A 49802-nucleotide genomic window follows, 5' to 3' on the forward strand; every position below is an offset into this window, starting at 1 on the left:
TAAAGTATTAATAATTCGTGCAATTTTCAACACTTTTGAGGGGAAAAATTAACATTTTTAAAACTTTCAAAACAAAATTCTTTATCATTTAAGATATTTTATATTGTAAAAAGCTTATTAAACAGAAAAATTTTCTATATATATCATTCCATATTTATATATTTAACAAAAAACAATCGATTTCTTTATTAATATCTAAATATTATTTTGTTATATCCATATTCAATAGAAAATCTTTAAATTTGGAGTCAAACAAAAGTAACTTTTTAAAATGGAAACTGATACGATTTTGATCACCGGTGCATTGGGACAAATTGGTTCTGAATTGGCCGAGAAATTAAAAACCATTCATGGAAAAAATAATGTAATTATTTCTGATATACGTGATCCTAAAGATGTTGATTACGATGGTATTTACGAAGTAATTGACGTAATGGATGTTGATCGAATAAAAGAAGTCATTGCAAAACACAATATTAAAACTGTTTATCATTTAGCTGCTCTACTTTCTGGTACAGCTGAAAAAAATCCAATGTTTGGTTGGAAATTAAACATGGACACTTTGCTTACTTTCCTAGAATTAGCGAAAGATAAAGTAATCGATAAAATCTTTTGGCCTTCTTCTATTGGCGTTTTTGGACCAGATACACCAAAAGACAATACACCTCAAAATACAATTCAAACTCCTTCTACGGTTTATGGTATTTCTAAATTATCGGGAGAATATTGGTGCAAATGGTACCAACAAAATCATAATGTAGACGTTCGTTCTGTTCGTTTTCCTGGTCTTATTTCTTGGAAAACTCCTGCTGGAGGTGGAACTACAGATTATGCTGTTGATATTTATTACAAAGCAATCGAGGATGGAAAATATACTTCTTTCTTGAAAGAGGGAACTTATTTGCCTATGTTGTATATGGATGATGCGATTAATGCAATTGTTGAATTAATGTCTGCTGATCCAAAACAATTAGGTGAATTCAAATCTTATAATTTAGGAGGTTTAAGTTTTGCTCCAGAAGATTTAGCAGCAGAAATCAAAAAACATATTCCAAATTTCACAATCGATTATGCGCCAGATTTCCGTCAAGCTATTGCAGATTCTTGGCCGTCTTCTATCGATGATTCTGTTGCAAAAGCAGATTGGGGATTTGAACCAAAATTTGATATCGATAAAATGACAACTACAATGTTAGACAATTTGAAAATAAAATTAGGTAAAGCTTAATTTTTTCTTACAATACAATATTTTAGGAATGCTCTTTGATAATTTTTGGTTAAAAAACCACAAAATATGTCAGGAGCATTTTCTAATTTAAAAAATATCGTCCATCTACTAAAATCTGTTAATTTAGAGCAATTAAATAAAATTTCTCAAAAAGTAGATTTACCTCTTTTAATGGAAAACTTTTCTAAACTTGATGATAAACAACTTCAAGGAATGATGAAAATGTTAAATCCAAATAAAAAACACAAAGAACTTCCTCCAATTGATGGTGATTTCTACGATGTTTTTCACACTTTAACTCCAGAACAGCGTGAATTACAATTAAAAGTAAGAGCTTTTATGGAAAAAGAAGTTAAACCAATTGTTAATGATTATTGGCTTCGCGATCAATTTCCTTTTGAATTAATTCCAAAATTTAAAGAACTCAACATTTGTGGCGTCACTTATGATGGTTATGGTTGTCCAAATTTACCTTTTATTATGGAAGGCGTTTTGGCTATGGAAATGGCTCGTGTAGATGCTTCGATTGCAACTTTTTTTGGCGTACAATCTGGTTTGTCTATGGGATCAATTTATATGTGTGGATCGGAAGAACAAAAAGCAAAATGGTTACCACAAATGCAAAAATTTGATAAAGTTGGAGCTTTTGGATTAACTGAACCCGAAGTTGGTTCTGGTGCGGCAGGAGGTTTAACAACAACGTGTAAAAAAACAGAAGAAGGTTGGATTTTAAACGGTCAAAAGAAATGGATTGGAAATGCGACTTTTGCAGATTTAGTGATTATTTGGGCAAGGGATTTAGATGATGGTGAAGTAAAAGGTTTTATTGTCGAGAATAATAATCCTGGCTTTTCTGTAGAAAAAATTAAAGGAAAAATGGCTTTACGAATTGTTCAGAATGGCTTGATTACTCTGAAAGATTGTTTAATTACAGAAGAAAATCGTTTGCAAAATGCTAATTCATTTAAAGACACGGCAAAAGTATTGCGAATGACGAGAGCTGGAGTTGCTTGGATGGCAACTGGATGCGCTCGTGGAGCATATGAAAGCGCTTTGGATTACACTCGAAATCGAAAACAATTTGGGAAACCAATTGCTTCTTTTCAAATGATACAAGGACATTTAGTAGAAATGTTATCTAATTTAACAGCAATGCAAACTTTAGTTTTTCGCTTATCTGAAATGCAAGACGAGGGAATTTTACTAGACGAACACGCATCTTTAGCTAAAGTTTTTTGTACAATGAGAACACGCGATGTCGTTTCACGAGCACGAGAAGTAATGGGCGGAAATGGAATATTATTAGAGCATGACGTCGCTCGCTTTGTTGCTGACTCTGAAGCAATTTATAGCTACGAAGGCACAAAAGAAATCAATTCACTTATTGTAGGTCGTTCTATCACAGGATTTAGTGCATTTGTATAAATAAAATTTAAAAATCCCAATAAATTAATTTATTGGGATTTTTTATCTACTTTTTGTTCTCCAAAAAAGTTTCAAAAGCTTTTTCGAATTCTTCTAATGTGATTAAATGTGTCATTTCAGCATCAAAAATCTGTTCGATATTTCCGTTTTGTTTTTGAAGATTTTCTACAAATTCAATCTGAAATTTTGGTTCGATCACATCATCTTTTAATCCTGTAAAAATTAAATTTGATTTTGTTGGAACTCCTTTTAATAATTGTTCTGGCAAAAAAGGTTTTAAACGTTCTACCGCTATTACAGCAGGATTAAACATCAAAACTGGAACATTTAACAATAATCCCAAATAATAACTTATCATTCCGCCTAAACTTGTCCCTGCAATAAATTCGATTGGTTCCTTTGTAAAATGTTCAATCAAATCTTGAATCAAAGTTGGAGCATTATCGTAATCAATTGATGGTGCATAACATTCTCCCAAAGAATCTAAATATTCTCTCTTTTCATCTGTTACAAAACCTTGGTAGCCGTGTAAGTATGCAAATTTCATTTGTTTAAAATTTTAATAATTTGATACTGAAAACTTTCAGTAGTTAATGTAAAAATACTAAAAAACCCTTTCCGAAAATTTCAGAAAGGGTTAAAAGTTATATAAAAAATCTTTTTAGTTTACTGATTCAGTTTCCTCTACAGATTCTTCTTTTTGAGTATTTGGTAATTCTCCTTTGAACAAGAACGAAATAATTTCTTTATTCACTGTATCCAACATTCTTTGGAAGATATGGAAAGATTCTTGTTTGTAAACAACCAACGGATCTTTTTGCTCGTAAACCGCATTTTGAGACGTTTTACGTAAGTCATCAACATCACGTAAGTGCTCTTTCCAGTTATCATCAATCAAACTTAAAACAACAGATTTTTCGAAATCTTTGATTAAAGTTTTACCTTGAGATTCGTATGCTTCTTTCAAATCACAAACAACTGTCATTTGACGAATTCCGTCTGTAAATGGCACTTGAATACGAGAGAACATATGTCCTTGATTTTCGAAAACATTAGAAATTACAGGGAAAGCTGTTTCTGCAACATATTTCATACGTGCTTTGTAATCTTCAATTGCTGCGTCGTATGTAATATTTGTTAAATCTTTGATTGATTTAGATCTAAATTCATCTTCTGTAACAGGAGTTCCCATTGTAAAGAATTTAATTAAATCTAATTCATATTGACCAAAATCTTCGAAATCTTTGTTAGATTTTACAACAGAAGCTGCAACATCATAAATCATGTTTGCAATATCAACTTCCAAGCGATCTCCGAATAATGCATTGTGACGACGTTTGTAAATTACTTCACGTTGTTTGTTCATTACATCATCATACTCTAACAAACGTTTACGAATACCGAAGTTGTTTTCCTCCACTTTTTTCTGCGCACGCTCGATAGATTTTGTAATCATAGAATGTTCAATCACATCTCCATCTTTATGTCCCATACGGTCCATTAATTTTGCAATTCTTTCTGAACCGAATAAACGCATTAATGAATCTTCTAATGAAACGAAAAATTGAGATGATCCTGGATCTCCTTGACGACCAGCACGACCACGTAACTGACGGTCTACACGACGAGAATCGTGACGCTCTGTACCAATAATTGCTAAACCTCCAGATTCTTTTACCTCTTGGATTAATTTAATATCGGTACCACGACCAGCCATATTCGTTGCAATAGTTACAGCTCCTGGTTTACCAGCTTCTGTTACAATATCGGCCTCGCTTTTGTGTAATTTCGCATTTAAAACATTGTGATTAATTCCACGTAATTTTAATGCTTTTGATAATAACTCAGAAATCTCAACATTAGTTGTTCCAACTAAAACTGGACGTTTGTCATCTTGAGATAAACGAACAATTTCCTCGATTACTGCTTTATATTTTTCACGATTTGTTTTGAAAACAATATCGTTTTTATCGTTACGTAAAATTGGGCGGTTTGTTGGAATAGAAACAACATCTAATTTGTAAATTTCCCAGAACTCACCTGCCTCAGTTTCCGCTGTACCAGTCATACCTCCTAACTTATTGTACATACGGAAATAGTTTTGTAATGTAATTGTCGCAAACGTTTGTGTAGCTGCTTCAATTTTTACATTCTCTTTCGCTTCAATTGCTTGGTGCAATCCATCAGAATAACGACGACCATCCATAATACGACCTGTCGATTCGTCAACGATTTTAACTTCACCTTCCACCACTACATACTCGATATCTTTTTCGAATAATGTATATGCTTTTAACAATTGGCTTAATGTATGAATACGTTCAGATTTGATTGAGAAGTCACGGAAAAACTCTTCTTTCATTTGAAGAATTTCTTCTTTAGTTTTCCCTGAATTTTCAATCGCTCCAATATTTGTCGAAACATCTGGTAAAATGAAGAAATTTTCATCTTCCATTCCTTTAGACAAATACTCGATTCCTTTATCTGTTAAATCTGATTGATTTTGTTTTTCATCAATAACAAAGTATAAATGCTCGTCAACTTTTGGCATTTCACGGTTATTATCCTGAATAAAATGCGCTTCTGTTTTTTGTAATTGAGCACGAATACCATCTTGAGATAAGAATTTGATTAATGGTTTGTATTTTGGTAAACCACGGTAAACTTGGTATAATTTAAAACCACCTTCTTTTAAATCTCCTTGTTTGAATAATGTTTTTGCTTCGTTCAATGTTTTTCCTAACATCTCACGTTGCATTTGATATAAACGATCAATTTTTGGTCTTAATACATCAAATTCGTGACGATCTCCTTGTGGAACTGGACCAGAAATAATCAATGGTGTACGAGCATCATCAATTAAAACTGAATCGACCTCATCGACAATCGCAAAATTTAATTCACGTTGTACCAAAGCATCTGGAGTGTTTGCCATATTGTCACGTAAATAATCGAAACCAAATTCGTTATTTGTTCCATAAACAATATCAGATGCATACGCATCACGACGTCCTGGAGAGTTTGGTTGGTGATTATCGATACAATCTACTGATAAACCATGGAAAGAGAAAATAGGACGCATCCACGCCATATCTCGTTTTGCCAAGTAATCATTCACCGTTACTAAGTGAACTCCACGACCTGTTAATGCATTTAAGTAAATTGGTAAAGTTGCAACCAACGTTTTACCTTCCCCTGTTTGCATCTCCGCAATACGACCTAAGTGTAAAGCCGTACCACCAATAAACTGAACATCGTAATGAGACATATCCCATGTTACTTGACGACCAGCTGCATCCCAAGAGTTTTTCCAGATTGCAGTGTTATCATCTTTAAGAGAAACGAAATCGTGTCCACGATTTACCAAAACTTTATCAAACTCAGAAGCTGTAACTTCTAACGTTTCGTTTTCAGTAAAACGTTTCCCTGTTTCGCGCATTACAGCAAAAGCTTCTGGTAAGATTTCTAATAAAATCTTCTCTTCTACTTCGTATGCTTCTTTATTGATTTTATCAATTTTAGCGTATAAATCTTCTTTTACACCAAAATCTTCTGTTTCCTCAACTTGTTTTTTTAACTCTTCAATTTGAGTTTTGAAATCTTTAGTCGCATCAGCTAATTTAGCTTTAAACTCTAAAGTTTGCCCTCTTAATTCATCAATTGATAATGAACTAAGCTTTTGACCAGCTTCATTCGCTAAGTCAACATATTTTCGTAATTCTTTTACATCTTTGGCATTCTTATCACCTAAGAAACCTTGTAAAATTTTGTTTAAAATATTCATATTTTTCTGCGTTCTTCGTCAAAATTAGCCACAATATATTTGAGACTAATTAAGATGCAAATATACGTTAACTATGTTAGTTATAGATTATAGAATCGAAAAAAGCCCCAATTTGGGCTTTTTTATTTTTAATATTCGTCCTCGTTCCAAAGGAAATCGTCGTCCGTTGGATAGTCAGCCCAAATTTCTTCAATGCTTTCGTAAGAATCTCCTTCATCCTCAATAGATTGTAAGTTTTCTACAACTTCCAAAGGTGCACCAGTACGAATTGCGTAATCAATTAATTCATCTTTTGTTGCTGGCCAAGGTGCATCACTTAAATAAGATGCTAATTCTAAAGTCCAATACATAGCTTATATTTTTTATTATTAGTAGAGACAATTAAACTCTAATTTATTTTCTAAAATTTGATTTTTTGCAAATCAAATAATCTGCCAAAGTCAAACTGTCAGTATTTATGTTAAAATTAAATTTTTTCGTTCTCTATATTTATTTAATTTTATGCCTAAATATAACGAAAATGGACACGAATATAACAAAATTATTTGCAATAAAATATCCAATTATTCAAGGTGGTATGATTTGGAATAGTGGTTGGCGATTAGCGTCAGCTGTAAGTAATGCTGGAGGACTAGGTTTAATAGGTGCTGGAAGCATGTATCCTGATGTTTTACGCGAGCATATAAAGAAGTGTAAAGCTGCTACAAATCATTCTTTTGGCGTTAATGTTCCAATGCTTTATCCGAATATTGAAGAAATTATGCAAATTATTGTGGAGGAAGGTGTAAAAGTTGTTTTTACTTCTGCCGGAAATCCAAAAACGTGGACAGAAACTTTAAAAAAAGAAGGAATAACTGTTGCACATGTTGTCAGTAGTGCCAAATTTGCATTAAAATCTCAAGATGCAGGAGTGGATGCTGTCGTGGCAGAAGGTTTTGAAGCTGGCGGACATAATGGCAGAGAAGAAACCACTACACTTTGTCTTATTCCGAATGTGAAACGTCAAATCGATATTCCATTAATTGCTGCTGGAGGAATTGGAACAGGTTCTCAAATTTTAGCAGCATTTGCATTAGGTGCAGATGGAGTACAAATTGGTTCTCGTTTTGCTGCAACTCAGGAATCTTCTGCTAATCAAGCTTTCAAAGATGTGATTGTAAATGCGCAAGAAGGTGACACGCAACTTACATTGAAAGAATTGGCTCCTGTTCGATTGATTAAAAATGAGTTTTATAATCAAGTTCAAGAAAAATATCAACAAGGCACAACCGCAGAAGATTTGAAAGAACTTTTGGGTAGAGGACGTTCTAAGAAAGGAATGTTTGAAGGCGATTTGGTAAATGGAGAATTAGAAATTGGTCAAGTTTCGTCATTAATCGATTCTATTCCGACAGTTGCAGAAGTTTTCGACGATTTATTAGTAGATTATCAAGTTGCAAAAGATAAATTAATTCGATTATAATCATCGTTCAGTTTTAAACACTATAAAAAAGCTGTCAAAAATTTTTGACAGCTTTTCGTTTTATAATCTTCCTTGTTCTTTTAATTTCCAATAACGCATTAGTCCATTAACAGACATCCAGCATGGATTGGCATATTCATACACCTGAATTTGATCTTCTGTTAAACCTAAGTCTTTATAGTTTTTTGTGACATAATCGACAAAAACAGGGACAATTTCTTCGGTCGGAATTTTATCATCATACATCGGTTTGATATAATTTGACCAATCATCTAAAGCTTTTTCTAATTGATCAAAATGATTTTCTAAATCTTCGTGATAACCATAATGCGTCGGATAAATTCCTTTTGCATTAATTTTTCTCAATTTAGCAATCGATTCTTTCCACAATTCAATATTAATATCTGGCGGCGGACAAGGAGGCGAAACAGGTCCATTTTCTATCTTCACCCCCGCTACATCACCTGTAAAAATAACATCGTCTAACACATAAGCATTGTGATGAACAGCATGTCCAGGCGTATAAACAGTCTGAAAAACAGCATCACCAAACTCCACACTTTGTCCATCTGCCAAACCAACCAAATATTCTTCGTCAATTGGTTTCATTTCTCCCCACAAACGATCCATATCGTCACCATAAATCATTTTTGCAGATTCCCACAATTTCTCAGGATTTTTCAGATGCGGTAAACCAATCGGATTTAAAAAAATTGTTGCGCCATGTTCTGTAAATTTCCATGCAGCACCAGCGTGATCAAAATGAATATGTGTAATTAATATGTTTTCAATATCGATTACCCGCCAACCTAAAGCTTCTATTCCTGTTTTCAGATTTTCGAAAGTGGAGTATGGGCCCGGATCGACTAAAACCGGTCCCTGTTCTGTTTCGATTAAATAAGTTGCGATAGCTTCCTTTTCATTTTGAAAATTCAGGTCTATTGTATGTATTTTTGGCATGCTATAATATTTCTTCTATGGTATATTTTATTCCATTAAATTCTATTTTATCGCCGGCTCGTTTTCCAACCAACGCTTCAAAAATAGGTGCTTGTGTACTAATTCCTACAAACTTTTTATTTTCCCATTCGAAATCTTTGAAAGATAAACCAATGACAAAATTAACTTTGTCAGTCAAAACAACATTTCCTTCCGTTATTTCATCAATCAACTCAGGGCGAAGTACTCTGAAGTTATTTAAATCTTCTGTTGCTTGATTAATTCTTATTTGTAAATTTCTGGCGGAATCTGTCGACTGACTTTGTTGTGCAAAATCATCAAGCTCTAAACTCGATTCTTCATCTAAATCAGCACTTTCAGTATAAATTCGCTCCGATTCTTTTAAGGCGTTTATTTCATCTTGTTTAAGTTGAATAAGATGCTGAATGACATCTTTTCTGATATGTTTTTTATTCATTTTTGTAGTTTTAAGTTTAGATAAACTTACAAAAAATAAAAAACTCCTGAACTATTCATTCAAGAGTTTTTTACTACTATATTTAATTATCCTGATGTTATTGAGCGAAGCTATAGCGTGCACCTCCCGGACTGAAAATAGATAACATTCTACTTTTTTGTCCTTCAGAGAACATATATAATCCTCTATCGTCACTATAATCCATATAATTCATGGTCATTTCGACAGGAGATCCTGAACATGTACTATAATGAGGGTATGCAGGGACACCATAGTTTGGTGCATTATGATAAGGCGTATCGTTCACATAATCTGTTAGACATCCACCACCATCTCCCCAAATGTGACGTAAATTCATCCAGTGCCCAACTTCATGAGTAGCTGTTCTCCCTAAATTGAACGGGTAAGTTGCTGTTCCTGTATTTCCAAAATATCTTGAATCAATTACCACTCCGTCTGTTGCAGAACTACCCCCGGGAAATTGTGCATAACCCAGAATACCACTTCCGATTGTACAAACCCATAAATTAAGTTTTGTTGTAGGGGAAGTTGGCAGAATTCCTGTACTTTTCTTCATGGCATCATTTGTTCCCCAAGAAGTTTTTGTTGTTTGTTTTCTGTTCACCGTTTCTAATTCAAATTTAATCCCAACATTTGCTTTTACATTTGAAAACAAAGCGGGTACCTGTGAAAAATCAGCATTCTGTGCATTGAAATCTTTATTTAAAACATCAATTTGAGATTGAATCTGAGCTAAAGAAATATTTTCAGCGGCCGTTTTATACAAAACATTTACAACAACAGGGATAACAATAGTTCCATTGACTAGTTTTCCTTGCATTTTTTCAAAGTTTTGGGCATGGGCTTCAATATCTGCCATTTTTGAGGCCAGATTAGGATTTTCTGATAGCTGTAATTTTAAAACTTCATCAGAAGCGCACGTTCGACTTGCAACTTTTTGATTAGCAGATTCTGCTTGAGGATCCATTTCGTTTTTAGTGTCATCACTACAAGCTGTGAATACAGCAAGTGTAGCTAATGTAAAGATAAGTTTGTTCATATTATTGTTATTTAATTAGTGTTATTTAATTAGTGTCTACTAAAAATACAATAATATTTATTAAAAACATGAATAAAATCATATTTTAACAATAGAAACAATTACAGGTACATAATAGTTTGCAAGAATGGAAGTTAAATTGAAAAAATATCACATCTGATTTTATGGAAGAATTTCATTGATTTCATCCTCCAGTTCATATTTGGTCATGGCTTGATCATGAAAAACAACTTTTTCTCCTTTATTGTAAATAATTGTAACAGGAATATTTCCACCCCACTTGGAATCGAAAGAAGGAATCCATTCATTCATCCGCTTGGTGTCATCCAGTAAAACAACTTCTGTATTGATGTGATAATCTGTTATAAATTTCTTTACTTTATCCAATACTTTTGGTCGATCCAAAGATACCAACAGCATTTTGAAATTGGGATTGTCTTTGTATTTTTCATTAATTTCCATAAATGCAGGAATTTCTTCAACGCAAGGCGCACACCATGTTGCCCAAAAATTAACGACAACAACTTGATCTTTATAAGTTGTGATTTTTTCGTGTAAAGCTTCATATTTTACAGTTTCCACAGATTGTGCATTTACAGTAGAAAAAGCCAAAATTCCCATTAAACCAAGGAAAGAAAATAGTTTCATATTTACTTTTTAAAAATATTTGTTCAAATGTAATAGAACAAGAATCAATCCAAGCTATTTTTCTCGAAATTTTGTTGAATAGAATATTAAACCGATTTTTGTAAAAAAATAATCAATTTGTTTTCAAAAGAAGATGCTTATCGCATAAAAAAGGATTTTTGGATTTCGTATGGAACGTATATGAAATTGCAGATGAATGCCGAAGGAACGCGTATTAATTGGATAAATTACAAAACGGATATAAAAGGTGTTTATTTTAGAACGGATGTCGAACGCAAGTTTGCAGAGGTTTCGATTGAAATTTCGCATCCAGATCCGTCAGTTCAACTGATGATCTATGAACAGTTTGAGGAATATGAAAATGTTTTGGAAAATTATCTTGGCGAAAAATGGATTTGGACAAAAGAAGATTATGACGAAGACGGAAAAATGATTTCGACAATAAAAATACGTTTAGAAAACATTAGTATTTTTAGAGAAACCGATTGGCCGCAAATTATTCCGTTCCTAAAAGATCGAATGATTAATTTGGATGAATTTTGGTGCGATCACAAAGATAGTTTTGAGATTTTTAAAGAATTATAAAGCAAAAGAAGCTCAATATTGAGCTTCTTTTTTATTTCATTTTAAGCAATTTCGCACGTAAAATTCTCGATTTCTAACAATTCATTCGTTTCTTCCAAAACTTCGTTTCGTTGTTCTTGAGACAAATTTAATGAATCTAAAAACTTATTATTTTGTTTTAAATCTTTCACCAAAATACATTCTTTTGACAAAAGAACTTTTTCTTGCTCTGGCGTCAAAGTCGTTAAACATGTAATTGGATACAAAGCCGCATTATCAACCAAATATTTGATACTATTTGTTTCTGGATAATCCCAAGAAATTAATCCAATTCCATAATAATTTGCAAAATCTATACTATCAGTTGTCAAATAAGCATTTGTTACCAAGAAACCTTTTGTTGGTTTCATATCTCGTCCAAAAAAATGATACGTATGACCTTCTACATCTTTCATTCGTGATAAAAAATACATCGGTGTTGTCACCGAAATTTTGGCATCTTCGTCATTTCTAAATTTACATTCACAGAAAAGTAACTGATCACCTTTAGAAGCCACCACATCTATTTCGTGCGTTACCGCATTTCCTTGTACAATTTCTGAATGCAAAGATTGATATCCTGCCGCTTGCATCACTTTTCCAATCCACTTTTCGAAATAGTATCCTTCTGGTCCCAAATCTCGCAAAGCTCTTTTCAAGCTATAACGCGCCGCATACGAATTTCTATAATTTTTGAGATGGGCAAAAGCAATTTTATACAATTCTCTTGTCGGAATACCCTCGTAAAGATCTTTCGAAACTAATTCGAAAACTTCTTCAACTTCCTCTTTTTTTGCGCCAGATTTCGTTAATGAACGTTTTAAAGCTTTTGGATTATATGGAATTAACTCACCTGAGTTTTTCTTTACTAACATATTTTAAGGTTGAATTTTATTCTTAACGAATTTAAATAATTCTGATTAAAAATCCTTAAAAGTTTAAATTCTAAATATAAGGTTATCTTTGCAAAGCTTTAAAATCAACATATGAAATTAGAAACATTTTTACAAGAAAGAAGTGGCAACCAATGTGAGTTGACAGGATTTACAGAAGATTTAGCTATTTATGAAGTGAATCCTGATGCAAGTAGTAATCCAGACAGAAATGTCTATATAACTCAAAAATGTATTAATCAGATTGAAAAAAGAGAAGAATTGGATGCATCTTTTTGGGAATCATTCTTACTTTCTTCTATGTGGAGTGAGGTTCCTTCTGTACAAGTGCTTTCTTGGAGAATATTGAATCGCTTTAGAAACGAGTCTTGGGCTGCTGATGCTTTAGACATGATGTATTTAGATGACGAAAATATGGAGTGGGCAAAAGCTTCTGGAGATCATGAAGGAGATGGGAGTGTTGATTTGCACAAAGATAGCAACGGGAATATTTTGGTGAATGGAGATACGGTGACATTGATTAAAGATTTGGATGTAAAAGGTTCTTCTATCAATGCAAAAATTGGAACTGCTGTTCGAAACATTCGTTTAGTTCATGATAATACCGAACAAATTGAAGGAAAAGTTGACGGACAATTAATCGTTATTTTAACGAAATTCGTGAAGAAACAAGCATAAAAAAATCCACTCAGTTGAGTGGATTTTTTGTTTTTATCTAAAATTTACTTTTCTATTTCTTTCAAGTTCTCCATTTTCTTTGTTGCAAGAAAACCTTTGATATCTTCGAAATGTTCTTTGACACGTTTATTTCCAAATTCGAAAACTTTTTCTACCAATCCATCTAGGAAATCACGATCGTGAGAAACTAAAATTACTGTTCCTTCAAATTCTTTCAACGCATCTTTGATAATATCCTTTGTTTTCATATCCAAGTGATTTGTTGGCTCATCTAAAATCAAGACATTATAAGGTTCTAACAACAATTTTACCATTGCCAAACGTGTTTTTTCTCCTCCAGAAAGCACTTTTACTTTCTTATCGATATCATCACCTTTGAACATGAATGCACCCAAAATATTTTTAATTTGTGTTCTGATATCACCTTCTGCAATGCGATCTACAGTTTCGAAAATAGTTAAATCTTCATCTAATAAAGCGGCTTGATTTTGAGCAAAATATCCGATTTGTGCATTATGACCAATTTCTAATTTTCCTTCGAAATCAATTTCATTCATAATCGCTTTAATCATTGTTGATTTTCCTTCACCATTTTTCCCAACCAACGCCACTTTTTGTCCTCGTTCGATGACCATATTTGCATCCTTAAACACAATATGATCACCATACGATTTATCTAAATTTTCGACTACAACAGGATATTGCCCAGAACGTGCAGCCGCAGGAAATTTCAATTTCAAAGCTGAAGTATCAACCTCATCAACCTCAATAATATCTAACTTTTCTAACATACGAACTCGTGATTGCACTTGTTCTGTTTTAGAAAAAGTCCCGCGAAAACGTTCGATAAATAATTTATTTTCGGCTATGAATTTTTGTTGCTCATCATAAGCTTTTTGCTGATGAATTCTACGATCTTGACGCAACACTAAATAATCAGAATATTTTGCTTTGTAATCATAAATTCGTCCCATTGTAACTTCAATAGTGCGATTTGTAATATTATCGACAAACGTGCGGTCGTGCGAAATCACCATAACAGCTTTGGCTTGATTTTTCAAGAAATCCTCTAACCATTGAATTGATTCGATATCCAAGTGGTTTGTAGGCTCATCTAATAAAATCAAATCTGGTTTACGCAAAAGAATTTTAGCCAATTCGATTCGCATACGCCAACCTCCCGAAAACTCAGAAGTTGATCGATCCAAATCTTCTTGCGCAAATCCCATTCCTTTCAAAACCTTTTCCACTTCGGCTTCGTAATTTACTTCTTCTATCGAATAAAATTTTTCACTGACTTCCGAAACGCGCTCGATTAGCTTCATATAATCATCACTTTCGTAATCAGTTCGTACAGTTAATTGCTCATTTAATTTATCAATTTCATTCTTCATTGATAAATATTCGGCAAAAGCTTTTGACGTTTCTTCGCGAACAGAACAATTATCTTCGGTTAACAAATGTTGTGGCAAATATGCAATTACCGCATCTTTTGGTGCTGAAATATTTCCCAAAGAAGGTTTATTGATTCCTGCAACAATCTTAAGTAAAGTAGATTTTCCTGCACCATTTTTACCCATTAAGGCAATTTTGTCATTTTCGTTTATCACAAAACTAACTCCACTAAACAACGTTGAAGAACCGAATTGAACGGCAATATCATTAACTGTAATCATATATTTTATCGAATAATTGCAGCAAAGATAATCTTTTTCAACCGAGATCAAATCAATAAAAAAGCTTGAGATTATCTCGAGCTTTTATATATTGTAAAGAATTTCTTAAACCGTTAAATCTTCGCCAATTTCTAATAAAATCAATTGAATATGACGCGAAAAGAAAATAGATTTCGCTTCTGCTTTATCAATTTTAATTGGTGGAAAAGTATCATAATGATAACCCAAAACCTTAGTTGCTTGCACGTATTCTGCCGCAATAGAAGCACTTTTTGCCCCCATCGTAAAATTATCTCCGATTGGTAAAATTGCTAAATCAAGTTGTCCAATTGTATCCGGAATCAACTTCATTTCGTATGTCAAAGCTGTATCACCAGCGATGTAAACTCGCTTTCCTTCACTTTCGATAATGTAACCATTTGGATCTCCTCCATATGTTCCATCAGCAAATGAACTCGAATGAAATGCAATTGTAGATTGAATCGAACCAAAATCAAAACTAAATTTACCACCTGTATTCATTCCGTGTGCTTTTAAACCTCTTTCCGAATAATAAGAAGCAATTTCTGCATTCGAAATAATCAAAGCTCCTGTACGTTTTGCCAATTCTTCCACATCATACACATGATCTTGATGCGCATGCGTAATAACAATATAATCCGCTTTTAAACTTTCGAAATCGATATTCTTTGCTAATTCATTTGGTGTAATAAATGGATCAACAATAATGTGTTTACCGTTTGCTTCAATCGCAAGCGAGGCATGTCCTAAATATTGAATTTTCATTATATATTTTTTTGTGATTAACGAATTAAAGTATCAATAAAATCGAAACCGATTAAACTATATCCTAATAATACAGCGAAAAATAAAGCTAACATTGCTACTTGTTTCAAGAATGGATCGAAATCTTTAGGATCTTTTACTGCAAAAATTTGACGACGAATGGCGTTCGCAAAAAAGATTAAAATTAAAAATACAAAACCAGATAATTTACCTTGTTTAAGTGGTGACATCGTTACATATAATGCGCTTAATGCGAACGGAATCGTCATTAAAGCCATTTGGTAATATTTACTTTTTTGAAAACCTAATTTTGATGCAACAGTAATTTTATTGTTTTTGACATCATTTTTCACATCTCGCATATTGTTCAAATTTAGCACTGCTACACTCCAACATCCCATCGAAGCTGCAGGTAATAAAATTTGCCATTGAAAAACTTTAGAATATAAAAATTCTCCACCAGCAACAGCTAAAATCCCAAAGAATAAGAACACAAAAACATCACCTAAACCAATATATCCGTATGGTTTTTTTCCCATTGTATAAGCCATTGCTGCAAAAATAGACGCAACTCCCAGTCCAAGAAAAATGTAAATATATTTCATATCATTTGGATAAAAAGATACATACAACAATGCTGAAACGCAAGCTAAAGAAATTGCAACCATAATTCCAATAGCTATTTTCATTTGGTTTTGAGTTATCAATCCAGATGCTACAGCACGCTGCTCTCCTACTCTATTTGCGTCCGTTCCTTTTACCGCATCGCCATAATCATTCGCGAAATTTGATAAAATTTGGAAAGCCAAAGTTGTTAAAAGAGATAAGAAAAATATATCATTTCGAAAAATTCCTTCTGATTTTGCAATAAATCCAGCCAATAATAATCCACTCAAAGAAAGTGGTAATGTGCGAAGCCTTGCGGCTAATATCCATTTTTTCATACTGAACAAAGATAATGAAGATTTTACTTTTTTTATCATCGAAAATTGAAGTAATATTGCATAGAATTTATCTATTTCAACTACTAAAATGCCTCGTAAAAAGAAAACACAACAATCTATTTTTAGTACATTAAAAAAAATCAAACTTTCGACTTATGTGATTAGTTTACTGATTTTGTGCGTTGTTTATTTTACATATCGTTATCGTCATGGTATTCATTACTATTTTTCGGTTGTAGAAAAATCGCTGAAAGGTGAAAAATTGGTTGATGATAAAGTTACAAAATTTGATATCCGAAATATTGAGGTGATGGATAAATATTATCTCAAAACTTTTGGTGTTGATGTTTCGCATTATCAAGGAAAAATTGATTGGACGAAAATGCATACGATTTACAATTTGTATCCGATAAATTTTGCTTTTATCCGTTCTACAATGGGAACTTCGTCTATTGATGAGACTTTTGAAGATAATTGGGAAGGTGCAAAAGAAAATAATATTTTGCGTGGTGCTTATCATTTTTATCGTCCAGACGAAAATTCTACTTTACAAGCACAAAATTTTATCGCAAAAGTAAAATTAGAAAATGGTGATTTGCCTCCAGTTTTGGATATTGAAACCTTACCGAAAACTCAATCTATGGATCGTTTGGTGGAAGGAATCAAGAATTGGTGCAAAATTGTTGAAGAGCATTACGATATCAAACCGATTATTTATACGTCGGACAAATATTTCGAAGATTATTTACAAGATCATTTTGATGGTTACATTATTTGGATTGCCAATTACAATTTTTGGGTGCAAGAAATGAAAGGTCATTGGGATTTTTGGCAATTTACCGAAAAAGCAACCATAGATGGCGTAAAACGTTATAAAGTTGATGTGAATATCTACAACGGAACCATTGATGATTTGGAAGGATTGACGCTTTAGTTTTCTGGATAAAACTTCTTATAATCCTCGTGATAAGCGCTATCCCAATTTACTTTAGAAAAATCTTCGGAAGTATTATTGAATTTCGCATCGGCTACCAAACGTTCGCGCGTTGAAAGCGGACGATAAATGTAGCGTAATTTAGTATTTATCAAATAATTTCTTAATTTTTGAAGCTCTTTACTTTTAATTGAATCTTTATTTATTCCTATGACAATAGATTTTGGAATTCTTTTATCTTTTTCAGTTTTCTGTTCTATTCTTTTAATAAAATCAATTATTGTATCTGATTTTATTAGAATTAGATCTTTCTTTTTAACTTTAAATAACTCCGTTATTTTTTTATCATTAGAATCCTGTAAAGCTTCAGTTCCACAGATTTTATCGTAAGGAAACTTATTATAATAAAAATATGTAACTGAATCGTTGTAAAAAATAAATTGATAATCAGAAAAAGGGATAAAGATCAACTCAGGTTTTACAGAATCATCTTCAATTTTTTTTTCTAAATCTTTCTCGTACTTTCTATAAGAAAACGAAGAATCTGCATTCATTCCCATTGCCAAAATCTTTTGATTAATCGAATCTTGACGCAATTTATCGCGTTCTTCTTACGATAATTCTCGCTTACAACTCAACAAACCAAATCCTAAAAGTAAAAAGTAAACAATAGATTTCATTGATAATTATTTTCTTAAAGATAACAAAAAAGCGAATCGTTTGATTCGCTTTGTGTTATTTCGTTAAATCTACTTTCCCGTTTTTATATTTGAATTCGCAATTAAAAACATTTTTAAACATCTGCACATTATCTTTATTAGTAATCCTAATACTTTTCTTGATAAAATTATTAAACGATAAATGTCTATAATTAATATCATCAAAAATTCCTAATCTAATAAATGGATTTTGATATTTATCATATTCAAATTTTGTTACAGTTCTTATCAAATTGTCATCGTCAATAATATCAGTTCTTACAATACTATCCAAATTTGTTACATGTGGATATTTATTATTTCTGTCCCATGTATAAGTTTCATTAGCAACTAATCTATTATCTTTAAATTCTTGAACCGAAGTCAAAACTGTATCACCATCAATTGGTTGATAATCATATTTCGTTACAATGCCATTTTTTTCAGACCAAATTTTTTGAATGATTTTGTGTTTGTAATATAGTTTTAGCTGATAATTTCCTGTTTCTATTAATTGACCATTCTCTATAATTTCATACTCAGAATCATTGATATAATTTACTTTCTGATCCCTTAACGAATATAATAAATACTTAACTTTCTTCTCAATAGGACGATTTTCCTCATCATAAATAATTTGAATACTATCAAATTGATAAAGATTATCAAAATCATCAAAAAAATAACGATTAGAAAAATAACTTGTTGGAAACAAATTTTCATTCGATTCAACTAAATCTTCTTCAAAAGTATCTGTCGAACAAGAAATTAAAAATAAAGTACAAAAAGTAATTAATAAATATTTAAACATTTTCTGAACAGTTTATTGCAAAAATAGACTTTAAAAATTAACAAAAGCCTTATTGTCTATTTTTTTAAGTAAATTATTTTATTCTAAAGTTACTTTTCGAATAGGTTTGATGAAAAATGCAATTAAAATTACGGTTAAAATTGTCATCGTTCCGCCAAAAATAATTCCAGGAACTAACCCTAAAAATGTTGCAGCAATTCCACTTTCTAAAGCTCCTAATTCGTTAGAAGAACTCACAAATATTGAATTAACAGATGAAACACGACCTTTCAAATTTTCGGGCGTTTTGATTTGTAAAATACTTTGACGAATTACCATCGAAATTGCATCAAAAGCTCCTCCAAACATCAAAATCACAAAACATAAATACAGATTTTGACTAAATCCAAAAGAAATAATACAAACTCCAAACATTGCGACTGCTCCCAATAATTTTGGTCCAACATTTCCTTTCAATAAACTTGGAATCATCGACAAGAAAAACATCATTATAATCGATCCAATTCCATGTGCTGAACGTAATAATCCAAAAGCTTCAGAACCTTGATTCAGTACTTTTTCTACAAAAGCTGGCAACAACGATTCTGCTCCACCAAAGAAAACCGCAAACATATCCAAACTCAAAACAGCTAAGATAATTGGTGTTCCCCATATAAATCTCAATCCTTCTTTGATACGTGTCATTGGCGATTCTGTCGATTCTGATTCAGATATTTCTGCTGGTTTTTTAGAGATCAACAATATCATCACCATCGAAATACACATAATTGTAAAAGCAGTTATCAAAGCAGCTTCAATACCAAATTTTGCTAAAATAACTCCTCCTGCCAAAGGCCCTAGAACTGATCCAATCATAAATGCAGACGAAGAAACTGGAATTGCTTTTGTGTAATTTTCTTTGCGAACAACTAAAGCTAAAAGTGCAAATAAAGCTGGTCCACTAAAAGATCTTGTCAATCCTAAAATGAAAAATGCAAAATAACAGATTCCCAAATAAACAGGAATTCCGATTGCTTCTCTGACAGACGGAAAGTTAACAATCATCAATACAAAAGAAGCGGTCATAAAACAACCAATACTTCGTACCAAGATCATCTGTTTATCCAATTTATCGACCAATTGTCCCGCATAAAAAGCAGTTAAAAGAATTGGTAAAAACTCGGCTAAACCAATTAATCCAAGAAAAATTTCTTTCTGAGTGACTTTAAAAATTTCGTACGCAACAGACGTACTCTGAATGAATAAAGCAAAGATTAAGGAAAACCTTAAAAATATGAATGGAATAAATTCTTTATTTTTCCAAACGGATGGAATTTTCTCCTCTGATGTCATTTTGTAATTTGAATTTTAAGTTTTTAAATGTACATTGATTTTATTCAAAACACACTTGATTTGAGTTAATAAATTTGCATAAAATCAAAAAAAATCTTCACGTATTTCTACCCGAAGATTTTTGAAAGTTTATGATATATTTTATTGTTTAATTTAAGCGAATTCTAATTGTTTTTTCTCCTCTAATTGAAGACGATATTCGTAAATATCCTCAATTGTCAAAACAGTCATTTCATGTTTTTCGGCAAAATCTATAATTTGCGGAACTTTCGCCATTGTACCATCAACATTTGTCAATTCGCACAAAACTGCTTCATTTCCTAAACCTGCTAATTTCACAATATCAATACTTCCTTCTGTATGTCCTCGACGTTCCATAACGCCTTTTGGACGAGCAATTAAAGGAAAAACATGTCCAGGTCGATTAAGGTCAGTCGGTTTTGCAATTGGATTAATTGCTGTTTTTATCGTTTGTATACGATCGGCTGCAGAAACACCAGTTGTTACACCTTCTTTTGCTTCAATAGTTACTGTAAATGCAGTATGAAAACGTGAGTTATTGTTTTCGACCATAGGATTTAGCTCCAATTCATCTGCTTTTTCTTGTGTAAGACACAGACAAACAATACCGCTACATTCACGAATCAATAAAGCCATATCAGGCGCAGTAATTGTGGAAGCAGGAAAAATGATATCACCCTCGTTTTCACGATTTTCATCATCAATTAATAAAATTCCTTTTCCGTTTTGTAGATCTTTTATTGCATTTGCAATTCTTTCATTGGCTGTTGAGCCAAATTGTGTGATTGTTTTCATTTGATTTTTGTTTTATCATGAAACATCACTTCAGGGCGAAACACATTGTTAAGTAATAAGCTCAAAGTTGTGCGTCATGAGTTTTTCACTCAGAACTTAACACTTATCACTCATGACTTTCAGTTGTGTTCAATTTTCTTCTCTCATCCAGACTATACTGTCGGTTTTGGAGTTTCACCAAATCAGTCCAATAACAGTTGTTAAAGGAGTCGCGGACTATAACCGCCGGTAAGGAATTTCGCCTTGCCCCGAAGAAAATTTCGTTTGTTAATACTAATTTTTTATTTGAAAAATTACCATAAACTTTCGCGAACAAAGTTACAAAACCAAAATGAGTTATTTATAATGAATAAAGATTATTTTGTTTACTATCAATAAAAACCATATCTTCATTAAAACACTAATAAAATGAAAAACAAAGCATTAAGAATAATTCTGAAAATTGGTTATTACGCTTTATGCGGATATTTAGTTGGATTATTAATTTCTTAGATCTCACCAACTGGAACAAGCCAAAACGCACCATTTACATGTATAGCTGGATCAATGACTTTTTTATTTTTTAAAGATTATATCATTCCTTATTACAGAAGTCAAATTCAACAAAAATAGATTTTACAAATATTTCTCTACAATCGGTTTGATTTGATTTGCGATAAATTGATATCCTTTTTCATTTGGATGAATACCATCTTTTGAAAGAAATTCTTCTTTAGTTGAATTAAAACGTGAGAAAATATCAATAAATTCTATTTGATTTTGAAGTGCTAATTCTTTTAGCTTTTGATTGTATAATTCAATTTTTTGAGTCGTACGAAATTTACGTTTAGGAACTTTTATTCCATCAACCGTTTTAGAGATTGGTAAAATACTTATCACATAAATGTTAACTGTAAATTCTTTTGCTTGAGAAATTACTTCAAAAAGATTTGATTCAAAATTAACAAGAGAAACCAATTCTAAATCATTTCTTTCAGCTAAATCATTTGCGCCATAAAAAAAGAAAATTAGATTTTCGTCAGGAGAAAAGCGCGCTTTTGTCTCAACTTCAAATCGTTTCATTAAACCTTCTGTTGTCTCTCCTCCTATTCCGAGATTAAAACAATTGACTTCGTTTGCATTGTTATTATAAAACTCAGCATGGCAATAACGTTTCAAAATTTCTACATAACCTCCCAAAACCCCGTCATATTCGCCGTAGGTAATACTATCTCCAAAAAATAAGCAATTTGTCATCATCATCTAAAACAACACTTTATCCTCTTTTCTCAATTCTTCTAAATAAGCAGCTTTTTCGTCACGATAAAATAAATTCATTGTTTCGAATGGAATTAATTTCAAATCTTTGTTGACGATATGTACGCAAGACTTTTTAACAGCACGAACATCAAAATCATGTGCATCCATAAAATTCAAAATGATTATTCGGAACAAATTATCGTAATCTAAATCCAATTCGGGCGCGCAAACTTCTGGTAAACAACAAAGCAACTGATTCATTTTTGGTTGTACTTTATCCACAGAAATTCCTGTGCTAAAAATATCCAACAACTGTACTTTCAATTCTTCATCTTGTTCGTAAACAATTGTATTTTTTGATTCGTTATTCAATAAATCGGCAGGATTTATATAGCGTGTTAACGGAATTACCTCGTCATTTAATTTTAACATATATCCCATTGCCAAAGCATCAGGATTACACGAAACCGGAATAATATCATCTCCATTGAAAAGAGGATATTGATTCAGAATCTCTTGACGAACTTCCGTTAAGGTAATTTTTTCATGAATAGAGTCTTCTCTGTTTCGGCCTGCAATTTCTACAGGTTGAAAAGTAACTCCACGCACACATTTTTGTTTTAAAGCAAAATCGATGATTTTTCCAATTTCATCCGTATTTTTATCTTTTTGAAGAACAACAACCAAAGTTGTAGAAAGATTTAATTCATTCAATTTTTCTAAAGCTTTCATTCGAACATCTGTCAAATCTTTTCCTCGAAAATCTTCTAAAACTTCTTTTTTAAATGAATCAAATTGTAAATAAACTTCAAATTCTGGTGCATAAGTTGCTAATTTTTCTGCAAAACCTGGATCATTCGCAATTCTAATTCCGTTTGTATTCAACATCAAATGTTTAATTGGTTTTGATTTTGCAATTTCCATAATCTCAAAAAATTGTGGATGAATTGTTGGCTCTCCGCCACTAATTTGAACCACATCGGGTTCGCCTTCATTTTTAACAATGGTATCAAACATCGCTTCTATTTGCTCTAAACTACGATGAGAACCGTAATGTGGCGATGACATGGCGTAACAAGTAGGGCACGTTAAATTGCATCGATCCGTCACCTCAACAATTGATAAACACGAATGTTGCTCGTGATCGACACACAAACCACAATCGTACGGACAACCATATTCTACATCTGTCTCAAAATGCAAAGGCATTTCTGATGCTTTATTGTAATTTCTTATGTTTTTATAATAATCGACATCCGTTGCTATTTTTGTTTTGAAGAAACCATGATCTGGACAACGTTTTGTCATAAAAACATTCTCGTCCTCGATAATAATTTTTGCACCAACACGTTTTAAACATTCTGGACAAAGTGAAATTGTATAATCGTAATACGTGTAATTTCTAACCGGCATAATATAAGTTTTAAGTAGATTTAAGTTTTAATGAAAGGTACGATGTTTACATAGATCCACAAACCATTCCTGAAATAATAAGTGTAACCAATGCACACATTCCAAAAATCATTAAATAGTATTTTGAAGATTTACTTTTTCCAGAAATAGAATTTATGATTAGCGAAATTACTGTTCCAACAGCGCCTCCAATAAGTGCAATTACTGCTAAAATTGCTATAATAACATAAATAAAATCGTTTCCAAATCCTCCTTCTGCAAATATTACTGAATATATCATATTAGTTTCCAATTAAAATTAAGCCACAAATTGAACCCGAAGCAAGTAAAATCCCTATTCCCCAAACCATTAGTTTTAGAGACATTTCTACACTTTCTATCTCATTTTTATTCTTTGTAAATAAGTACAAAATAAAACCTGCTACAGAAAGTACAGAACCAATAAGAAGTAAAATAAAAACAATTGTAAATAAAGATTCCATTAGTTAGATTTAAGTTGTGATAACTTAAAGATATAATAAAAAATAACACCAACACAAGTAATTTGAATAGAACTTAATCCTAAAAAAATGGGATGTATTGGTTTGATAAAATCTAAACAGAAACGAAACACAAAATAAGCCAGCATAAAGATTTGAAACAAATATCCAGAAGGATAAATATATTTTTTCTGAACGATTTTTAAAACTATCCAAAGCAAAATAAGGTAAACAATTTCGTACAAAGCAACCGGATGACGTAACAATCCATCGCCTAAATCCATTCCGAAAATAGATGTTGTTTCTATTCCATATGTTTGTTCATAAATGCCTGTTAAAAAGCAACCAATTCGTCCAATTATCATCGCTAAAATCAAAGGAAAAGTAATCAAATCTCCTGTACTTTCTTTGTATCTAATTATCTTTTTTGTGAGTTCTACACCAATTAAACCAAAGGTTAAACCACCTATGATTGTGTTACTTGTCCAGAAAAAGAGAAAAGGATTTTTTGCATCCAAAAGAGCTTGCGGATTTTCTAATGTTCCAATTATTTTAGATCCCAAAAGTGCACCAATTAAAGCGCCTATAATTATACTAAACGATTGTGTTATCGATAAACTTGATTTGTTTCGTTTTCGTAGAAATGCTTAATAACGCATCGCAATAAAAATTCCGACCGATTCGAGAATAGGATGAATTAAGACTGAATGTCCAAAAATTTCAATGGATACAGGAAAATCTATTATCACAAATTAATTAGGTTTTGAGTAAAAGTAATTGATTTTATAGAAATAAAAAAAGCGATGTTAAACATCGCTTTTCGTTTATATTTTGAAAATTTTCTTATCTAAATTTAGAAAAATCTCTTGGACGTTTTTCTAAGAATGCATTACGACCTTCTACAGCCTCTTCTGTACCATATGCAAAACGTGTTGTTTCACCTGCAAAAATTTGTTGTCCAACTAAACCATCATCTACCAAATTGAATGCATATTTCAACATTTTAATTGCTGTTGGCGATTTTGTTAAAATCTCTTGTGCCCAATCAAAAGCAACTTGTTCTAACTCGTCATGCGGAACAACTAAATTCACCATTCCCATATCGTAAGCCTCTTGTGCAGAATAATTAAGACCTAAGAAAAAGATTTCACGAGCACGTTTTTGACCAACTTGTTTTGCCAAATAAGCCGAACCATAACCACCATCAAATGAAGCTACATCTGCATCAGTTTGTTTGAAAATTGCGTGCTCTTTAGAAGCCAATGTCATATCACAAACCACGTGCAAAGAATGTCCTCCACCTACTGCCCAACCGTTTACCACAGCTACAACAACTTTAGTCGAAAAACGAATCAAACGCTGAACTTCTAAAATATTTAAACGTCCAACACCATCTTGTCCTTCATAACCTTTTGCGCCACGAACACGTTGATCTCCTCCAGAACAGAAAGCCCAACCACCGTCTTTTGCAGATGGTCCTTCTCCTGTCAATAAAATTACACCAACTTCACGGTCTTCTTCTGCTAATTGAAAAGCATCTAATAATTCGAAAACAGTTTTCGGACGAAATGCATTACGAACTTCAGGACGATTAAACGCAATACGCATTACACCATCACATTTCTTGAACGTGATATCTTCGTACTCCTTTACCGTTTGCCAATTGATTGTTGCCATTATATATTTTGTTTTTTGATTAAAATTTTCTCAAAAATAAGATTTATTCATTTTTAAAAATAATTTTCAGTTATTAATCTCAAGTTTTTCTGCTCTTTTTCTACGATATTCAAGCATACGTTGGTCTATAATTTCTTGAAATTCTTCTTTAGTTACCTCATTTTTTGCGTTAAGTGGTTTTATTTCTTTTAAAGGATTTGTTTCAATTCGTTTTAAAATTAAATTGTTTCCTCCATTAAAGTTTGCTTTAACAATAATTCCTTTCAAACCCATCAATCCAAAAGGCGCAATATTATCAGAATATGTTTCGTCAACCCAAATAGTTGTAGTAATAATTTTATCCTCTTTTAATCCTTTATCTTTACGTTTTGTATTATATTTCTTGGTAAGAACTCCGTTTATTTCTTCTGTTTCGTTCAAATCAATCCAGTATAAATCATCAAACTTTGAAGTCACAAGATATTCTTTATTCATTAGATTTTTTTTATTCGATATAAATTGATTTTTATAATCATAATAAAACATACCATTTGCTCTTACAAAAATTTGTACCATATCAATTTCTAAAGTTTGGGAATTATTCAACTTTTCAATCGGAACAAACAAAGCTTGCTCTCCGTTATACGTATAAATATATTCAACAGGATTCGAAGTTGATTTTATCAAATCAAAAGATTTTGACGATTTAAATTCTACATCAGAACTTAACTCATAAATAAAAGTATTACCTTTTGGTAACTGTGCAAAACACAAACTTGAAATCAAGATTATAATTAGAAAAAAGTATTTATTCATAATAGTGACATAAAAAAAGACAATCCGAAAAATACGAATTGCCTTTTAATTTGAAAAATATTTAAAAGAATTGTTATTTAAAATCTGCGTCAGAAACGTTTTTATTAATTTCTGTTGCATCGATAATAATTTTGATCGTTTGTGGACCAGTTTCTGTTATCATTTCAGAAGGCATTAATATTCCATCAAACGTTTTATATCCTTTGTTAATTGTCGTTGCAATCATATCACCTTGTGGAGATTTCATTTTTTGCTCAGATTTCATTAACAAACCAGTTTTTACATCATAAAAATCTGTACGAGAAATATCTGCAGCAACAACTTTGTAATATTCAACTCCGTTTTCAGAAACGATTCCTTCTACTTTAGCCGTTTTATACCCTTCTGACAATGGTACAAATAAAGAATTTGTTTTCTTTAAAGGTGCTGTCAATTCAGCTGGTAAATCAAATTTTTGTCCTTGTATAACAAATCCTTTTTCACCATCAAAAGCTTGTGTAACATTCATTCCACCTATACTCATAACCGTAATAGACTTGTTTGGAGCTAAATCCTTTTTTGTATAAGTTCCAGGCATTCCCATCATCTCAATTTTTCCTTTTTGAGCAATCGATTTTACAGCTTTCACTTTGTCCGCGCCACCAATAGCTTTGAAATAATTATCTGTAATTTGAGCGACAGTAACGGTTGTAGTTTTTGCACCAGATGTTGGTTTATCAGTTTTATTTCCAAAAGAATCGTAATAATTAACTGGGTAACCTAACTTTTCTAAAGCTGGCGCAATTTGCTCTAATTTCCCTGTTACATTGATTTTTGCTTGATCTGGACGGAAATATTTTTTCGAAACGCGTAATACATCATCAATTGTTACAGCATTAATATTTTTGATATAATCTGCATAAAAACTATCTGATAATTGATTTGTCTTTTTCGTTAAAGCCTGATTAGCAACCGTAGAAGGACTTTCTAAAGTCAAAATAAAGTTTCCTAAGAATTTCGCTTTTACATCATTCAACGTTTGTTGATCAATTTTGTTTAACGTCATTCCTTTGATTTCTTTCATCGTTTCAACGATTGCAGAATCCGTCACTTCATTACGAACTGTCGCATTTGTATTGAAACGCCCAACGTAACGAGAATCAGAAACTCCCCCACGTGCACCATATGTCCAACCATGCGCTTCACGAAGATTCATATTCAATTTCGAATTAAAATCTCCTCCTAAAATAGACGACGCAATTAACGCTGCATAATAATCTGGATCTTTCTTCGTTAACTGAACTGGATACGAAACCGAAACCACAGATTGCACTGCATTAGGCATATTAATCGCGTTTAATTCCGTTTTTGTAACCTCTTCTACTTTTGGAAATGCTGGAATATTTAATTTTCCTGCTTGCCAAGAATTAAAGTTTTTCTCCGCCAATGCTTTTACATCTTTTGTCGAGATATCTCCAACAACAATCAAATAAGCATTGTTTGGTTTGTAGTAGGTATTGTAGTAATCCTTCACATCTTGCAATGTAATTTTCTCAATTTGGGCTGGTGTATCAAATTCTGAGAAAGGATTATTTTTTCCATAAACTAATATATTCGAAACGCGAGATGCTGCAGCTTCTACAGATTTTTCATTCGATTTTAAACCTTCGATGTAGCGTTTTTTAACATCCGCAAATTCACTTTCAGTAAAGTTTGGATTCATAGCTCCATCTGCCATATAACCAAAAATCTCATTGAAATATTTAGTCAAAGAACTTGCAGAAGCTCCTTCTTCCCAAAAGTTAACACGAGCACCTAAAAACTCAATACGTTTATTGAAATCATCTTTGGATTTTGTTTTCGTTCCTGTTCCTAACATTTCGCTCAACAAAGACTCTGCTCCTTTTTTTGCACCTAATGCAAATGGTGGATTATCGATGGTTAATGTTGCAGAAACTCGTGGTAATTTATGATTTTCAACAACTATAACTGTTAAACCATTTTTTAATTTGAATTCGTTCGATTTTCCTAAATTAACCGTCGGTGCTGGACCTGGTTTTGGCATTGGAATCGCCACTTGCGCATTTAAGCTAACTGCCATAAAAGCGATTGCAAGAGATAATATTTTTGTTTTCATAATTCGGTTGTTTTTTATTTTGCAGCTTTTTTAGATTCTGGTAAATAATGAATAATTACACGTTGGTTTTTGTTTAGATACTTTTTAGCAACATTGCGAATATCTTCTCTTGTTACAGATTGATAAATTTTCAATTCTTCGTTGATTTTATTTGTATCTCCGCCCAACATATAAGCATCTGCTAAAGCATGTGCAATGTTTTGAACACCCGATTTTGAAGCCACAAAACTATTTTCAATTCCATTTAAGATTTTTTGGTAATCTTCTTCAGAAATCAAATTTGTTTGAACTTTTTCAATATCTTGTTGTAAATCTCCTTCTAATTTATCCAAAGAAACTTCTCCTTGTGGTAAAATTCCTATTGAATAAATTCCGTAATCTTCCATTTGACGATTGAAAGCAAATATTTGTAATGCTTCTTTTTTCTCGTCAACATATTTTTTATATAAAACTGATGATTTTCCACCTGTTAAATAGCTTGATAACATTTCTAATGCATAAGCATCTTTTGATTTGTTATCTGGCGTACGATAATTAATTGCCAATAAAGGAATCTGAATATTTGCATCATATTCTGTTGCACGAATTTCTGATGTAATTGGATCTTCCTTCACAATAGTTTTCACAACATCTTTTCCTCTTGGAATTACACCAAAATATTTCTCAATTAATTTCTTTGCTTCGTCTTTATTAAAATCACCCGCAACAACTAATACAGCATTATTTGGCACATAAAAAGTTTGACTAAAGTGTTTGAAATCGTCTAATTTTGCATTACTCAAATCCTCAAAAGAACCAATTACACTCCAACGGTAAGGATGTTTTTTGAAAACATGAGGATTAACCGCTTCTCCATACGAAAATTTACCATAAGGTTGATTGTCTAAACGAGAACGTTTTTCTTCTTTTACAACTTCTTTTTGTGTATCAACACCAATTTGGTTGATGATTGGTTGACGCAAACGATCAGATTCCATCCATAATCCTAATTCTAAATTATTTGATGGAAAAGTTTCGTAATAATATGTTCTGTCCGTTGTTGTATTCGCATTGTTAGAACCTCCATGAGAAGATACAATTTTGAACCATTCTCCTCTTTTGATGTTCTGTGTACCTTCAAATAATAAATGCTCAAAAAAGTGTGCAAAACCTGTTTTACCAACTTGCTCATCTTTCGAACCTACGTGATACATAACACCTGTTGTAATAACTGGAGCAGAATTATCTTGATGAAGGATAACATGCAATCCGTTTGGTAGAGTATACTCATCAAATTTTATTTGCTGACCAAATAACGCTGATCCTGCAAATAAGATAGACATAAAAATTTTTTTCATTTAGTAATTTTTAAGTTTTTTATCTATTATGCTTATGTAACATTAGTAGCAGTTTTTTTGAAAATGTTACACCAAATTTGCATAATAATTAAAAAAAAGTAAAATAATACACGTCTATTGATTTAGTAGGCATTTGTATTAATTTACAACAATATTTCATAATATACCTATAGTAATTGTTATTGTATTTGCTATAGATTTGTAAAAATCGAGAGAAAAAAATGGATTTTATAGAGTTTTTTGGTTTTGTAGGTGCCTTCTTCATCGGACTAATTATGGGAGTTCTTGGTGGTGGTGGATCTATTTTAGCCGTTCCTATTTTAGCGTATATTTTTCATTTCGACGAAAAAATTGCTACTGCTTATTCATTATGCATCGTTGGATCGACAGGATTGATTGGAGGAATAAAGCAAGCTTCGCAAAAAATGGTTGATTGGAAAGTCGTTTTTCAATTTGGATTACCAGCTGTTGTTGGAATTACATTGGTTCGTGCATTTTTAATTCCTGCCCTACCAAGTAATTTATTTTCTATAGGCGATTTTATCGTCACACGTCGAATGGCAATGTTTGGTTTATTCGCTATTCTGATGGTTTTCGCAGCTATTTCTATGTTAAAAGGTAAGAAAGAAGAACAAATTGATCAGAAAAATGATAAGCTAAATCCTCTTTTATTAATTCAAGGATTTTTAATCGGAGGATTAACAGGAATGGTTGGTGCTGGCGGTGGTTTTTTGATTGTTCCGGCATTAATGATGGTTGCAAAATTAGATATGAAAAAAGCTTCGGCAACTTCGTTGGTAATTATTGCCATCAATTCACTTATCGGATTTTTTATTGGTGATGCTTTACACATCAAAATTGATTGGAGTTTTTTGAGTGTTTTCATTGGAATTTCTATGGTTGGAATTCTTGTCGGAACCTACATCAACAAATTTTTACCAGTACAATTTCTAAAACGAACATTTGCAATCTTCATTATTTTAATGGCAATTTTTATGTTCATCGAAGAATTTATAATTCAATAATTTAAAGTATGGAACTGAACGAAAATTTTTGGAACGATAAATACATCACAAATCAAACTGGTTGGGATTTAAAAGCTCCTTCTACTCCACTAAAAGAGTATATCGATCAATTGGAAGATAAAAATATCAGAATTCTGATTCCAGGTTGTGGAAATGCTTACGAAGCAGAATATCTTTTGGAACAAGGTTTTACGAATATTACATTGATTGATATTTCGGAAATTGTAGTTGAAAAAATCAAAGAAAAATTTAAACATAATCCCAATATCAAAGTTCTTCATCAAGATTTTTTTGAGTTAGATGGTGAATTTGATTTGATTTTAGAACAAACTTTTTTCTGTGCGTTAGATCCAAAATTACGTCAAAGTTATAGCATCAAAATGAACGAACTGTTAGCCGAAAACGGAAAATTAGTTGGTGTATTATTCAACAGAGAATTCGGAAATAACACGCCACCTTTTGGAGGTGATAAAACTGAATATCAGACGTATTTCAACGATTATTTTGATTTCAAGGTAATGGAAAATTGTTATAATTCGATTCCTCCTCGCGCAGGAAATGAATTGTTTATTAATTTAAAAAAGATGACGAAATAACCTATGATTTCATTCATAGTTTTAGCTATAACTATCAATCTTATTTGATTTTAAATAGAAGAAAAGTATCAGAATTAGTCCATCAGAGGAAAATTCTAATTTTAATTATTTGTATTTTTACACACTAAATTATTCTTATGAAAATTGAACAAATTTACACCGGATGTCTTGCACAAGGTGCCTATTATATTGAAAGCAATGGTGAAGTTGCAATTATCGATCCATTAAGAGAAATACAATCTTACATCGATCAAGCTACAAAAGATAACGCTAAAATCAAGTATATTTTCGAGACGCATTTCCATGCAGATTTCGTTTCTGGACACGTTGATTTAGCGCAAAAAACTGGAGCTACAATTGTCTATGGGCCTACAGCAGAAACAAATTTTGATGCACATATTGCATCAGATGGAGAAGTTTTTACTTTAGGTAATATTACAATCACAGTATTGCATACACCTGGACATACAATGGAAAGTACAACGTATTTATTGAAAGATGAAAACGGTAAAGATTACGCTCTTTTTACTGGGGACACTTTATTTATTGGTGATGTTGGTCGTCCAGATTTAGCACAAAAATTAAATACAGATTTAACACAAGAAAAATTAGCAGGTTATTTATTTGATTCGTTACGAACAAAAATTATGCCTTTAGCTAATGATATAATTGTATATCCTGCTCACGGAGCGGGTTCTGCTTGTGGAAAAAACATGAGTAAAGAAACTTTTGATACATTAGGAAATCAAAAAGAAGTAAATTATGCGTTGAATCCTAACATGACAAAAGAAGAGTTTATCGTAGAATTAACTTCAGGATTATTACCTCCTCCATTCTATTTTCCAGAAAATGTAATGATGAACAAATTGGGTGTTGAATCTTTGGATGTAGTGAAAGAACGTGCGAATAAAGCTTTATTTCCAGACGAATTTATGCAAGTTGCGGAAGATACAAATGCGTTAATTTTAGATGTTCGCGATCCTCAAACTTTTGCAGCTGGATTTATTCCAAACTCCATCAATATTGGAATTAGAGGAAATTTTGCACCTTGGGTTGGTACATTAATCACAGATATCAAACAACCAATTTTGTTAATTGCAGAAATTGGTGAAGAAGAGGAAGCGGTAACACGTTTGGCTCGTGTCGGATATGACAATGTAATCGGATTTTTGAACAATGGTTTCCAAGCTTGGGCTGAAGCTGAAAAAGATTTCGATGAAATTGTTTCGGTTTCTCCAGAAGAGTTTGTAGAGTTAGTTGATGAAACTGAATTAAAAATTTTGGACGTTCGTAAGCCAGGTGAATATGAAACTTCTCACGTAGAAGGTGCAATTACAGCTCCATTAGATTTCATCAACGAATCAATGAAATTAATCGATCCAGAAGAAACCTATTTGGTACATTGTGCAGGAGGATATCGTTCAATGATTTTCACGTCTATTTTACGTGCTCGCGGTTACGAAAATTTAATTGACGTTGCTGGAGGTTTTGGTAAAATAAAAGAAGTTGAAGGTGTTAAAATTGTAGAAGGAGCTTCTCCTTGTCAATCAGGAAATAATTCTTGTTCAACGAAATAAACAATTTATTTTAAATAATAACGTTATAGCCTTGGGATAATCAAGGCTTTTTTTATATTCGTCATCTAAATTCATCCAATGAAAAAATTGTTATTCATCGCCTCTCTTTTTACATATATTACCGCTTTTGCTCAACAGAAAATACATGGAGCTGAATCGTTTGCGCTAACTATTCCAAAAGATTTTCAACGTACAGTTGGGTTAAATGATTATGCAACTATTCAATTTGAAAGTCTTGCTCCAAAGCCGAATTCGTATGGATTTGTGATTTTTGAACACAAAGATGAATTAAAATTGGCAGATTCTAATTTGGATATGATTGATTATACGCTAAATTCTATCGGGCCATATAAAACACAAAAAGGGTTTAATTATATCAAAAAACCTTATGTTGCTTACGAACAGGGATTCAATTATGCCTATACTGAATTTGAAACAAATGATCCCGAATCTGGACATATTTATTTTCTACAAACTGTAATCGAAACGAAAGAATTTGTCTATCAGATTTTACAATATTGCAGTTTCGAAAATCAAGAAATAATGAAAAGCGATTTTGTCAAAATTGTAAATAGCTTCAAAGTAGAATAATCAACAAAAACCTTCCTATTTCGGAAGGTTTTTGTTTTTCTGTTCAATCCAAAGTGACATATATTTTGTACTTTGATGATGATGATGTTGCAAAATTTGACCAATAAAATTTTGATTTCGATGTTGAATTAAATTTTCTTCAATCGATTTAATCTTCACTAAAAAATCAGCTTCAAATTTAGTTTTATTGTAATTTTCATTCAGAATTTTGACTCCATTTTGTTGAGCAATTTCCCACTCTTTCTCATTATTGTAAAGCAAAATAGCTTTCTCCACAAACGCTTCAAAATCATCTTCTACAAAACCATTCCAATCAAAATTATCTTTCATTGCTTCTGCTCCAATCGTAGTCGTAACCGAAGGAGTTCCAGTTTGCATTGCATCCACAAACTTTCCTTTTACACCAGCGCCAAAATTAATCGGCGCCAACAAAACTTTGTAATTTGACATCGTTTCTTGCGCATTTTCTGCTCTACTTTTGATCAAAAATCGTTCGGAAGGATTATTTAATTGCAAAACTTTTTGCATTGCATAAGCACCATAAATATGTAATTCAGCTTTCGGAAGTTTCTTTCTCAAAATTGGCCAAATTTCTTTTTTTAAGGTCTGAACACAATTAAAATTAGGTTCATGAATAAAATTTCCGATAAACATAAAATGTTCTCTTTCTTCAAAATTTTTCCAAAAATTGATTTTTTCTTCTGTAATTTCATTTTCTAAAAAAGGCAAATAATACAAGATTTTTTCATCAATTTTAAATTGATTTTGTAGAATTTCTATTTCCTTTTTCGAAATCATCAACGATAAATCACAGCGTAAAATAGAAGCTATTTCTCGTTTTGCTAAATCAGAAAACAATAAATCTTCTGTAAATTCTATTCCTTTTTTAGCTGTTTCTTGTCGCGCATTTCGTAAAAAATGCAAATCTTCTGTATCCAAAATTTTCAATGCATTTGGACATTCTTTCGAAACTCGCCAACCATATTGTTCTTCAATCATAAAACGATCAAAAAGAACAATTTCAGGATTTAATTCTCTTACAAAATCATCAAAACTTTCATCATTTAACTGAATTTCAACTTCTTTTATTCCTTTCGAAATCAAATCAAAACTATAATCAGATTTTGAGGCAGCGCACGCAAAAGTTATCTCAAATTCAGTTTTTTTGAAACAATCGATTAACTGAATCATTCGAGTTCCTGCCGCAGAAGAAGTTGGTTCTGGCCAAACTTGACCAATGATTAAAAGTTTTTTCATCCCACAAAATTACACTTTCTGTTTCTTAATTGGAAGATTAAATATTATACACCCAATTTGGCTTATTTTAATGTAAATTTGCAGCTAAAATTATATAAAATGTCTTATCAAACTGTTTTTGAAGAATTTTTCGGGCAAGTAAAATCAAGTATCAAAGAAGGAACTTTTGCAAAACTTACAATGGCCAAAACTATTGGAGATACTGATCTTAAAAATATATTTGTTCGTTTACATCTTTTAGAAAATAATGAGTACAATTTTGCCTTCACATTTCGTTATAAAACCGAAGAAGTTGAGCAATTTCATAGTGTTGAACAGACTTTTTTAATTTTGAGTTCTTACATCAAAAATCCATTTACAAACGCTTTATTATTTACAATTGAGAAAGATTTAATTTTTAAAGTGAACAAAAAAAATGCAGCAAGTTTGACGGAACAAGCACCAACTTTCAAACATGCATCGGATGTGATGTTAGAAATGATTGAGAAAAAAATTATCTAATAAAATTAGTGCTCAATTTATGAATTTACTTGATTCCTGAATAAATGATAAGAATCTTGATGTGCAATTTTACACAATATAATTTCGTAAATTTGAACTTTAAGAATTTTCGAAAAATGCTTGGATTAAAACTTTTGACAGACCCACGTTGGGCTGATATTGCGGAAAGAAATTTAGAAGAAATTTTAACAGATCATGCGTGGTGTGAACAAAAAGCGGCGACAAACGCGATTACCATGATTGCGTATAATTCTGAACATGACGAATTTATTCAGGAAATGTCGGATATTGCAATCGAAGAAATGCAACATTTCAAAATGGTTGTAGAAATTATCGAGCGTCGTGGATACAAATTAGGTCGCGAGCGAAAAGATGATTATGTTGGTCAATTGATGAAATTTTGTAAAAAAGATGGTTCTCGAAATATGGCTTTTGTTGATCGTCTATTATTTGCAGCGATGATTGAAGCAAGAAGTTGTGAGCGTTTCAGAACATTATCTCAAAATATAAACGACGAAGAATTAGCAAAGTTTTACTATGATTTGATGGTTTCGGAAGCGAATCATTACACAACTTTCTTAAATTTTGCTCGAAAACTTTCAACTGATGTTGATGTGGACAAACGTTGGAAAGAATGGTTGGATTTTGAAGGAAATTTGATTCAATCTTACGGAAATAAAGAAGCTATACACGGATAGAATTTAGATAATAAAAAAGTGAAATCAAGATTTGATTTCACTTTTTTATTCGACATAAATCAATCGACAAGGAACGTCCAAATCTTCCGTCAAATAATAACTACAACACAAGCGATGATAACCATCTGCAATGATTAATTCGTTCGCAGATCTTACCAACAAAATTGGAGAAAGCTTTTTATTTGCTTTTATTTTTTTTGAAATTCTCTTGAACATGCCTATTCTCCAAAGGAAGTAAACTCAATTTACTCGCTCTGAAAATATCTTTGGATTTTTTAATTATTGTTTTGGCTTCCGATAATTTATTTGCAAGCGAAGCAGCTATTTCAGGCTTAAAAATTAATTCCAAATAATCTTGCGCAGCAGTAAAATCGTGATCTTCCGGTTCATCTAACCAAATATTTTTGTCATCTGTTAGGTTTTTCATGCTAATTAAAATTGATAGGTTTTTATAATTTTATCATCTAATAATTGCTTCATCAACATTTTATGTTGTTTACTTTTACCTCTAACCAACCAAGTTGTAGAAACATTTCCATCTGTAGCATGTTGCTTAGCAACCGAAAATTTTAAATCAAATTTTTTAAATAATGTTTGACAATATTCATATTCCTCTTTCGACTTTGTCAGAATTGTATAATATTTAATTTTATGGTAATCATCAATATAATTTTGAAGATAAGTTAATCCAACCAAAATAATCAAAACGATAACACTTCCCAATAAACCTAAATAAACATACCCCGCTCCAATACACATTCCCAACGATGCAGTCGCCCAAATAGTAGTTGCGGTCGTAATCCCTGCAACTTTATTATCGTCCTTAAAAATTACTCCGGCTCCTAAAAATCCAATTCCCGTAATGATATTTGCAGCCAATCGATCAGGATTTCCTACTCCAATTCGGATCGAAAGAATTGTAAACAAACAGGAACCAAAACTAACTAAAATGAATGTTCGTAAACCGGCAGATTTGTTGCGATATTCTCTTTCCGTACCGATCAAAACGCCAATTATAATCGATATACAAATTAAAATCAATTCATTTTGAATCGATTTCGCTAAAAATTCTTCCATAACAGAATATATAACATTAAATATACAAATTTGATCTTTTATTAACTATCCTATATCAATTTAAATCTAAAATTCTATACGTAAATTTGACTAAATCTAAAATAGTATGGAATTAGGAATAGGAATGTTTGGCGATCTACATATTGATCCTAAAACTGGTTATACACAAACTCCTCAACAACGTATGAGTGAGATTATAGAAGAAGTAAAATTAATGGACGAAATTGGATTAGATTTCTTTGGAATTGGAGAACATCATCGTCCTGATTACGCAGTTTCTTCTCCAGAAATTATTTTGGCTGCTTTGTCTACAGTTACAAAAAATATTAAGTTGGGAAGTGCCGTTTCTGTCATCAGTTCTACAGATCCCGTAAAGTTGTATCAAGATTTTGCTAGTGTTGACAATTTATCGAATGGTCGTGCTGAAATTATGGCTGGACGCGGTTCATTCATCGAATCTTTTCCTCTTTTCGGTTATGATTTAAACGATTACGATGCTCTTTTTGATGAAAAACTTCGTTTACTTTTAGATTTAAATAAAAACGAAGTAATCAATTGGCGCGGAAAATTTAGAATGCCAATTATTAATCAAAGTGTTTATCCAAAGCCTGTGCAAGAAAAACTACCTATTTGGATTGCTGTTGGCGGAACAAAATCATCAATTGTACGTGCTGCAACATTAGGTTTACCTATTATTTTCGCGATTATTGGAGGCAATCCTGCTGATTTTAACTATCTGTTCGAAATTTATAAACAAGTTTATATCGAAAATGGTCATGATATTAAAACGATGCAAATTGGCGTTCACATGCACTCTTTTTTTGGAGAAGATAGAGAAAAAATTGCAGAAGAATATTTTCCAATTTATGGTGCACAAATGAATAGAATTGGAGCAAGTAGAGGTTGGCCAAAATATACAAAACCACAGTTTGACTATGGACGTTCTACAAATGGACATTTGATTGTTGGAGACGCTTCTTTAGCGGTTGATCGTATTTTGAAATATCAGGAAATGTTTGGTTTAACTCGTTTTTCTGCACACATGGACGTGGGAGCGCCAAATCACTTGGATATGATGAAATCTATCGAAATTTTTGGAAAAGATATTCTACCAAAAGTGAAAATGTAACAAAATAAATTTAATTTATAATGACAAAAGACACGATTCGTTTTCGTGTCTTTTTTTATTTTTCGTTAAAATTGAATGAATGAAGAAAATATTAGCCTGTTTTATTGTTTTAGCCAACTTCGGTGTGCATGCACAAGAAAGTAATTTTAGAACTTGGAATACCTTAAATATCAATCAAAAAATCAATAAAGATTTTAATTTTCAGTCGGATATACAATATCGTTCGTACGAAGATTTAGATCAATTGAATCAACTTTTGATTCGAGGAGGAATAGGATACAATTTAACCGAAAATAATAATACAATTTTAGCTGGTTACGCCTACATTCAAAACAGAACTCCTACTGCTACAGATGATTATGCTCATAGTCAAGAACATCGTTTGTATCAACAATTCAATACAAAACATGCTTTACAACGTTTTAATTTCGCGCATCGATTTCGTGTTGAAGAACGCTTTTTAGAAAATGATACACAATTTAGATTTCGTTATCAATTAACTGCAACTGTTCCACTAAATAATGTAAAATTGATCGAAAATACGTGGTATTTGAAAGCGTATGACGAGATTTTTTTGCAAGCTGTAAAAGATAAAACATTTGATAGAAATCGACTTGGTTTAAGCTTTGGTTACGTTATTTCGCCAACTTTCAGTTTGGAAGCTGGTTACATGCTTCAAAGTCTGAAAACATCTCATACCGATCATTTGATGATTGGATTGACAATTAATAATCTGATAAAATAGCTTATCTTAATTAGGATAATTTACACTTGATTATATGAAAGTCAAGCTAAATGGAAAAACAAAAGTAAAATGCACTATTTTTATTAATTACTAATATAATTAATCTAATCAATAATTTTAATTACTTCATAAAAAAATAAGACCTCTTTAGTCGAAACTAAAGAGGTCTTATTTAAAAATATTTTTTCTAAGCAAAACTTATCAAATCTTCGTAGGCTTTTTTTGCCCCTTCAAAAACTTGTTGTTGCTCTTCTTCAGTTGTAAATTCTTGATTAATATAACCAATAAAAGTTTTCCAGATTTGACCAAGGTTTTCGCCGTAATGTCCAAAATAATTGAAACTTTTATTCTCTAAAAAAGGATACTTTTTCAGTGTTTTTGCAATTACATTTCCGCCAAGCATAGAACCTTCTATCACATACAAAGCTCCAATTGCTTCGGCTCTATTTCGAAGCTCGAATTGTTTTGGTACATTCAATTCTTCTAAGCCCAACTCGTTAATATCTTGTTGAATCAAAGACAATTTATTGAGTTTTGTTAAGGCTAAATTTTCTAAGTCTTTTTCATTCAAAAATTCTTTAATAGAATCTTCATACGATTTTAGAAAAATATGATTAACCTGCAACATTTTATAATAATTTTTATCTGTAAATGTGCTGTTAAACAATTTATTCGATTCTAATTTATCTTCAATTTCTTTGTGATAAACCGCTGTTTTTTCTTTTAAATAATCAGATAGCATTTGTTAGATTTTTTTAAATGTTAATATAAAAGTTGTTTCTTCTCCCACTTTACTTTCAAAAGATATACCACCATTCATTCTATCCATCATTCTGTGCGCAATAGAAAGCCCTACACCATTTCCAGAGATATTTCCTGTGTTAGACATTCTGCTAAATAGCTTAAACATCTTGTTGTAATCTTCCTGTTTTATTCCGATTCCGTTATCTTTTACTTTAAAAATAACCTCCTCTTCATTCAATTCTGACCATATTTTTATGATTGGATGTTGTGCTTGGGAAGAATATTTTATTGCATTACCAATAATATTCAGAAAAACCTCATAAAACATCGTTTTATCCCCCAAAACATTATGTATTTCTTCTACAACAACTTGTGTATCATTAGTTTTATAATACAATAAAACATCGTGTATAATCTTTTCTATGATTGGTTTTGTTTCGATTGTAGACAATACAATTTCTGATTTTTTAGCTTTACTCAACGCCAAAAGATCCTGCATCATTTGTGTCATTCGATCAATTTCATCTATAACACTTTTTAATCGATCATTTTTAATTTCATCATCTATCAAACTTCTTTGAAGCATCTGACAATTCAATTTCATCACCGATAAAGGTGTACGTAAATCGTGAGAAACTGTATAGGTAAACGAGTCTAATTCGTCATTTATTTCCTTTAATTGCTCATATAAACTATGAATTTTGAATGATTGTAAATGAAGTGTTTCTATAATTAACTTTATTACTTCTTTGGCAACATATTTCTCCTTATCTAACCAAATAAACGATTTATTCTTAATATTCTCTTGCCAAATTTTGAAAGAAGTTCGAGGAGAAAAACTATGTATTTCATCGCCATTTATAACATCTACATTTTTAATTTTACTTGGTTCTCCAGCCCAATCTAAGGTTTGAACTTGTTCTTTTTTGAACCAAATAATAAAATGTTCGTAAGTTTGATTTAGAAAACAAAACATTACACCAGCCGAACTTGGACTAAGCCTAATCTCTTGTCCATAATCTAGATAAAAAGTATTCGAGGTAAATAAACGTGCTGAGTTTCTTTTAAATGCCCATTCTTTTATTCTCAAAATTTCTTCTTTATCTGGCGTTTCGCCTTCTACAAAAACATCGTCAAAATTAACCAACGCAATCCCATCTGCCTTTGTAAGGTTAAGAACCTCTTTTAGATTATTGTTCATTGATTGCTGAAGATTTTCTTCCGTTAAAAGATTTTCTTTCAGTTTAATCGCTGTTTCGTTAAAATGATTTTGGAACTTTAATCGTTCAGTTGATTTAAAATTCACATAAGTCAACCTTGCTTGACGCGTCAATAATTCAGTTTGCAAACGAACTTGATTTGGAATAAATTTTGGCTTGGAATTCTGACACGCTACAATTCCCCACAATTTCTCGTTAATAACAATAGAAATAGAGAAACTTGCTGCGCAATTTGCGTTACGTAAATACTGAAGATGTATCGGTGAAAGTGCTCTAACAGAGGAATACATCAAGTTTATTTTTTGATAATTCTCATTACCAATTAAAATGATTCTTTTACTATCAACATCTGCAACCAAACGGCTTTTTTTCTTTAAATACAGTTGACGTGCTTGTTTAGGAATATCAAATTCTGGAAAACGCAACCCCATATAAGAATCTAATCCCTTATCACTTTCTTCCGCTATAACAACGCCACTACCATCTTCCAAAAATTTATACAACATTACTCTCTCGTAATGAATCAAACTCTTGATAGATGAAATCAACCTATCCCAAGTTGAGCTTATAGACTTAGAGTACAGGATTTGTTCAGAAAAATTATAATAAGCTAATCTGTTTTCTAAAATAATTAATTCTTCTAACTCCAAATAAATCAATTCATCAAAATGATAAACTGTTAAATGGTAGGTTTTTGAATTAACTTTTGTATTAGTTCGGTAAAATTCACCTTGTTCTAAATTCAAAACCTCATCAAAATCAAGCTCAAAATCATGAAGTTGATTAATATGTTGGCTTAATATCTTTTCAGTAGAAATTTTAAATAATTCATCAATATTTTGAGAAAAAAATTCAATTTGATGCGAATTTTTATGAATTCCTATCAAATATCCAAAAGGTTGAATTTCGTTGAGAAACTGAATTTCTTCGTCTTCACAATTTTTGATGATTTGGTTGATCATATAAATGGTTTAGGAGTGTAATTATGAATCTAAGGTAAATTTATTTTTTAATCTTCTTGTCTTTTAATTTTCAGAATATAGTTTTCTAACTCTAATTCATCGGTATCTACTAATTCGAAATCATTAAAATGAGTTAAACTTTTCTCAAAAAATGCTGTAACTTTTTCTTTTTCTAACGATGGATGAACTTTAATTCCGTTAAATTTTATGTTCTTCATATAGACATAAAAATCATAATCAAAATCGGTTTCTCCTAAATAAGTATTGGCTATTTTTCCTTTCCATTTGATGTCAAAAACACCAAATTCTTCTGTATCTAAAAACGTAATTTCGTGCTGAGCAACCGTGTCATTACCTAACATTGAAATACCAAAAGCAAGATTTTCTGACTCGTCAAGATTTACTGGAAGAGGATCAATTTCGAATGTTTTTTTATTGAGTTGATTAAAATCTAATTGCGCATCATTGTCTATCTTTATCCCTTTGTTGTTCCAATATGTACTCGAGATGATAGCATGATCATAATTAATCCAAAGCTGTTTTTCGGCATTCTCTTCAGAAATGTCATCTATTTCATCCAAATCATCTTTATATTCTTCTTCTTCGTCATAATTATCTGACTCTAAATGAAGATCCATCCAAAGGTCAAAATTTTCATCAAGGCGAGCACTCCAAACAAAATCTATTACTTTGTGTCCGTTTGTAAATGGGCTATTCGAAAAATATATTTTGTTATTATCCTTACTCATAAATTGGGTTTTGACTTATGTTTTTGAATTTACAACGATTATTCTACTCTACAAAATTTTAAAAAATAATTGGTTCGTTTATTAGATATTGTCATTGATTTTCAAAGAAATAAAAAAAGTGCAATTTCTATAGAAATTGCACTTTTAAATTATAGTTATGATTTATAAATCAAATGAATTACAATGTTTCTTTTAACCACTTGAAAAATTCTGTATGCCAAATCACAGAATTTTGTGGTTTTAACACCCAGTGATTTTCTTCAGGGAAATAAATAAAACGAGATTTGATTCCTTTCAATTGTAAAATTTGATAAGCCTCTTGTCCTTGTCCCATTGGCACGCGATAATCATGACCTCCAACATAAATTAACATTGGCGTATTCCATTTATTTACTAATTCTGTACTACTTGGATCAAATTTAGAGTACGTTTTTTGCGCAGCTTTGTTATTTGTTTCCCACCAAGCACCACCAGCATCCCAGTTTGTAAAGAAAATTTCTTCTGTAGTTCCGTACATCGATTTCAAATCGAAAACACCATTATGTGCAATAAAAGACTTGAAACGACCTTCGTGAATACCTGCTAAATAATAAACAGAATATCCTCCGTAAGATGCACCAACAGCACCAAGACGATCTTTATCTACATAAGATTCTTTCGAGATATCATCAATCGCAGCCAAATAATCTTGCATTACTTGTCCTCCCCAATCTTTAGAAATTTGCTCATTCCACTCTACTCCATGACCTGGCATTCCACGACGGTTTGGCGCAATTACAATATACCCTTGTGCTGCCATTAATTGAAAATTCCAACGAGGAGAATAAAATTGCGTTAAAGCAGATTGTGGTCCACCTTGACAATACAATAAAGTTGGGTACTTTTTATTCGGATCGAAATTTGGCGGATAAATTACCCATGCAAACATTTCTTTTCCGTCTGTAGTTTTAATTTTACGTGCTTTTACATCACTCAACGCAATGTTATCGAAGATATCTTTGTTTTCGTTTGTTAATTGCGTTAATGCTCCAGATTTCAAATCAACTACATAAATTTCTGCAGCGTGATTGATATCTGTTTTTGTAACAATTGCTTTATTACCAACAATTTCTTTGATGTCTGCAATGTCAAAATCACCTTTTGTAATTTGTTTGATGAAAGGCATTTTTCTCATTTTGAAGTTTACATCAACCTCAAATAATTGAATTGTTCCTCCTACTGGCGCGTTGAAATAAATTTTGTTACCATCATTGCTCCATTTATAACCTTGTACGGTTCCGTCCCAATGTTTTGTAATATTCATTTCGATATCACCACGACGAACGATTAAGTCATTTTTATCTGCTTCGTAACCATCTCGTTCCATGCTCAAAAACGCAAAATCTCCTTGAGAAGAAAAACTTGGTGTATTGTCATAACCCATTTTTCCTTCTGTGATATTTTTCGTCGTTTTCGTTGCTAAATCGTATTGATAAATATCTGTATTTGTGCTTAATGCGTAATCTGTTCCGAATTTCTTCTTAGAAACATACAAAACTTTTGTTCCATCTGGCGTCCAAACAAATTCTGAAACAGAATATGGTTCGTCTTTTAAAACATCAATTTTAGTCGAACCTTCTTTATTTTCTGATACAAATAAATGATCGTAATTACCATCATTCCAAGTATCCCAATGTCTGTAATTTAATTCGTTATAAATCTGCACATTTGATTTATCCATTTCTGGATAATAATCAGAACCAAAAACCTTTTGTAATTTAACTTTATCAGTTTCTGCTTTATATTGTTGAGATTTATTCAACGATTCATCAGCCAAAAGCGTTTTATAATCTTCGATTTCCGAAGCTTTTCCTCCTGCCAACGAAATCATATACGTTTTCGATGTGTCTTCTTGTGTTTTTACGTTAGTAGAAGTTACTTTGTAAATCAGATTTTTTTGATCTTTCGTTACTCCAACTGGAGCTACTTTTTTTACTTGCCAAAGAAGTTCTGGCGTCATTACTTTTTGTCCCATTGCTGTTGTCGATATCAAGATACTTGCGACTAATACAGAAAATCTATTCATGTTAATTTCAAATCTAAATAATTGTAAAAGTAACAATTCTTTATCGAGAAAGGTTAAATTTATAGATAAAAAAAGACATCATCCAGTACAAATTGTACTTAAATGATGTCTCCGCTAATAATTTTTTTCAAATCGTCTAATCGATTCTTAAAATTAGGCTATATATTTTATATTAAACTACTTAATTAAAAGTTTAACTTATTTTTATGAGTAAAAACTGGAATAATTGCTCCAAAAACTAAATTTTGTTGAGAGAACACAATATCCTGTTTTGCTTTATCAGCTTTGTTTGCAGTTGTACGAATATCACTTAAGTTAGCATATCCACCCTTTAATTCGGCCTGTACAAAGAAATAATCCCAAAAAGTAAAGTTAATCCCAACCATTGCAGCTGTTGCAAAACCTGCTAAGTGAAACTCATCATAACGTTCATTACCCATCAATTTTACGTTAGAACGTGGATATAAAATCCCTGCTCCCAAACCAGCTGTTACGTTAACATCGATTCCTTTTCCATTTTTTGTGATTGGGAAATGTTGAATATTATCAAAACGACGAACCTCTAAATTAGCATAGTTCAAACCATCTGTATGCTCAAACGTTAAGAAATCTTCTGTTAATTTTTGATCGACATTATTATATGTTCCATCGTAATCTGAACCTGTATTGATGTGACCATTCATTTTTACAACTTGATCTTGATCCATCACATATTTCATGTGGTCAATCCCGAAAGAGATATTCCAATTATCCGAAACAAAGTAACCTAAACGGAAGTTATATTGCGGAATCGTCATAGAACTTGGATTGAAATACTTGATTCCAAAAGAAGTTTGACGGTCATGAGCTGCTACATTATCTAACGTAAAATCGTATCCATCTCCTTTGAACTGAATATCTGATTTTGTATACTGCGCGTGATTCCAACCCCAATAAACATAAAATTTACCTTTATTATTTTTCCCTTGCCCGAAAGTAGTTGCAACTAAAGCAACTAAAAACATTACACTTATATACTTTCTCAAAATTTAACTTTTTGCAAATTTATTCTTAAAAAAATTGTGTAAAAATGATTTATGATATCAATTTTATATCTAGACAATATTTAAAATCAATAAACATTGTTAAGCGTCATAAAATAAAATGATAAATATTTATTAAAAATGATATCCTCTATTTTGTAATTAAAAATTAAAATATATTTTTGTGACATAATGAAAGACTACCTGATAAAACATAGCATTGGAATTTTTTTCACGCTTCTTTTGGTGTTCAGTACGAACATGCAAGGGTTGGCGGGTTATGTAGATTATCAGATGAGAATGGAGCAACAAGACAAAAAAGATTCTTCTGACAATGATCAAAAAGCTTTGTTTTCTCAAACTTCAACTGAAGAAGAAAATAATCAGAAAAATTCTTCGAGCGAAATCACAGAAAAAATACATTATTTCCACGAAATAAAATTGTTTACATTTTTTAATGTGAAACAAATTACATATTCGGATTTTCATCATTCTAATGCATATGCGTCTTTAGACAATGGTGTGACAACTCCACCTCCAGAATTAGTTTAATTTTTTAATTGATTTTTTGCATCATCCTATTCAAATCTATTGAATGGACAGCAAATTTATTTTATCATTTTAAATTATTAAATAATTCATTTTAAAACTATTATGAATCTTTTTCAAAATTGGAAAAAGGACATACCTGCGAGTATTGTTGTCTTTTTCGTTGCATTGCCTTTATGTTTAGGTGTTGCGTTGGCCAGTGGTGCGCCTTTATTTGCCGGAATTATTGCGGGAATTGTAGGAGGAATTGTTGTTGGTCTTATTTCTAAATCTCAAATTGGTGTTTCTGGTCCAGCGGCTGGTTTGGTCGTTATTGTTTTAACTGCTATTACAGATTTGGGCGCTTACGAACTATTTTTAGTCGCAGTTGTTATCGCCGGAATTTTTCAAATATTACTAGGTATTCTAAAAGCCGGAGTTATTGGTTATTACTTTCCATCTTCGGTGATTAAAGGAATGTTGTGTGCGATTGGTATTTCAATTTTCTTGAAACAAATTCCGTTAGCGTTAGGCTATACAGAAACGTTTAGTTTTAGTAATTTTAGTTTAGATTTTATCACACCAGGAGCGATTATTATTACAGCAATCTCTTTATTTATCTTGATTGTTTGGGACAATATTTTAGGAAAAAAATCAAACTTTTTCAAATTATTACCAGGATCATTAGTAGCTGTATTAGTAGGTATTTTGTACCAAGTTACAATTGGTGATACCAACCACGAAGTATTTTATATCGACCACAATTTATTAGTAAAAGTTCCTGTTCCTGAAAGTGTTTCAGATTTCTTAGGACAATTTACTATGCCCGATTTCGCCTCTGGATTAACAAATCCTATGGTTTGGCAAGTTGCATTTACCATCGCAATTGTAGCATCATTAGAAACTTTATTATCTGTAGAAGCAACTGATAAATTAGATCCTTTAAAGCGTCAAACACCTACAAATCGAGAATTGATTGCACAAGGTGTCGGAAACTCTTTAGCTGGTTTAATTGGAGGTTTACCTGTTACGCAAGTTATTGTACGTTCATCTGCAAATGCAATGAGTGGCGGACTTACAAAACTTTCTACAATTACGCACGGTGTTTTATTATTAGTGAGTGTAATCTCTATTCCAATGTTTTTAAATTTAATTCCAAATGCGGTTTTAGCCTCTATCCTATTGGTTATTGGATACAAATTAGGTAATCCCAAACAATTCTTAGATATGAAAAAATTAGGAAAAGATCAGTTAATTCCGTTCGCAGTAACAGTTATTGCAATTTTGGCAACAGATTTATTAAAGGGTATCATCATTGGTCTTATTGTTGGTGTGGTTGTTTCGTTAATCAAATCGTACAACAACTCGCACGTAATGTTGGTGAAAGAAGGAAATGTTTTCCATATGAATTTTGCTGAAGAGGTAACGTTTGTAAACCGCGGTGCAATTGTAAAAGAATTAGATGGTTTGAAACCTGGTTCTAATCTTGAATTAGATGTTCGTAAAACACGAATTTTAGATTATGATATTATTGAATATTTAGATGAATTTAAAGTCAAAGCAAAAAATAATAACATTAATATTCGACTAATTTCCGAACGTGGAACAGTCGATAATCCCCCATCATTCAGAGAGTTTTTTGGTTACGTGTTGGTTGCCGGGGCTCATTAATCTGTAAAAAACATATAAAAATTAAAACACCCACAATAAAATTAAATATAATGAAAGCACATACATCAGAAACTCAAGCGACAACAACTCCAGAGAAAGCGTTAGAATTTTTAAAAGAAGGAAATGCAAGATTTGTTCAAAATTTAAAAGCGAACAGAGATTTACTTTCACAAGTGAATGACACAAGAGAGGGACAATGGCCGTTTGCGGTTGTTTTGAGCTGTATTGATAGCCGTACTTCAGCGGAACTTATTTTCGATCAAGGTTTAGGAGATATTTTTAGTGTACGAATTGCTGGTAATTTCGTTAATCAAGATATTTTAGGTTCGATGGAATTTGGAACAAATGTGGCTGGCTCTAAATTGATTGTTGTCTTAGGACACTCTAAATGTGGCGCTTTGAAAGGCGGATTAGACGCTGAAGCAATTCACAAAACTGGAATGAATAATTTGTGTCATTTGGTTGATCATTTCAATCCAATTATCGACGAAATCATTCAAGAAGGTGAAGAACGCTCTTCTAAAAATGCAGATTTATTAGAAAGATTAAATCACCAAAACGTTATACAAACCATAGAAGATATTCGTAACCAAAGTACAACCTTGAACACCTTAGAAAAAGAAGGGAAAATCAAGATAATAGGTGCAAACTACTGTGTAGATTCAGGCGTTGTAACTTGGTTATAAAACAATTAATTCTTTAGATATTTTTTAGTAATGTAAAAGCCACTCGCAGAGTGGCTTTTGTTATTTAATTAAATCTATAGTTTCTATTTTATAACCATCATAAAATATTTTATAATTATTTAATTTGTTTTTAATAATCCATTTAACATCATTCAAAACAAAATTATCTTCTAAAGCTCTAATAATATATCTATCATCAATATTAATTTCTAAAAATTTATCATCAAATAGTTTAACATTCGAAATATCCAATGACACTAATTCAAATAATTCATTATTATCAATATTAAAATTTGTAATCTTATTAAATATTTTACATCCAGATACAAATTCTATTATTACTTCATCAATTTTATCATAATAAATTGATTTATTACTAATTGAAAACTTAAACGATAATATACCCGAATATTCAATTGAATACAAACTTGCATTCAATAATAATTTATTTAATATAGATTCTACTTTTTCATTCATTATTAAATTGGCTTTTGTCTTTATAATGGTTTAAATGGTATCACTCCTTTTTTAATCAGCTCAGATTTTATTTTATCTGCGTAATTATTCGCAAACTTTTCTTTTTCCTCTTTCGGAAGATTTACATGAATATCATTTCGTTTCTCCCATTCATCAAATTCTTCATCCTCATGACCTGGTTTTTCTACTTGCTCTAAATAATGCACATAATGACCAAATTCGTGTAGTAAT

General features: G+C 31.6%; 51 protein-coding genes and 1 riboswitch. Of the genes, 17 read left to right on the forward strand and 34 right to left on the reverse strand.

The window, feature by feature from the left end; all coding sequences use genetic code 11:
* Nucleotides 1-271: 271 nt before the first annotated feature.
* Complete coding sequence (locus N5E64_RS09750) at nucleotides 272-1228, forward strand: NAD-dependent epimerase/dehydratase family protein (protein ID WP_280037344.1); 957 nt, start codon at nucleotides 272-274, stop codon at nucleotides 1226-1228.
* A gap of 66 nt (nucleotides 1229-1294) precedes the next feature.
* A complete protein-coding gene (locus N5E64_RS09755) occupies nucleotides 1295-2653 on the forward strand; it encodes an acyl-CoA dehydrogenase family protein (RefSeq protein WP_219035144.1) in 1359 nt (452 codons plus the stop codon).
* 46 nt (nucleotides 2654-2699) lie between these two features.
* Here N5E64_RS09755 and N5E64_RS09760 read toward each other — a convergent pair whose 3' ends face one another.
* From N5E64_RS09760 to N5E64_RS09770, 3 genes are all read right to left on the reverse strand, one after another.
* Nucleotides 2700-3200 carry a YqiA/YcfP family alpha/beta fold hydrolase gene (locus N5E64_RS09760; RefSeq protein WP_280037347.1) on the reverse strand — a complete coding sequence of 167 codons (501 nt, stop codon included), beginning with the start codon at nucleotides 3198-3200 and terminating at the stop codon, nucleotides 2700-2702.
* Between the two features lie 114 nt (nucleotides 3201-3314).
* On the reverse strand, nucleotides 3315-6437 hold the full coding sequence (secA, locus tag N5E64_RS09765; protein ID WP_280037349.1) for a preprotein translocase subunit SecA: 3123 nt from the start codon (nucleotides 6435-6437) through the stop codon (nucleotides 3315-3317).
* 128 nt (nucleotides 6438-6565) lie between these two features.
* The gene (locus N5E64_RS09770; protein WP_019976296.1) at nucleotides 6566-6787 is read right to left on the reverse strand and encodes a DUF2795 domain-containing protein; all 222 of its coding nucleotides are present in this window, start codon (nucleotides 6785-6787) and stop codon (nucleotides 6566-6568) included.
* 170 nt (nucleotides 6788-6957) lie between these two features.
* On the opposite strand from N5E64_RS09770, the gene N5E64_RS09775 reads away from it, so the two are divergent.
* Nucleotides 6958-7899, forward strand: a complete 942-nt coding sequence (locus tag N5E64_RS09775) for a nitronate monooxygenase family protein (protein WP_219035146.1) — start codon at nucleotides 6958-6960, stop codon at nucleotides 7897-7899.
* Between the two features lie 60 nt (nucleotides 7900-7959).
* Here the strand turns inward: N5E64_RS09775 and N5E64_RS09780 are convergent, their stop codons facing one another.
* The 4 genes from N5E64_RS09780 to N5E64_RS09795 form a co-directional block, all read right to left on the reverse strand.
* Nucleotides 7960-8859: an MBL fold metallo-hydrolase gene (locus N5E64_RS09780; protein WP_219035147.1), complete on the reverse strand. Its 900-nt coding sequence runs from the start codon at nucleotides 8857-8859 to the stop codon at nucleotides 7960-7962.
* A gap of 1 nt (nucleotide 8860) precedes the next feature.
* A complete protein-coding gene (locus tag N5E64_RS09785; RefSeq protein WP_219035148.1) occupies nucleotides 8861-9316 on the reverse strand; it encodes a GreA/GreB family elongation factor in 456 nt (151 codons plus the stop codon).
* A 97-nt stretch (nucleotides 9317-9413) separates the two neighbouring features.
* Nucleotides 9414-10376 (reverse strand): zinc metalloprotease, encoded by a 963-nt coding sequence (locus N5E64_RS09790; protein WP_219035149.1) that lies wholly within the window; start codon nucleotides 10374-10376, stop codon nucleotides 9414-9416.
* Between the two features lie 162 nt (nucleotides 10377-10538).
* A complete protein-coding gene (locus N5E64_RS09795; RefSeq protein WP_280037360.1) occupies nucleotides 10539-11024 on the reverse strand; it encodes a TlpA disulfide reductase family protein in 486 nt (161 codons plus the stop codon).
* 117 nt (nucleotides 11025-11141) lie between these two features.
* On the opposite strand from N5E64_RS09795, the gene N5E64_RS09800 reads away from it, so the two are divergent.
* A complete protein-coding gene (locus N5E64_RS09800) occupies nucleotides 11142-11609 on the forward strand; it encodes a DUF4268 domain-containing protein (protein ID WP_125350185.1) in 468 nt (155 codons plus the stop codon).
* Nucleotides 11610-11650: 41 nt separating this feature from the next.
* On the opposite strand, the gene N5E64_RS09805 is transcribed toward N5E64_RS09800, so the two are convergent.
* Nucleotides 11651-12502 carry an ATP cone domain-containing protein gene (locus N5E64_RS09805; protein ID WP_125350186.1) on the reverse strand — a complete coding sequence of 284 codons (852 nt, stop codon included), beginning with the start codon at nucleotides 12500-12502 and terminating at the stop codon, nucleotides 11651-11653.
* Between the two features lie 111 nt (nucleotides 12503-12613).
* On the opposite strand from N5E64_RS09805, the gene N5E64_RS09810 reads away from it, so the two are divergent.
* Nucleotides 12614-13198 (forward strand): alkylphosphonate utilization protein, encoded by a 585-nt coding sequence (locus tag N5E64_RS09810; protein ID WP_125350187.1) that lies wholly within the window; start codon nucleotides 12614-12616, stop codon nucleotides 13196-13198.
* A gap of 44 nt (nucleotides 13199-13242) precedes the next feature.
* On the opposite strand, the gene N5E64_RS09815 is transcribed toward N5E64_RS09810, so the two are convergent.
* The 3 genes from N5E64_RS09815 to menA all read right to left on the reverse strand — a co-directional run bounded on the left by N5E64_RS09815 (nucleotide 13243) and on the right by menA (nucleotide 16604).
* Nucleotides 13243-14874 (reverse strand): ABC-F family ATP-binding cassette domain-containing protein, encoded by a 1632-nt coding sequence (locus N5E64_RS09815; protein WP_125350188.1) that lies wholly within the window; start codon nucleotides 14872-14874, stop codon nucleotides 13243-13245.
* A gap of 105 nt (nucleotides 14875-14979) precedes the next feature.
* Complete coding sequence (locus N5E64_RS09820) at nucleotides 14980-15660, reverse strand: metal-dependent hydrolase (protein WP_038332212.1); 681 nt, start codon at nucleotides 15658-15660, stop codon at nucleotides 14980-14982.
* A gap of 17 nt (nucleotides 15661-15677) precedes the next feature.
* Nucleotides 15678-16604 carry a 1,4-dihydroxy-2-naphthoate octaprenyltransferase gene (menA, locus tag N5E64_RS09825; RefSeq protein ID WP_114999711.1) on the reverse strand — a complete coding sequence of 309 codons (927 nt, stop codon included), beginning with the start codon at nucleotides 16602-16604 and terminating at the stop codon, nucleotides 15678-15680.
* A gap of 88 nt (nucleotides 16605-16692) precedes the next feature.
* On the opposite strand from menA, the gene N5E64_RS09830 reads away from it, so the two are divergent.
* Nucleotides 16693-17538 (forward strand): glycoside hydrolase family 25 protein, encoded by an 846-nt coding sequence (locus N5E64_RS09830; protein ID WP_280037364.1) that lies wholly within the window; start codon nucleotides 16693-16695, stop codon nucleotides 17536-17538.
* On the opposite strand, the gene N5E64_RS09835 is transcribed toward N5E64_RS09830, so the two are convergent.
* The 13 genes from N5E64_RS09835 to N5E64_RS09895 all read right to left on the reverse strand — a co-directional run bounded on the left by N5E64_RS09835 (nucleotide 17535) and on the right by N5E64_RS09895 (nucleotide 30251).
* Nucleotides 17535-18134, reverse strand: coding sequence for a hypothetical protein (locus tag N5E64_RS09835; RefSeq protein WP_038332220.1), 600 nt, complete (start codon nucleotides 18132-18134; stop codon nucleotides 17535-17537). The two genes, N5E64_RS09830 and N5E64_RS09835, sit on opposite strands and share 4 nt — an antisense overlap.
* 139 nt (nucleotides 18135-18273) lie before the next feature.
* Nucleotides 18274-19047 carry a hypothetical protein gene (locus N5E64_RS09840; RefSeq protein ID WP_038332222.1) on the reverse strand — a complete coding sequence of 258 codons (774 nt, stop codon included), beginning with the start codon at nucleotides 19045-19047 and terminating at the stop codon, nucleotides 18274-18276.
* Nucleotides 19048-19125: 78 nt separating this feature from the next.
* Nucleotides 19126-20379 (reverse strand): MFS transporter, encoded by a 1254-nt coding sequence (locus N5E64_RS09845; protein ID WP_280037366.1) that lies wholly within the window; start codon nucleotides 20377-20379, stop codon nucleotides 19126-19128.
* Between the two features lie 153 nt (nucleotides 20380-20532).
* Nucleotides 20533-21195 carry a 3,4-dihydroxy-2-butanone-4-phosphate synthase gene (gene ribB / locus N5E64_RS09850; protein WP_114999705.1) on the reverse strand — a complete coding sequence of 221 codons (663 nt, stop codon included), beginning with the start codon at nucleotides 21193-21195 and terminating at the stop codon, nucleotides 20533-20535.
* Between the two features lie 131 nt (nucleotides 21196-21326).
* Nucleotides 21327-21455: riboswitch (FMN riboswitch) on the reverse strand.
* Nucleotides 21456-21810: 355 nt separating this feature from the next.
* A complete protein-coding gene (locus N5E64_RS09855; protein WP_115002005.1) occupies nucleotides 21811-22431 on the reverse strand; it encodes an SGNH/GDSL hydrolase family protein in 621 nt (206 codons plus the stop codon).
* 6 nt (nucleotides 22432-22437) lie between these two features.
* Entirely contained in the window at nucleotides 22438-23847 is a 1410-nt protein-coding gene (locus tag N5E64_RS09860; protein WP_280037369.1) for a radical SAM protein, read from the reverse strand.
* Nucleotides 23848-23893: 46 nt separating this feature from the next.
* Complete coding sequence (locus tag N5E64_RS09865; RefSeq protein WP_114999703.1) at nucleotides 23894-24127, reverse strand: hypothetical protein; 234 nt, start codon at nucleotides 24125-24127, stop codon at nucleotides 23894-23896.
* 1 nt (nucleotide 24128) lies between these two features.
* Complete coding sequence (locus N5E64_RS09870) at nucleotides 24129-24329, reverse strand: hypothetical protein (protein WP_114999701.1); 201 nt, start codon at nucleotides 24327-24329, stop codon at nucleotides 24129-24131.
* On the reverse strand, nucleotides 24329-24937 hold the full coding sequence (locus tag N5E64_RS09875; RefSeq protein ID WP_347881230.1) for a prolipoprotein diacylglyceryl transferase family protein: 609 nt from the start codon (nucleotides 24935-24937) through the stop codon (nucleotides 24329-24331). Before N5E64_RS09875 ends, N5E64_RS09870 begins: the two co-directional genes overlap by 1 nt.
* 232 nt (nucleotides 24938-25169) lie before the next feature.
* Complete coding sequence (locus N5E64_RS09880; RefSeq protein ID WP_114999699.1) at nucleotides 25170-26003, reverse strand: 1,4-dihydroxy-2-naphthoyl-CoA synthase; 834 nt, start codon at nucleotides 26001-26003, stop codon at nucleotides 25170-25172.
* A 66-nt stretch (nucleotides 26004-26069) separates the two neighbouring features.
* Complete coding sequence (locus N5E64_RS09885; protein ID WP_125350194.1) at nucleotides 26070-26798, reverse strand: hypothetical protein; 729 nt, start codon at nucleotides 26796-26798, stop codon at nucleotides 26070-26072.
* Between the two features lie 73 nt (nucleotides 26799-26871).
* Entirely contained in the window at nucleotides 26872-28914 is a 2043-nt protein-coding gene (locus N5E64_RS09890; RefSeq protein WP_280037375.1) for a pitrilysin family protein, read from the reverse strand.
* Between the two features lie 14 nt (nucleotides 28915-28928).
* Complete coding sequence (locus N5E64_RS09895) at nucleotides 28929-30251, reverse strand: pitrilysin family protein (RefSeq protein ID WP_115001216.1); 1323 nt, start codon at nucleotides 30249-30251, stop codon at nucleotides 28929-28931.
* Nucleotides 30252-30472: 221 nt separating this feature from the next.
* On the opposite strand from N5E64_RS09895, the gene N5E64_RS09900 reads away from it, so the two are divergent.
* From N5E64_RS09900 to N5E64_RS09915, 4 genes are all read left to right on the forward strand, one after another.
* Nucleotides 30473-31276: a sulfite exporter TauE/SafE family protein gene (locus N5E64_RS09900; RefSeq protein ID WP_115001218.1), complete on the forward strand. Its 804-nt coding sequence runs from the start codon at nucleotides 30473-30475 to the stop codon at nucleotides 31274-31276.
* A gap of 8 nt (nucleotides 31277-31284) precedes the next feature.
* Nucleotides 31285-31872 (forward strand): methyltransferase domain-containing protein, encoded by a 588-nt coding sequence (locus N5E64_RS09905; protein ID WP_115001220.1) that lies wholly within the window; start codon nucleotides 31285-31287, stop codon nucleotides 31870-31872.
* A gap of 137 nt (nucleotides 31873-32009) precedes the next feature.
* Complete coding sequence (locus N5E64_RS09910; protein WP_125350198.1) at nucleotides 32010-33449, forward strand: rhodanese-like domain-containing protein; 1440 nt, start codon at nucleotides 32010-32012, stop codon at nucleotides 33447-33449.
* A gap of 78 nt (nucleotides 33450-33527) precedes the next feature.
* Nucleotides 33528-34040 carry a hypothetical protein gene (locus N5E64_RS09915; protein ID WP_221854750.1) on the forward strand — a complete coding sequence of 171 codons (513 nt, stop codon included), beginning with the start codon at nucleotides 33528-33530 and terminating at the stop codon, nucleotides 34038-34040.
* A gap of 15 nt (nucleotides 34041-34055) precedes the next feature.
* Here N5E64_RS09915 and N5E64_RS09920 read toward each other — a convergent pair whose 3' ends face one another.
* Nucleotides 34056-35297: a glycosyltransferase gene (locus N5E64_RS09920; RefSeq protein WP_221854751.1), complete on the reverse strand. Its 1242-nt coding sequence runs from the start codon at nucleotides 35295-35297 to the stop codon at nucleotides 34056-34058.
* 99 nt (nucleotides 35298-35396) lie between these two features.
* Here N5E64_RS09920 and N5E64_RS09925 point away from each other — a divergent pair, with 99 nt between their 5' ends.
* Both N5E64_RS09925 and N5E64_RS09930 read left to right on the forward strand, forming a co-directional pair.
* Nucleotides 35397-35798: a hypothetical protein gene (locus N5E64_RS09925; protein ID WP_280037381.1), complete on the forward strand. Its 402-nt coding sequence runs from the start codon at nucleotides 35397-35399 to the stop codon at nucleotides 35796-35798.
* A gap of 116 nt (nucleotides 35799-35914) precedes the next feature.
* Nucleotides 35915-36496, forward strand: coding sequence for a tRNA-(ms[2]io[6]A)-hydroxylase (locus N5E64_RS09930; RefSeq protein ID WP_115001228.1), 582 nt, complete (start codon nucleotides 35915-35917; stop codon nucleotides 36494-36496).
* A 178-nt stretch (nucleotides 36497-36674) separates the two neighbouring features.
* On the opposite strand, the gene N5E64_RS09935 is transcribed toward N5E64_RS09930, so the two are convergent.
* Together N5E64_RS09935 and N5E64_RS09940 are read right to left on the reverse strand one after the other, a co-directional pair.
* The gene (locus tag N5E64_RS09935; protein WP_280037383.1) at nucleotides 36675-36923 is read right to left on the reverse strand and encodes a hypothetical protein; all 249 of its coding nucleotides are present in this window, start codon (nucleotides 36921-36923) and stop codon (nucleotides 36675-36677) included.
* Nucleotides 36924-36928: 5 nt separating this feature from the next.
* Nucleotides 36929-37573: an MgtC/SapB family protein gene (locus N5E64_RS09940; RefSeq protein WP_280037384.1), complete on the reverse strand. Its 645-nt coding sequence runs from the start codon at nucleotides 37571-37573 to the stop codon at nucleotides 36929-36931.
* Nucleotides 37574-37679: 106 nt separating this feature from the next.
* Between N5E64_RS09940 and N5E64_RS09945 the strand changes: the two genes are divergently transcribed.
* On the forward strand, nucleotides 37680-38702 hold the full coding sequence (locus N5E64_RS09945) for an LLM class flavin-dependent oxidoreductase (RefSeq protein WP_280037385.1): 1023 nt from the start codon (nucleotides 37680-37682) through the stop codon (nucleotides 38700-38702).
* Nucleotides 38703-38781: 79 nt separating this feature from the next.
* Nucleotides 38782-39447, forward strand: a complete 666-nt coding sequence (locus N5E64_RS09950) for a DUF2490 domain-containing protein (protein WP_280037386.1) — start codon at nucleotides 38782-38784, stop codon at nucleotides 39445-39447.
* Nucleotides 39448-39634: 187 nt separating this feature from the next.
* Here the strand turns inward: N5E64_RS09950 and N5E64_RS09955 are convergent, their stop codons facing one another.
* The 5 genes from N5E64_RS09955 to N5E64_RS09975 form a co-directional block, all read right to left on the reverse strand.
* Nucleotides 39635-40189 carry a biliverdin-producing heme oxygenase gene (locus tag N5E64_RS09955; RefSeq protein WP_280037388.1) on the reverse strand — a complete coding sequence of 185 codons (555 nt, stop codon included), beginning with the start codon at nucleotides 40187-40189 and terminating at the stop codon, nucleotides 39635-39637.
* Nucleotides 40190-40192: 3 nt separating this feature from the next.
* Complete coding sequence (locus tag N5E64_RS09960) at nucleotides 40193-42373, reverse strand: ATP-binding protein (protein ID WP_280037389.1); 2181 nt, start codon at nucleotides 42371-42373, stop codon at nucleotides 40193-40195.
* Between the two features lie 47 nt (nucleotides 42374-42420).
* The gene (locus tag N5E64_RS09965) at nucleotides 42421-43122 is read right to left on the reverse strand and encodes a hypothetical protein (protein WP_038333628.1); all 702 of its coding nucleotides are present in this window, start codon (nucleotides 43120-43122) and stop codon (nucleotides 42421-42423) included.
* A gap of 178 nt (nucleotides 43123-43300) precedes the next feature.
* A complete protein-coding gene (locus N5E64_RS09970) occupies nucleotides 43301-45187 on the reverse strand; it encodes a S9 family peptidase (RefSeq protein ID WP_038333627.1) in 1887 nt (628 codons plus the stop codon).
* A gap of 185 nt (nucleotides 45188-45372) precedes the next feature.
* The gene (locus tag N5E64_RS09975) at nucleotides 45373-46212 is read right to left on the reverse strand and encodes a hypothetical protein (RefSeq protein WP_236688191.1); all 840 of its coding nucleotides are present in this window, start codon (nucleotides 46210-46212) and stop codon (nucleotides 45373-45375) included.
* A gap of 258 nt (nucleotides 46213-46470) precedes the next feature.
* Here N5E64_RS09975 and N5E64_RS09980 point away from each other — a divergent pair, with 258 nt between their 5' ends.
* From N5E64_RS09980 to N5E64_RS09990, 3 genes are all read left to right on the forward strand, one after another.
* Nucleotides 46471-46761 carry a hypothetical protein gene (locus N5E64_RS09980; protein ID WP_280037394.1) on the forward strand — a complete coding sequence of 97 codons (291 nt, stop codon included), beginning with the start codon at nucleotides 46471-46473 and terminating at the stop codon, nucleotides 46759-46761.
* 102 nt (nucleotides 46762-46863) lie between these two features.
* Nucleotides 46864-48408: a SulP family inorganic anion transporter gene (locus N5E64_RS09985; RefSeq protein ID WP_280037397.1), complete on the forward strand. Its 1545-nt coding sequence runs from the start codon at nucleotides 46864-46866 to the stop codon at nucleotides 48406-48408.
* Between the two features lie 50 nt (nucleotides 48409-48458).
* Nucleotides 48459-49094 (forward strand): carbonic anhydrase, encoded by a 636-nt coding sequence (locus tag N5E64_RS09990; RefSeq protein ID WP_280037400.1) that lies wholly within the window; start codon nucleotides 48459-48461, stop codon nucleotides 49092-49094.
* A 60-nt stretch (nucleotides 49095-49154) separates the two neighbouring features.
* On the opposite strand, the gene N5E64_RS09995 is transcribed toward N5E64_RS09990, so the two are convergent.
* On the reverse strand, nucleotides 49155-49571 hold the full coding sequence (locus tag N5E64_RS09995; RefSeq protein WP_038333623.1) for a hypothetical protein: 417 nt from the start codon (nucleotides 49569-49571) through the stop codon (nucleotides 49155-49157).
* A 20-nt stretch (nucleotides 49572-49591) separates the two neighbouring features.
* Nucleotides 49592-49802 (reverse strand): hypothetical protein (locus tag N5E64_RS10000; RefSeq protein WP_280037402.1); only part of this gene is annotated, 211 nt, incomplete at its 5' end.

Origin of the sequence: Empedobacter sp. GD03739, assembly GCF_029843245.1 — a bacterium.
Classification (GTDB): domain Bacteria; phylum Bacteroidota; class Bacteroidia; order Flavobacteriales; family Weeksellaceae; genus Empedobacter; species Empedobacter falsenii_B.

Excerpts from the sequence above, each read along its gene's own strand:
- N5E64_RS09755 (WP_219035144.1), top strand. The coding sequence starts at position 1,295 with ATGTCAGGAGCATTTTCTAATTTAAAAAATATCGTCCATCTACTAAAA.
- N5E64_RS09940 (WP_280037384.1), bottom strand. The coding sequence starts at position 37,573 with ATGGAAGAATTTTTAGCGAAATCGATTCAAAATGAATTGATTTTAATT.
- N5E64_RS09785 (WP_219035148.1), bottom strand. The coding sequence starts at position 9,316 with ATGAATAAAAAACATATCAGAAAAGATGTCATTCAGCATCTTATTCAA.
- N5E64_RS09995 (WP_038333623.1), bottom strand. The coding sequence starts at position 49,571 with ATGAATGAAAAAGTAGAATCTATATTAAATAAATTATTATTGAATGCA.
- N5E64_RS09960 (WP_280037389.1), bottom strand. The coding sequence starts at position 42,373 with ATGATCAACCAAATCATCAAAAATTGTGAAGACGAAGAAATTCAGTTT.
- N5E64_RS09990 (WP_280037400.1), top strand. The coding sequence starts at position 48,459 with ATGAAAGCACATACATCAGAAACTCAAGCGACAACAACTCCAGAGAAA.
- N5E64_RS09915 (WP_221854750.1), top strand. The coding sequence starts at position 33,528 with ATGAAAAAATTGTTATTCATCGCCTCTCTTTTTACATATATTACCGCT.
- N5E64_RS09890 (WP_280037375.1), bottom strand. The coding sequence starts at position 28,914 with ATGAAAACAAAAATATTATCTCTTGCAATCGCTTTTATGGCAGTTAGC.
- N5E64_RS09855 (WP_115002005.1), bottom strand. The coding sequence starts at position 22,431 with ATGACAAATTGCTTATTTTTTGGAGATAGTATTACCTACGGCGAATAT.
- N5E64_RS09985 (WP_280037397.1), top strand. The coding sequence starts at position 46,864 with ATGAATCTTTTTCAAAATTGGAAAAAGGACATACCTGCGAGTATTGTT.
- N5E64_RS09860 (WP_280037369.1), bottom strand. The coding sequence starts at position 23,847 with ATGCCGGTTAGAAATTACACGTATTACGATTATACAATTTCACTTTGT.
- N5E64_RS09820 (WP_038332212.1), bottom strand. The coding sequence starts at position 15,660 with ATGAAAATTCAATATTTAGGACATGCCTCGCTTGCGATTGAAGCAAAC.
- N5E64_RS09935 (WP_280037383.1), bottom strand. The coding sequence starts at position 36,923 with ATGAAAAACCTAACAGATGACAAAAATATTTGGTTAGATGAACCGGAA.
- N5E64_RS09870 (WP_114999701.1), bottom strand. The coding sequence starts at position 24,329 with ATGGAATCTTTATTTACAATTGTTTTTATTTTACTTCTTATTGGTTCT.
- N5E64_RS09900 (WP_115001218.1), top strand. The coding sequence starts at position 30,473 with ATGGATTTTATAGAGTTTTTTGGTTTTGTAGGTGCCTTCTTCATCGGA.
- menA (WP_114999711.1), bottom strand. The coding sequence starts at position 16,604 with ATGAAAAAATGGATATTAGCCGCAAGGCTTCGCACATTACCACTTTCT.
- N5E64_RS09805 (WP_125350186.1), bottom strand. The coding sequence starts at position 12,502 with ATGTTAGTAAAGAAAAACTCAGGTGAGTTAATTCCATATAATCCAAAA.
- N5E64_RS09770 (WP_019976296.1), bottom strand. The coding sequence starts at position 6,787 with ATGTATTGGACTTTAGAATTAGCATCTTATTTAAGTGATGCACCTTGG.
- N5E64_RS09750 (WP_280037344.1), top strand. The coding sequence starts at position 272 with ATGGAAACTGATACGATTTTGATCACCGGTGCATTGGGACAAATTGGT.
- N5E64_RS09930 (WP_115001228.1), top strand. The coding sequence starts at position 35,915 with ATGCTTGGATTAAAACTTTTGACAGACCCACGTTGGGCTGATATTGCG.
- N5E64_RS09815 (WP_125350188.1), bottom strand. The coding sequence starts at position 14,874 with ATGATTACAGTTAATGATATTGCCGTTCAATTCGGTTCTTCAACGTTG.
- secA (WP_280037349.1), bottom strand. The coding sequence starts at position 6,437 with ATGAATATTTTAAACAAAATTTTACAAGGTTTCTTAGGTGATAAGAAT.
- N5E64_RS09895 (WP_115001216.1), bottom strand. The coding sequence starts at position 30,251 with ATGAAAAAAATTTTTATGTCTATCTTATTTGCAGGATCAGCGTTATTT.
- N5E64_RS09795 (WP_280037360.1), bottom strand. The coding sequence starts at position 11,024 with ATGAAACTATTTTCTTTCCTTGGTTTAATGGGAATTTTGGCTTTTTCT.
- N5E64_RS09955 (WP_280037388.1), bottom strand. The coding sequence starts at position 40,189 with ATGCTATCTGATTATTTAAAAGAAAAAACAGCGGTTTATCACAAAGAA.
- N5E64_RS09760 (WP_280037347.1), bottom strand. The coding sequence starts at position 3,200 with ATGAAATTTGCATACTTACACGGCTACCAAGGTTTTGTAACAGATGAA.
- N5E64_RS09885 (WP_125350194.1), bottom strand. The coding sequence starts at position 26,798 with ATGAATAAATACTTTTTTCTAATTATAATCTTGATTTCAAGTTTGTGT.
- N5E64_RS09920 (WP_221854751.1), bottom strand. The coding sequence starts at position 35,297 with ATGAAAAAACTTTTAATCATTGGTCAAGTTTGGCCAGAACCAACTTCT.
- N5E64_RS09910 (WP_125350198.1), top strand. The coding sequence starts at position 32,010 with ATGAAAATTGAACAAATTTACACCGGATGTCTTGCACAAGGTGCCTAT.
- N5E64_RS09925 (WP_280037381.1), top strand. The coding sequence starts at position 35,397 with ATGTCTTATCAAACTGTTTTTGAAGAATTTTTCGGGCAAGTAAAATCA.
- N5E64_RS09865 (WP_114999703.1), bottom strand. The coding sequence starts at position 24,127 with ATGATATATTCAGTAATATTTGCAGAAGGAGGATTTGGAAACGATTTT.
- N5E64_RS09980 (WP_280037394.1), top strand. The coding sequence starts at position 46,471 with ATGCAAGGGTTGGCGGGTTATGTAGATTATCAGATGAGAATGGAGCAA.
- N5E64_RS09950 (WP_280037386.1), top strand. The coding sequence starts at position 38,782 with ATGAAGAAAATATTAGCCTGTTTTATTGTTTTAGCCAACTTCGGTGTG.
- N5E64_RS09840 (WP_038332222.1), bottom strand. The coding sequence starts at position 19,047 with ATGTTTAAATATTTATTAATTACTTTTTGTACTTTATTTTTAATTTCT.
- N5E64_RS09775 (WP_219035146.1), top strand. The coding sequence starts at position 6,958 with ATGGACACGAATATAACAAAATTATTTGCAATAAAATATCCAATTATT.
- N5E64_RS09810 (WP_125350187.1), top strand. The coding sequence starts at position 12,614 with ATGAAATTAGAAACATTTTTACAAGAAAGAAGTGGCAACCAATGTGAG.
- N5E64_RS09780 (WP_219035147.1), bottom strand. The coding sequence starts at position 8,859 with ATGCCAAAAATACATACAATAGACCTGAATTTTCAAAATGAAAAGGAA.
- N5E64_RS09830 (WP_280037364.1), top strand. The coding sequence starts at position 16,693 with ATGCCTCGTAAAAAGAAAACACAACAATCTATTTTTAGTACATTAAAA.
- N5E64_RS09965 (WP_038333628.1), bottom strand. The coding sequence starts at position 43,122 with ATGAGTAAGGATAATAACAAAATATATTTTTCGAATAGCCCATTTACA.
- ribB (WP_114999705.1), bottom strand. The coding sequence starts at position 21,195 with ATGAAAACAATCACACAATTTGGCTCAACAGCCAATGAAAGAATTGCA.
- N5E64_RS09880 (WP_114999699.1), bottom strand. The coding sequence starts at position 26,003 with ATGGCAACAATCAATTGGCAAACGGTAAAGGAGTACGAAGATATCACG.
- N5E64_RS09845 (WP_280037366.1), bottom strand. The coding sequence starts at position 20,379 with ATGACATCAGAGGAGAAAATTCCATCCGTTTGGAAAAATAAAGAATTT.
- N5E64_RS09970 (WP_038333627.1), bottom strand. The coding sequence starts at position 45,187 with ATGAATAGATTTTCTGTATTAGTCGCAAGTATCTTGATATCGACAACA.
- N5E64_RS09945 (WP_280037385.1), top strand. The coding sequence starts at position 37,680 with ATGGAATTAGGAATAGGAATGTTTGGCGATCTACATATTGATCCTAAA.
- N5E64_RS09905 (WP_115001220.1), top strand. The coding sequence starts at position 31,285 with ATGGAACTGAACGAAAATTTTTGGAACGATAAATACATCACAAATCAA.
- N5E64_RS09790 (WP_219035149.1), bottom strand. The coding sequence starts at position 10,376 with ATGAACAAACTTATCTTTACATTAGCTACACTTGCTGTATTCACAGCT.